Source organism: Actinophytocola sp. (assembly GCF_035634895.1).
GTDB lineage: Bacteria > Actinomycetota > Actinomycetes > Mycobacteriales > Pseudonocardiaceae > Actinophytocola.
This window is the reverse complement of record NZ_DASQCC010000035.1, coordinates 1-57,671: the sequence shown is the minus strand read 5'-3', so window position 1 is coordinate 57,671 and position 57,671 is coordinate 1. Positions and strand designations below refer to the sequence as shown.

Genomic DNA, 57,671 nt, shown 5'->3' with positions numbered 1-57,671 from the left:
CCAGAACTGCGTACGTGGTTGCGCGGGAGAATCGGGGAATAGCGACCCGTTGAGCACAGTACGGTGAGGTCACCGCGATGAGGTCAGTCGACGAGCAGCTCGGCCGGGCGCTTGCCGCTGCAGTTCGGCCTGCGCCGGTCCGGGTGGCCATCTCCGAGGCGCAGGGGCTGCTGTGCGCCGAGGAGGTCGTCGCGGAACGCGCGCTGCCCGGCTTCGACCAGGCCGCCGTCGACGGCTACGCGGTACGCAGCGTGGACGTCCAGGCGGCCGGCACCGAGCCCGTCCTCCTGCCGGTGGTCGGGGAGATCCCGGCCGGTTCCAGGCAGCCGAGACGGCTCCAGCCCGGGCAGGCGGTGCGGGTGGACACCGGCGCGCCGCTGCCGACGCTCGCGGACGCGGTGGTGCCGCTCGGCTACACCGACGGCCACCACGCACGGGTGACCGTCAACCAGCCGGTGCCGTCGGCCGCGTTCGTGCGGCGCACCGGTGAGGACGTCCAGACCGGTGACGTCGCGGTGCGCCGCGGCTCGGCCATCGGCTCGGCGCAGGTCGGCCTGCTCGCCGCCGTCGGCCGGTCCAAGGTGCTCGTGTACCCGCGGCCGCGGGTCTCGATCATCTCGCTCGGCGACGAACTGGTGGACAACGACCGGACTCCCGGGCAGGGCCAGGTCTACGACGTCAACTCGTACTCGCTCGCGGCGGCCGCCCGTGACGCGGGCGCCGAGGTCACCCGCGTCGGGATCGTGGCGAGTGACTCACGGCGGCTGCGGGAGACCATCGAGGGCCGGCTGCTGCTGAGCGAGATCGTGGTCATCGCGGGCGGCGTCGGCGGCGAGGCAGCGAAGGAGATCCGGGCCGCGCTGTCCGAGCTCGGCGACATCGACATGACCCGGGTCGCCATGCATCCAGGGTCCGTGCAGGGTTTCGGCCGGCTGGGGCCCGACGCCGTGCCGACCTTCTTCCTGCCGAGCAACCCGATGAGCGCGCTGGTCGTGTTCGAGGTGATGGTGCGGCCGCTGATCCGTGCCGCGCAAGGAAAGCGGAACCCCCACCGGCGCCAGATCACCGCCCGGCTACTGTCGCCCGTCGTGTCGGTCAAGGGACGTAGAGGTTTCCTGCGCGCGCAGCTGCTGCGCGACGAGAGCAACGGCGAGTACCTGGCCCAGCCGCTCGGCCAGTCCGGCTCGCACCTGCTCGCCTCGCTCGCCGAGGCGAACTGCCTGATCCTGGTGGACGACGAGACCACCGAAGTCGTCCTCGGGGAAGAGGTCCAGGTCAGCTTCCTGGCCCAGCGTGGCTGAGTTGAGCCACAGCCAGGGCCCGATGGGGCGTCATCCGGGGTGGCCGGCCCGGCTGGGACCACTGCAGGTCGCCGCCGGGCTGCTCGAGGTACGCAAGCCCAGGCTGTCCGACGCGAGCGCGTGGAGCCGGGTCCGCCGCCGCGACCGGCGGCACCTGGAGACCTGGGAGCCCACCACGCCGGGAGACTGGGAGACCAACAACGCCGCACTCGCGTGGCCCGGGCAGTGGTCGACACTGCGGGCACTCGCGCGGCGTGGAATGTCGTTACCGTTCGTGATCACCGTCGACGGGCAGCTTGCCGGTCAGGTGACCGTCGGCAACGTGGTTCGTGGCTCGCTGTGCTCGGCGTGGATCGGGTACTGGGTCGGCACGCATGCGGTCGGTGGCGGCGTCGCGACGGCCGCGGCGGCACTGGTCGTCGACCACTGCTTCTTCTACGCCGGTCTGCACCGGCTCGAGGCGACCGTGCGGCCGGAGAACACGCCGAGCATCCGGGTGCTGACGAAGCTCGGTTTCCGTGAGGAAGGCCTGTTTCGCCGGTACCTCGACGTGGCGGGGATGTGGCGCGACCATCTTTGTTTCGCACTGACCACAGAGGACATTCCGAGTGGACTCGTGGGCCGGCTCGTGGCCGAGGGACGCGCCTCGCACGTGTGATCGCGCCCGTTCTCGTTCACTTCTGTGTTCGGCGCGCCTCCGACACACCTGTGACTGTTGTGACTAACGTGGCGACCGAGTCGTCTTGGTGTGTTCGTGGTGCGCAGGGGAGGTGTCATGCCGAGCTCACTCGTTGTGGTCGCGCTCGTGGTGGCATGGCTCGTCGTCCTCGTGCCCATGATCGTGCGCAAGCGCCAGGAAGTGGCGAAGACCGGCGACTCCGAGCTGGCGGCGCGCGTGGTGCGGAGTGGAACCAGTGAGGCCGAACTCGACACGGAGGAGGCCGCCGTGGCGCAGGACGATGAGATCCGGGAGGATTCAGCACAGGATTTGGTGGCGGAGGTCACGGACGCCTCGGAGGCTGTGGCGGATGACGACGCGGACCACGACGACATGAGCTACTACGACGACGGTTACCCACGCCGGTACCGCCCTGGCCGGGGCGGGTTCGACCCCGAGGCCGCCGCCGTCATCGCCCGCGCCAAGTACGCGTTCCGGCAGCGGGTCGTCCTCGCCATGATCGTCGGCGCGATCATCACCGGGGTCTGCGCCGGCGTGGTGTTCGCTCAGCTGTGGTGGGCACACGGCTTCATCGACCTCGTGCTCGTGTCGTACCTCGGTTACCTGCGCCGCCAGGTCCGGATCGAGGACGAGATCCGCGAGCGGCGGCTGTTCAGGATGCAGCGGGTCCGGCGGGCACAGGCCGCGCAGGCGGCCGCCCAGGCCGAGGCCTACGCGCGCGCCGCCCAGTACGTCGAGGAGCCGGCCCACGAGCCCCGGACGGTCGAGGAGTACGTCGAGGAGATCTACCAGCACGACGAGCCCGCGCGCCGTGAGCGTGTCGTCGACGCCCCGCCCGTGCCGCCCGTCTACCGGGGCAGCGCCGTGGTCGTGGACGTCGACGACGAGGACCCGGCCTTCGAGAACCTCGAGGACCCGGGCAACCTGCCCTACCGGCGTGCGGTCGGTGAGTAGGGGTCTGATAGGCTTCGCCCGCACGTAGACCAGGGGCTGTAGCGCAGTTGGTAGCGCGTCTCGTTCGCATCGAGAAGGTCCGGGGTTCGATTCCCCGCAGCTCCACAGATGGCAGGCTCGTGCTCGCGGAGAGCGCGGGCCTTTTCTGTTTCGCCGTGTTTTCTGGGGGTGCAACCCCCAGACCCCGCCCGGCGGGCTTCGCCCCCGGACCCCCGTCTGTGGTCACCTTTGTTCGAGTAAGCGCCCGTAAGGTCCACACTCGGCATGTTCGGTGCATGCGCAGCTTTCCCGGTGTCTTTGTTCGTTGTGGGGGGCGAACCCCCCACAACTTCACGGTGCGGTCGGTTGCCGACCCGGCCGTGGTCGGGTTGTGTGGTGGCCTGCGATTCTGCGACAAGGGCCGAACTTTTGGGTTGATGCGGCCGTCAGGTCGAAGTCTGTGTGGGTCCGGTCATCCAGCTACTTGTGGCAGTCGCCACGTGTCGGGTTTCGTCACGTCGTCGAAGGCTATTCGGAGTTCTGCCGGGCCGCGTAGGAGCATGTTCGGTCGGTATGGCGGTGGGTCGGCGATCAGGCGCGGGTTGGCCAGCCTCGCGGCGAGTGCGCCGAGGGCGGCCTGGCCTTCCATACGCGCCAGTGCGGCCCCGAGGCAGTAGTGCACGCCGCCGCCGAAGGCTAGGTGGGTGTTGTTCGGGCGTTCCGGCCAGAACTGGTCCGGATCCGCGAACCTCCGCGGGTCGCGGTTGCCTGCCGGGAGTAGCAGGACCACCTTGTCGCCGGCCGGTACGATCCGGTCCGCGACCCGTACATCCGCTGTGGTCCGGCGGTTGGTCTGTTGCACCGGCGGGTCGTGGCGTAGCACTTCCTCGACGACGGAGGGGACCAGATCCGGGTCGGCGCGCAGTCGGTCGAGGACCTCGGGGTTGCGCAGCAGTGCGAGGGTGCCGTTCGCGATGAGGTTGACCGTGGTCTCGTGTCCGGCGATGAGTAGCAGGCCGAGGGTGATGGTTAGTTCGACGGTGTTCATCCCGCCCTCGGTGAGCAGTCCGGAGATCAGGTCCGTGCCTGGGCCGGTCTGGCGGCGACTGATCATCGGCAGCAGGTACTTGCGCCACTCCGCTCTGGTCTCCACCAGGTCGGCGACTTCCTGTTCGGTGAGCGTTTCGACCGGGTCGAGTGCGCGGGTCAGCCGGGCCGCGAACGAGTGGAACACCGGTTCTTCCTCCGCCGGGACGCCGAGGAGCTCGCAGATGACGGCGACCGGCAGGGGGTAGGCGAGCGCCTCGACGACGTCCATTTCGCCGGGCCCGACATACCGGTCGAGCAGGCGCGCGACCGTCGTCTCGATGTGTGGGCGCATGCCGAGGATGCGCGGCACGAACTGGTGCATCGTCTGCTCGCGCAGGGTGTCGTGGTGCGGCGGGTCCTGCATGAGGAACGGGCCGCGGACCGGCTTCCCGTCCGACCCGGTCGAGGCCCGCGGATCGACCTCGTCCTGTGCGGACAGGCGGGGATCGCGTAGCAGCACCGAAATCTCGGCGTGGCCGGTGACGATCCAGGTGTGCTCGTCGAGTCGCTGGATCGGTTTCCCGGCCAGTTCGGCGAAGTACGGGTAGGGGTTGTGCCTGTTCGCGTGGTCGAGCAGTCGGCGGTACGGGACGGCGGCGGGGTAGGTCATGACGGTCCTTTGTGGACGACTAGGTCCGGGGAGTCTGTGGCGTTGATGGTGGGTGGGAACGGGGCGCGCTCGGTGACCAGGGCGGCGTAGCCGTCGAGGACGCGCGGCGAGTTGACCGCGACCGCGCCGACGGTGATCCCGTTGCGCCCGTGGGCGGCCACGAACGGGCCGCGGTCGAACGAGCCCTGGGTGAGGGCCACCTCGTCGGCGAGGTGCGGGAGGCCGATGGACTTGATGTTCAGCCCGAACTGGTCGGACCAGAACGCGGGCAACGCCGTCGTCCGTCGCGGGTTCGCGGGTGCGTGGACGAGGTTGTACCCGGCCACTTCCGCCTGCGCCACGGCGTTTCCCCAGTGCTCGAACGTCTGTGGTGCCGCGTCGAAGTGCGGATGCCGCCAGCGGGCCACGTCCCCCGCGATGTACACGTCCGGCACGATCGCGCCGGTGCGGTCCAGGGCGCGGCCCGCCGGGTCACAGTCGGCCCCGCCCGCGTCGGCGGCGAGACCGCTGCCGGCCAGCCATCCGGTGTTGGGGAGCGAACCCAGGGCCACGACGGCGACGTCCACGTCGAGCTCGTCACCATCGGACAGTCGTGCCCGCCGCAGTCTGCTCTCGCCTTCGAGCGCGGTGACGGTCGTGTGGACCCGCAGATCGATCCCGTGTGCTCGCTGCCGCGCGGCGATCACCCCGCCTACGAGGTCACCGAGCGCGCTCGCCATCGGTGCCGCCCCTCGGTGGGCGACGGTGACCGGGAGCCCGAGGTCGTGGCAGCTCGACGCCACCTCGGAACCGGTGAACCCGCCGCCGACGACGAGTACGCGTCGCGGCCCCTCGGCGAGATCGGCGCGCAGCCGGTCGGCGTCGTCACGGTCGCGCAACAGGTGGACACCGCGCAGCGCGGCCTCCTGGGCGACCGGCCACGGCCGTGCCCGCGCGCCGGTCGCGACGACCAGTCCGTCGAAGCCGAGGACGCGGCCGTCGGCCAGGCGCACCTCGCGGGCGGCGAGGTCGAGCCCGGTCGCGGCGACGCCGAGTAGCCGGCGGGCGTTCAGGTTCCGCGTCGTCGGCAGCAGCAGCCGGTCGGTGCCGAGCCAGCCGGACAGCACGGTCTTGGACAGCGGCGGCCGGTCGTAGGGCTCGTGCGGCTCGGCGCCGACCAGCACGAGTTCCCCGGTGAAGCCGTTGGCCCGCAACGACTCCGCCGCGGCCAGCCCGGCGAGCGACGCGCCGGCGACGATGATCCGTCCGGACCTCATGACGTCTGCTCGCCGAGCGTGATCGCCTGCACCGGGCAGGCCAGCGTGGCCCGCCGCACCTGCCGGTCGAGCTTCTCGTCCGGCACGTGGTCGTACTCCAGGGATTCCGCGCCGCGGAACCGGAACACCTCCGGCGCGGCGAACACGCACTGGCCGTAGCTCTGGCAGCGGTTCAGATCGACTAACACTCGCATGGTCTTCCGGGCCTTCATCGAGCGGCGGCGGAGGACTTCTTGGCCGTGACGACCGTCCACAGGAGCAGTCCGGCGTACATGGCGACCATGAGCGCCTGCGAGACGTTGGCCGCGACGCCGATCGGCAGCAGGTAGATGGCCGTGATGCGCAGTCCGGCCTCGGCCAGCAGGGAGAATCCCCAGACCAGGGAGACACGGACCCAGCGGGCACGCATGGCCTCGGTCCCGGCACCGGCCTGGAACTCCTCGTGCCGCCCTGATCCGGCGGAACGGGCGAGGCGCTGAGCCGCGTAGAAGGCGATCGGGCGTTTGACCAGGCAGCTGACGACCAGGACCAGGCCCGCGGCACAGGCCATCGCCGAGTCCTTGGCGAGGACGAACCGGGCGTCGCCGGTGAGGAAGGTCAGCGCGAGCCCCGCACCGAACATCGCGAGCAGGAACAGCGCGACCGGGTCCAGCCGGCGTTGCCGCACCGCCACCCACAGCATCCGCAGTCCGGCGACGACGGTCCCGGTGAGCAGAGCGGCGTACGTACTGGCTCCGAGCAGCTCGGCGGCGAAGTAGGCGAGCACCGGCAGGCCTACGTCGAAGAACAGCATGCCGACCAGCCCGCGTGCGGCCGAACCGGCGATCTTGCGGCTCCCGGTGGTGGCTTGGTCGGGTGCGATCGAAGGCATGAGTACTCCCCGGGCTGTTGGTGGAGGGATCGCGGTTCCCTTGTCGGGAAAGGGATTTCCGCGGGGAAACGCGTCCTGTGCTGACCGCCGCCGACGTTACGGACCCGGCCGCTTCTCGTCGTGGGGCGAGCGCCGTAGGTTCGGGTGGAAAGGGTTCTCCACCCGGGATACGGCGCCTGCCGCAGGACATCGGCTCCGGTCGGCCGTACCTTGACGGATGTGACCAGGTTCGAGGCGACCACGATGAAAGGCCGGTTCCGGGAGGGGATGGTCCTGCCGTTCTTCGTCCTCGTCGCGATCGTCGTCACCGTCGTCCGGTGGCCCGGCGGCGTCGTGTTCCCGGCGGTCACGCTGCCCCTGTTCGTCCTGGTCGCGATCGCCGCGGCCGGGGTCCTGGTGCCATGGCGGTGGTTGACCGGACGTCGCCAGCTCGTCGCGATGACCGCGTACATGCTGCTTGCCGCGCTGCTGCTCCCGCTCGCGCATGAGACGACCGCGGTGGTGTTCCCCTACATCGCCGCCGCCACTGCCGGTGGGCGTCTCGTCTCGCGCAAGGCCGCCACCGGGGTGGCCGCGGCCGGTGCGCTGGTCGCGGCCGGCGCGACCCTGCTCGTCGGGCACCTGGCGCCCGCCGCCCCGCAGTGGCAGTGGTGGGTGACGTTGACCGTGGGCCTGCCGGTCTACAGCGGCATCGCCAACCGGAACCGGCTCGACGCCCTGCGCAACGCGCAACGCGCCGCCGGAGAGGCCCTGCGGGCGAGGGAGTCCGAAGCACGCGAGGCGGCCCTGCTGGAGCGCGGCCGCATCGCCCGCGAGATCCACGACGTCCTCGGCCACTCGCTGTCCGGGATCGCGCTGCAACTGGACATGGCCGACGCTCTGCGTGCCAACGGGTCCGACGAGGAGGCGACCGCCGCCATCCGCCGCGCTCGCGCCATGGCGGTCGACAGCATCAGCGAAACCCGCCGGGCAGTGCATGCCCTGCGCGAGAACACGCTGCCACTGCCGGAGACGCTGAGCCGGCTCGCCGAGCACAACGCGGTGGACTTCGCGATCGACGGCGAAGCCGCGCCGGTCAGCGCCGAGGCGGCCCACACGGTGGTCCGCGTGGCGCAGGAAGCCCTGACCAACACGGCCAAGTACGCTCCGGGCGCGACACGCACCCTGCGCCTGGCCTTCGCCGACGACCGCGTCACCCTGACCGTGCACAACGGGCCCGCCACCGGGAAACGCGACGGTGAGCTGGCCGGCGGCACCGGCGTCGGCCTGGTCGGCATGCGTGAACGCGCCGCCCTGCTCGGCGGCACCCTGCAGGCCGAGCCCGCCCGGGACGGCGGCTGGACCGTGGAACTGGAGCTGCCCCGATGATCACCCTGGTGGTCGCCGACGATCAGGCGACCGTCCGCGAGGCACTCGCGGTGATGCTCGACCTCGCCCCGGACGTGAGTGTCGTGGCCACCGCGACCAACGGCGCGGAAGCCGTCGAGGCCGCGGCGCGGCACCAGCCGGACGTGCTGCTGATGGACCTCAACATGCCGGTCATGGGCGGCGTCGAGGCGACCGGCCGGATCCACGCATTGGGGCCGGCCACAACGGTTCTCGTCCTGACGACCTTCGACGACGACTCGTCGATCCTGGCCGCGCTGCAGGCGGGGGCGAGCGGGTATCTGACCAAGGAGGCGGATCGCGAGACGATCCTGCAGGCTGTGCGTGCCGCCGCTCAGGGGCAGACCGTGCTTTCTCCCGAGGTGCAGCGAAGGCTGCTCGCTCTCGCTTCGCGGACGGTGCCGCAGCCGGATTCGGCGGCCTTCGGGCTGACCGGTCGTGAGCGGGAGGTCCTGGGGCTGATCGGGGATGGGCTGCGGAATCCGGAGATTGCCTCTCGGTTGGTGATCAGTGAGGCAACCGTGAAGACGCATATCAACAATCTGTTTGCCAAGGCCGGGTTTCACTCTCGTGCCGATGCCGTTCGGTACGCGCTTCGGCGCCGGTCCGGTTCGGGGTGACCTTGACGGGCTAGGAGTTGCCGGGCGCGGCAAGGACTGCTGTATTGCCGGCGTATCGGGAACTGGATACGTGCCGGCAACATCGCGCTGTCTTGGATGACTGGCGTGACCTACAGCGAACCAGCGCGTACGGCGACCCACGGTGCCGGATTGCCGGCGTCCGCGTCCTCCTCGGGTGTGTCGGACGTGGGAATCACGGTTTATGGGTGTGGGCCGGAGGAGGCCGCCCTCTTTCGGGAGCTGGCGCCTCGCCTCGGCGTGGTGCCGACGATCACGGAGGCGGCGGTTTCTGAGGCCAACGTCGAGTTGGCGCTTGGAAACCGGTGTGTCAGTGTTGGTCACAAGGCCCGGATTACGAATGCCACTCTTCTCGCGCTCCGTGACGCCGGCGTCGGGTACATCTCCACGAGAAGCATCGGGTATGACCATGTCGATGTGAGATATGCCGAGAGAGTCGGTGTTCTTGTCGAGAATGTCGCTTATTCTCCGGACAGTGTGGCCGACTACACGCTGATGCTGATGCTGATGGTCCTGCGAAACGCCAAATCCATTGTTGGTCGTGTGGACGTGCAGGACTACAGGTTGCATGACGTGCCAGGGAGAGAACTGCGTGATCTGACCGTCGGGGTGGTCGGCACGGGGCGCATCGGCGCGGCGGTGATCGACAGGTTGTGGGGTTTCGGCTGCCAGAAGTTGGCCTACGACATCTGTCCGCGGACCTCCGCCGACTACGTCTCCCTCGACGATCTGCTGGAGCAGAGCGACATCGTCACGCTCCACACGCCGCTCAACGCGGACACGCATCACCTCCTGGACCGTCGTCGTATCGAGAAGATGAAACGCGGTGCGTTCGTCATCAATACCGCGCGGGGTTCGCTCATTGACACCGAGGCCCTCGTTTGGGCGTTGGAAAGTGGGCGGTTGGGTGGTGCGGCGTTGGATGTCCTCGAAGGCGAGGAAGGAATCTTCTACGCCGACTGCCGGGACAGACCTCTCGAAGGCATCCCGGTGTCACGGCTACAGCGGCTGCCGAATGCGCTCGTCAGTCCGCACACCGCCTACTACACGGACCAAGCCCTGCGTGACGCGGTTGAAAACAGTCTCATCAACTGCCTGAACTTCGAAAGCGGGAAGCGGAATGAATAGGTTGAGGATCGGGATCATGTTCGGGGGCTGTTCCGAGGAGCACCCCGTCTCCGTCAAGTCCGCGCAGGAGGTCGCGAAGGTCCTCGACACCGAGAAGTACGAACCGTTCTGGATCGGGATCACGAGGACCGGTGCCTGGAAGCTCTGTGACGGCCCCGGCGCGGACTGGGAGGACGGTCCCTGCCGGCCGGCCATGCTGTCACCGGACAGAAGCGTTCGCGGACTGCTCGTCCTGGAGCGGGGGCGACACGAAACGATCGGTCTGGACGTGGTGTTGCCCGTCCTGCACGGCAAGCTCGGCGAAGACGGTGCGATACAGGGCCTGTTGGAGCTCTCCGGCATCCCCTACGCGGGCTGTGACGTCCAGAGTTCCGCCCTGTGCATGGACAAGTCCCTCGCGTACATCGTCGCCGGCAGCGCGGGAACCGCCACCCCGAAATTCTGGACCGTCACGCCGAACGAGGACGTCGATCCCGACCAACTCACCTATCCCGTCTTCGTGAAGCCGGCCCGTTCGGGCTCGTCCTTCGGCGTCAGCAAGGTTTCTCGAAAAGAGGACCTGCGCGGTGCGGTGGAGGTCGCCAGGCGGTTCGACTTGAAGGTGCTGATCGAGGAGGCCGTCGCCGGCAGCGAGGTGGGCTGCGCGGTGCTGGGCAACGATGCGGACCTGACGGTGGGTGAGCCGGACCAGATCCGTCTCTCCCACGGCTTCTTCAAGATCCATCAGGAGGAAGACCCGGAAAGCGGTTCCGAGAACTCGACGGTGACCGTTCCGGCCGACCTTCCGGTGGAGACGCGCCTGGTCGTTCAGCGGACGGCGAAAGCCATCTATGCCGCGCTGGGCTGCCGGGGGCTTGCCCGGGTCGACATGTTCCTGAAGGACGACGGGACGGTGATTCTCAACGAGGTCAACACCTTTCCTGGCCTGACGTCGTACAGCCGTTATCCGCGGATGATGGCGGCCGCGGGGCTGCCGCTCGCCGAGGTGATCGACCAGCTCGTGTCGTTGGCCCTGACGGGGAAGGCTCGATGAACGACGACTTCGTGTTCGTGGACGAGTTGGTGCCCGGAATACGCTGGGACGCCAAGTACGCCACCTGGGACAACTTCACGGGCAAGCCGGTGGACGGCTACGTGGCGAATCGGATCGTCGGCACGAGGGCCCTCTGTACGGCCCTGGGCCGAGCCCAGGAGCGGGCCGTGTCCCTCGGCTTCGACCTGCTTCTCTGGGACGGATACCGTCCCCAACGCGCGGTGGACTGCTTTCTGCGCTGGGCAGCGCAGCCGGAGGACGGCCGGACGAAGTCACGGCACTACCCGAACATCGACCGGCCCGCGATGTTCGAGAAGGGATACGTGGCCGCCAGGTCGGGCCACAGCCGGGGCAGCACCGTCGACCTGACGCTCTACCACCTGGCCACCGGTGAACTCGTTCCCATGGGCGGTGACCACGATCTGATGGATCCGGTCTCACATCACGGCGCGCGGGGAATCACGCCGGTCGAGGCGGAAAACCGCCGACACCTCCGCGCCATCATGGAGGACTGCGGGTTCCGCCGGTACGACAACGAGTGGTGGCACTACACGTTGACGGACGAACCCTATCCGGACACCTACTTCGACTTCCCGATCGCGTAGTCGAGCCATGCGGATACGGTTGGCACGCACCGCCGACGCCGCGGCCGTGAACGATCTGCTGCACCAGTTGGGCTACGCCCAGGTCGACACCGCGACGACAGCGACCCGGATCCAGGCCTGGCGGCATGACCCGCCCAGCGCGGCCTATGTGGCCGAGACGGACGGCGACCTCCTCGGGCTCGTCGCGGTCCACATCTGCCCGTTCTTCGAACGGACCGGCTCGTGGGGCCGGATCGTGGCACTGGTCGTCGCCGACCGGGCCCGCCGCACGGGTGTCGGCGGTCAGCTCGTGGCGGCGGCGGAGTCGTTCGCCGCGAGTCATGGCTGCGTGCACATGGAGGTCACCAGCGCGCGCCGCCGTCACGACGCACACGAGTTCTACCGCCGCCGCGGCTACACCGAACAAGCGGGAGAGTCGTCCCGGTTCCTCCGCGACCTCGACGAGACCGCCGGACGAGCGCCGGTCCCCACGTGATGGATGACGCCTTGCGTCCGCGACGGCCATCGGTGAAGCTCCGAGATGGCTATGCGCACGTTGATCATCGACAACTACGACTCGTTCACGTACAACCTGTGCCACCTGGTTGGCGCGGTCACCGGCGTGGCGCCCGTCGTCGTGCGCAACGACCAGGCTGTCGACCTCGAGGGCTACACCCACGTCATCCTCTCGCCGGGTCCCGGCCGGCCGGAACGGCCCGCCGACTTCGGCGTCTGTGCCGACGTCATCCGCACCGCCACCGTGCCGCTGCTCGGTGTCTGCCTCGGCCACCAGGGCATCTGCCACGTCCACGGTGGCGCGATCGGCCCGGCCCCGCGCGTCCGCCACGGCCAGACCTCACCCGTCCACCACGACGGCACCGGCCTCTTCGCGAACCTCCCGGCGCCCTTCGACGCCGTCCGCTACCACTCGCTCGCCGTCACACGCCTGCCCGACGTCCTCGAACCCCTCGCCACCAGCGACGACGGTGTGCTCATGGCGGTCGGGCACCGCCACCGGCCGCAGTGGGGCGTCCAGTTCCACCCCGAGTCCATCCGCACCGAGCACGGGCACCAGCTCCTCGCGAACTTCCTCCGCCAACCCCGGGTCCGGCCGGTGGTCGAGGTACTCGGGACACCGCCGGCACGGACGATCACCCACCGGCGCGTCACGACGAAAGCCGGTGCCGAGACCGTGTTCGACACGCTCTACGCCGGTGCCGACTACGCGTTCTGGCTCGACAGCGCCGACCAGCGGAGCTTCTCCGTCCTCGGCGACGCCGGCGGACCGCACGCACGGGTCGCCACCGCCGACGTCGCCACCGGCACGGTCACGGTCCGCAGCGCCGACGGCGACCAGACCGTCCACGGTGGCTTCCTCGACTGGCTCGCCGATGATCTCGCCCGGCACCGGGTCACCCCGCCCGACCTGCCGTTCGGCTTCGCGCTCGGCTGGGTCGGCTACCTCGGCTACGAGCTGAAGGCCGAGTGCGGCGCGCGGCACACCCACCGCGCCGAGCACCCCGACGCCGCCATGATCTTCGCCGACCGGGCGGTCGTGTTCGACCACGACAACGACGAGGTCCACCTGCTGGCGCTCGACGGCACGGACGGCTGGCTCGACGAGGTCGCCGCCGTGCTGGAAACCCTCACCGACCAGCCCACCGACCTGCCGGCGCCGGACCTCGGGCCGTTCCACCTCCGCCACGACCGGGCCGCCTACCTCGACCTGATCGCCGCCTGCCAGCTGGAGATCACCGCCGGCGAGACCTACGAGGTGTGCCTCACCAACCAGCTCACCGCGGACGGCAAGCTCGACCCCTGGCCGTCCTACCGCCGCCTGCGCCACGCCAACCCGGAGCCGTTCAGCGCCCTGCTCCGGTTCGGCGAGCTGAGCGTCCTCTCCGCGTCGCCGGAACGGTTTCTCCTGGTCACGGCCGACGGGATGGCCGAGTCCAGGCCGATCAAGGGCACCCGGCCCCGTGGGGCCACGCCGGCAGAGGACGCCGTCCTGCGACGGGCGCTGACCGAGTCCACCAAGGACCGCGCCGAGAACCTCATGATCGTCGATCTCGTGCGCAACGACCTCGGCAGCGTGGCGGCGGTCGACGGCGTGACCGTGGACGGGCTGTTCGACGTCGAGACGCATCCGACCGCGCACCAGCTGGTCAGCACGGTCCGCGCGCGCCTGCGGCCGGACCGCACCGCCGTCGACGCCGTCCGCGCCGCGTTCCCGGGCGGCTCGATGACCGGCGCGCCGAAGCTCCGCACGATGGAGATCATCGACCGGCTCGAGGGCGGGCCGCGGGGCGTGTACTCCGGCGCGCTCGGCTACTTCTCGCTGTCCGGCGCCGCCGACCTCAGCATCGTGATCCGCACGGTCGTGGCGTCGGAGGACCGGGTGTCCTACGGCGTCGGCGGTGCCATCATCGCGCTGTCCACACCGGACGACGAGGTCGCGGAAACCGCGGTCAAGGCCGCGCCGCTGCTCCGGCTGACCGGCCAGGAGTTCCCAGGGGAGGAACGATGACGATTCTCGACGAGCTGCCCGAGCCGATCGTGCAGGCGCCGATGGCGGGTGGCGGGTCGACGCCGGAACTGGTGGCCGCGGTGTCGAACGCCGGCGGCCTCGGCTTCCTCGCCGCCGGTTACCTGACCGCGGACACCGTCCGCGACCAGCTCGCCAGGACCCGCGAGCTGACGGCCGAACCGTTCGGGCTCAACGTGTTCGTGCCCGAGCGGTCCGGTGTGGACGCGGCGGCGGTCGCGGAGTACGCGGAACGGCTCCGGGCGGAGGCCGAGCGGTACGGCGTACCGCTCGGCGACCCCGTCGGCGGGGACGACGACTGGGACGCCAAGCTCGACGTGCTGTACGAGGCGAACGTGCCGGTCGTCAGCTTCACCTTCGGCTGCCCGTCACGGGAGGTGATCGCAGAGGTCAAGGGGCACGGCTCGCTGGTCCTGGTGACCGTCACCTCGGCGGACGAGGCCCGCGAGGCGGTCGCCGCCGGCGCCGACGGGCTCTGCGTGCAGGGCCAGGAGGCCGGCGCCCACCGCGGGACCTTCGCCAACGAGGGTATCGACCACACGGGCCTGATCCCGTTGCTGCGCAAGGTCTCCGCCGCGGTGGACGTGCCACTCGTGGCGACGGGCGGGCTGTCGGGCGGCGCGGACGTGGCCGCCGTGCTCGCCGCCGGTGCGGTCGCCGCGCAGCTGGGCACGATGTTCCTGCCCTGCCCGGAGAGCGGGGCGAACCCGCTCCACCTCGCGGCGCTCGCGGCCGGCGACGTGCCCACGGCGGTCACCCGCGCCTTCACCGGCCGGCCCGCGCGGGGGCTGGTGAACCGCTTCCTGACGGCGCACTCCGGCGCGGCGCCCGCGGCGTACCCGCAGGTGCACCAGCTGACGAGAGACCTGCGCCGAGCCGGTGACCAAGAGGCCATGTCCCTGTGGGCAGGGCAGTCATACGAGTTCGCGCGTCCACTCCCAGCAGCGGAGCTGGTACGAGAGCTGGCCACGGGCGCACGGTCGGCACTGGCCGCCGCCGCGCGGCGCTGGCCGGCTTAGCCAGGTACGCCCGAAGGACCGCCGCGCCGATCCTTGGCAGGTCACCCGTACTGCGATAGGCCAGGTACAGCGGCTCACGGCGGGGCTGGAACTTGGCCTTGAACGCGTGCAGCGAGGCGAACCCGTACAGCGGCTCCATCAGCCTGCCCGTGACGTCGAGGAACTTCTGCACCGGGCCGACGCTGCCCTTGTCCGACCGGACCAGCGGCGCGCCGGACAGCGAGACCAGGTCGACGCCCTCGGCCTGGAAGGCGAGGCACGCCTCGGCGATCATGAACTCGACAACCGGACGGAAGCCGTCCGCCTTGCGGCGCATCATGTCGAGTGTCCAGCCGCGAGGCTCGCCGGCGCCGTCCAGCACCGGCAGCCAGGACGTGACGCCGTGGACCGTGCCGTGCTCGTCGACCGCGATGCCGACCCGGACGCGCGGGTCCATGGCCTCGGTGACGCCGCCGAGCGTGAAGCCGAGCTCGGGGGTGTGCTTGCTCTTCAGCCAGCCCGCCGACACGTCCCTGACCTGCCGGATGATAGCCGGCGACTCGTCGGCGAGGGTGACCATGCGGAAGGTGATGCCGTCCTTGGTCGCGCGGTTGCGCGCGGTGCGGACGTCCTGCCACTTCTTGCCGCGGAACTCGAGTCCCGGCAGGTCGACCAGGGTGTCCTCGGCGACCTGGACGCGGCGCATGCCGGCCGTGGTCTGCTCGCTCACCGAGAACCAGGCGGGCACCAGGCCCAGCTCGGCACAGTGCGCGGCGAAGGCTCGCGGGGCCTCGCGGCGCCAGCCGGCCGAGCCGACCGGGTCGCCCAGCGCGATGGCGACGCCCGCGTGCCGGCGGTAGGCGACGTAGCCGTCATCGCCGTACAGGTACTCGGTGCCGGGCCAGGTGGCCATCCAGGACATGGTGCCGCCGCCGTAGGTCTCCAGCAGGTCGATCGCCCGGTCACCGGTGGTCACCGGGGTCGCACGGCGGACGAACAGGGGGCCGAGGGGCAGCGCGATCGTGACCGCCACCAGGTGCACGACGTCCGCGAGGTGCCCGATGACCAGCAGTGACCCGAGCACGTAGACGATCAGGGTGGCGCGGGTCCAGAAGCGCCAGCGGGTCGAGAAGGTCGCCGTGAGCACCGCGGCGGCGGCCATCGCGCCGCCGGACGGGCCGACGTCCAGCTCGGACGTCAGTGCGCTGCCGGTGAGGTCCACCAGCCCGATCGCGCCGAACACGCCCGCGACGTGCCCGATCGCCCAGACGGCGACGGTCCTGACCGTGCCGATCCGGTGTTCGAGCAGCCCGACGAACGCGGCGAAGCTGGCGAGCACTGCGACGTAGCATAGCGGCGTTATCGCGAACGGCACGCCGGTGAACACCGACCACCACCGGCCGTCCTCGAAGGCGGGCACGCCGTACGAGAGCCGATCGCCCCACGCATGTTCACCGAGCGGAGTGACGAACGACCCGAACAGAAGGCCCAGCGTGACGATCGCGAGGAACCCGGCGACTGTGAATGGGTGGCGGCGCAGAAACATAGGGCTAAGTCTGACTGCCCGGAGTGTCCGAATCACTGGCGCTGACACCCGAACCTGGGGTATGGCTAGCCGTACCATCCGCGTTTTGTCGGTGCCTCGTGACACCGTCCGGGGCCATGAAGAACCGAAGGTCAGGCCGTGCTCGCAGACATCCTGCCGTACCTGTGCTGCCCTCACTGCTCGGCTGGGTTGACCGTCTCCGGCGGCTCGTTGTGCTGTGGGTCCGGCCATGTGTTCGACGTGGCCCGGCAGGGCTATGTGAACCTGCTGTCCGGCAGGACCCCGGTGACGGGCGACACCGCGGAGATGGTGGCGGCGCGCGACGAGTTCCTGTCGGCGGGACACTACGCGCCGATCGTGGCCGCGACCGTGGCGGCTAGCTCCGGTGACGGCTGCGTGCTGGACCTGGGGGCCGGCACCGGCCACTACCTCGCGGCGGTCCTGGACGCCGTGCCCGACCGGGTGGGCATCGCGTTGGAGATCGCGAAACCGGCGCTGCGGCGTGCCGCACGCGCGCACCCCCGTCTTGGCGCGGTGGGTGCCGACACGTGGCGCCGGCTGCCGGTGCGGGACGGAGCGATCTCGCTGGCGCTCAACGTGTTCGCGCCACGCAACGCGACCGAGACGGCCCGCGTGCTGGCGCCGGACGGCCGGCTGGTCGTGGTGGCGCCGACGCGCACACACCTGCGTGAGGTGGTGACGGCACTGGATTTGCTGACGGTCGGTGACGACAAGGCGGCGCGCGTGTCGGCGTCGCTGCCGGGGTTCGCCGCGTCCACACAGGACAGGCGTGAGTTCTCGATGTCGTTGACACACGAGGAGGTGTTGGCGCTGGTAGGCATGGGGCCGAGCGCGTGGCATCTGGACCGGGCGGCCCTGCGGGTGCGGGTGTCGACCCTGCCGAAGCCGGTGCGGGTGACCGCGTCGGTGACGGTGACGACGTACGTGAAGGAGTAGGGCATGGTGCGGTACGCGATTGTCGGTGCGGGCCAACGCGGCGCGGGTTACGCCGGGTGGATAGGCCGGCACGGCGACCGCGCGCGGGTGGTGGCGGTGGCGGAACCCCGGGCGCGCCAACGGGAGGCGCTGACACGCGAGCACGGCGTCGCGCAGGTGTTCTCGTCATGGCAGGAGCTGGCGGCGCGGCCAAGGCTGGCCGACGTGGCCATCGTGTCCACACAGGACGCCGAGCACGTCGAGCCAGCGATCGCCCTGGCCGGCAAGGGGTACCACCTGCTGGTGGAGAAACCACTGGCACCGACGGCCGACGAGTGCACCCGGCTGGTCGACGCGGTGACCAGGTCGGGGGTGCTGTTCGCGGTCTGTCACGTGATGCGTTACCGGCCGTACACGAGGCTGGTCAAGCGGCTGGTGGACGACGGCCGGCTGGGCGAGGTCATGAGCGTGGACCACGTGGAGCCGGTGGGCCACTGGCACTACGCGCACTCCTACGTGCGGGGCAACTGGCGGCGCAGCGACCAGGCCTCGTTCATGCTGCTGGCCAAGTCGGGCCACGACATCGACTGGCTGAGGCATGTCGTGGGCAAACCGGTCGAGCGGGTGTCCAGCTTCGGCTCGCTACGGCACTTCCGGCGGGCGTCGCAGCCGGTGGGTGCCGCGGACCGGTGCCTGGACTGCGCGGTGGAGCCGACGTGCCCGTACTCGGCGTCCAGGCTGTACCTGGGCATGCTCCGCGAAGGCCGGACGGGCTGGCCGGTGAGCGTGCTGACGGACGAGGTGACGGAGGAGGGTGTCACGGAGGCGCTGCGGACCGGGCCGTACGGCCGGTGCGTGTACGCGTGCGACAACGACGTGGTCGACCACCAGGTGGTGGCGATGGAGTTCGCCGACGGCGTCACGGCGACGTTCACCATGACGGGCTTCACGCCGCACCAGGACCGGCAGACGCGGATCTTCGGGACACGCGGGTACCTGGAGGGCGACGGCGAGGCTGTCCGCGTGCACGACTTCACGTCGGGTGCCGTGGAGACGTTGACGGCTGGGCTGGAGACGGAGGAAGGGCATGGCGGGGGCGACGCGGGGTTGATGGACGCGTTCACCCGAGCGGTGGAGACCGGCGACGCGGGTCATATCTTGTCGGGGGCTCTGGAGTCTCTGGAGTCGCATCTGACGGTGTTCGCGGCGGAGCGGTCTCGGGTTCTGGGGAGGGTGGAGTTGGTTTGAGCTGCTGATCTGGGTGGGTCGGCCGGGGCGGTCGAGCCGGGCCGGGCCGGGCCGGGGGTGGGGCCCCGGGGTGGGGGAGGCTGGCCTGGTAGCGGGGGTGGTTGGGTGGGGCCGGTTTTCGGAGCGGTTCTTTGCTGTGCCCTCGGTTGATCTATGCCCGCGGAGCGGGGGTGGGCGTGCTTCTCGGTGCTCGCCATCGGGTTTGCTTTTCGGCGGTGGGGACCGCGTCTTCCGCGGGCCTGGGGTAGGGAGCGGTCAGCCGCTTCCTACCCCGGCCGAGTGGTGGAACATCGAACCGGTGCTACCAGGGGATTTGTGGCGATCGGTAGAAGTCGACGCCCATCGACTCCCAGCGGGGGCCCTGTGCGGCCAGGCGGGTGCGGAAGCTTGCCCAGTTGTGTGTCGACCATGGGGACCAGCCCAGTTCGGCGATGGCCGGCAGTCTTGGGAAGGCCATGAACTCGATGTTGTCGCTGTTCTCCAGGGTCTCCGACCACAGGGGTGCCTCGACGCCCAGCACGGCGGACACCGGCAGGTTCTCCACATATGCGCCGGGGTTCCAGTCGTATGCGTCGTCCACCTCGGTGAAGCCTGCCCAGGACAGGCCCAGTGGGGTGTTCTCGTCGTACTTCTGGTCTATGTAGGCCTTGTTCGCCGGTGACAGCAGGATCTTGTGCCCGGCCGCCGCGGCTTCCGTGACCAGGTCGTTGCTCGGCTCGGTGCCCCAGAACTGTCCCACGGCGGACGTTGGCGGGGTCGCCTTCAGGTACTCGTGCCAGCCCACGGCTCGCTTGCCCGTTGCCTCGACCATCGGGAAGACGCGGTCGAAGAACTTGATGAAGTCCGGTTCGGTGGTCGAGTGTGCCTCGTCGCCGCCGATGTGCAGGAACGGGCCGGGGGTCAGCTCCGCCAGTTGGTTGATCACGTCCCGCACGAACGTGTACGTGATCTCCTTGTCGATGCACAGCGAGCTGAAGCCGACGTCGGTGCCGGTGTACAGCGGCGGCGCGACGCCGTCGCAGTTCAGCTCGGCGTACGACGCGAGTGCCGCGTTCGTGTGTCCCGGCATGTCGATCTCCGGCACGATCGTGATGTTCCGCGCCGCGGCGTAGGAGACCAGGTCGCGGAACTGCGCCTTGGTGTAGTACCCGCCGGGGCCGCCGCCCACCTCGGTCGAGGCGCCGATCTCGGTCAGCCGTGGCCAGCCGTCGATCTGGATGCGCCAGCCCTGGTCGTCGGCCAGGTGCAGGTGCAGCCGGTTGATCTTGTACAGCGCGATCTGGTCGATGTAGCGCTTGACCTCGACCGGCGTGAAGAAGTGCCGTGCGACGTCGAGCATCGCGCCCCGGTAGGCGAACCGCGGGTAGTCGACGATCCGGCCGGCCGGCACGGCCCAGGGGCCACGCTGTTTCGTGCGGCTCTCGACCCTCCCCGGGAGCAGCTGCCGCAGCGTCTGCACACCCGAGAAAAGGCCCGCTGACGTGCGGGCCCTGACCGTCACGCCGCGCCGGTCCACCGTCAGCTCGTAGCCCTCGGTGCCCAGGCGCGGGGAGACGTAGCCCAGGGTCAGGTTGATGCCGCCGGGCCGGTTGGTGACCACCGGCAGCCGGTAGCCCGTGGACGGGCGCAGCACACCGGCCAGGAACTCACCCACGCCGCGGGCGCCGCGGGAGGCGCCGATCACGGTGTCGCGGGTCAACTCGAAACCGCCGCCGTGGCGGTCAGGTGCGACCGACACCGGCGCCGGTACCACCTGGTACATACGGGACTCCTCGGTTGCGTTGGCAGGTGCGTCGAGACCCAGCACGGCTAGGCCGCCGATCGCCAGCGCGGTAAGCAGACGGGACGCAGGGAACCTGGACACAAGATCCTCCCGAAGGTTCGGACATCCAGGTATAGACCACATATGGTCCAGACCACAAGGTCGCGGGACGGCCGACCCCGGTCAGCCCTTGAGGGCTCCCGCGGTGGCGCCGGACACCAGCTTCCGCTGCACGATCAGGAAGAAGACCAGGGCCGGCAACGCGTACATCACCGACGCGGCCGTGATGCCGCCCCAGTCGGTGCCGAACACGGTCTTGAACGTCGACAGCCACACGGGCAGCGTCTGCTTGTCCTTGTCCCGCATGAACACCAGCGCGTACAGGAACTCGTTCCACGCGGTGATGAACGCGAACACCGACGTCGCGACGATTCCCGGGCCGAGCAGCGGCAGCACGACCCGGCGGAACGCGCCGAACCGGCCGAGGCCGTCGACCATCGCGGCCTCCTCCAGCTCGTACGGGATGCCCTGCACGAACCCGCGCAGCGTCCAGACCGTGAACGGCAGCGTGAACGCGAAGTACACCAGCAGCAGCGACGGCAGCTGGTTCAGCAGCCCGGCGTCCTGCATCAGCAGGAACATCGGGATGAGCAGTGCCTCCAGCGGCGCCATCTGCGCGATCAGCACCAGCAGGAGGAAGCCCTTGCGGCCGCGGAATCGCATACGCGCGAGCGGGAACGCCGCGAGCACGCCCGCGATGAGCGAGCACAGCACGGCACCGACCGTGACGATGAGGCTGTTCATCAGGTGCGAGAGGAAGCCCGGCTTCTGCCACGCGCTGACGAAGTTGTTCAGCGTGAAGTGCAGCGGCACCAGGTCGTAGTCGGGGGTGAGGATTTCGGTCGACGGCTTGAACGCGCTGGTCAGAAGCCAGTACGTGGGAAAGGCGAACAGGATCGCGACGACGACGCCGACCGTGTTGAGCGCGAGTCGCTGGCCCCTGGACTTCTTCACGAGATGTCACCCTCCCGGGTCCGCAGCAACAACTGCAGGTAACGAGCGGTGAGCACGACGAGCACCAGGATCATCAGCACCGCGACCGCGGACGCCACGCCGAAGTGTCGCCCCGCGACGCCGCGCAGGTACATGAGCAGCGGCAGCGTCGTGCTCTCGCCGTCCGGACCGCCCTGGCGGATGGCCCACACCTGCGCGAACACCTTGAAGTCCCAGATCACCGACAGGAACGCGGCGAGCGTGACCAGCGGCCGGACCGCGGGCCAGGACACCGTCGTGAACGCCTGCCACGGTGTCACACCGTCCATTGCCGCGGCCTCGTACAGCTCCTGGGGCGCCTGCAGCAGGCCCGCGTAGATCGTGAAGCAGACGAACGGCACGGCCTGCCAGACGACCAGGATGCCGATCACGGTGAGCGTGCTCGCCCCGCTGGAGAACCACGAGTAGCCCTGGAACGAGTCGAAGCCGAGCTTCACGAGGGTCTTGTTGAGGATCCCGTACTGCTGGTCGAAGATCCACTGGTAGACCGTGGTCGCCGCCAGGATGGGTGTCGCCCACGCGAGGACCAGCGTCACCTGGAGTATCACCCGAACCGTCGCGGACAGGTGCCGCATGAGCAATGCGATCAGCAGGCCGAGCAGTACCGTGCCGGCCACGATCGCGGCCGTGAACAGCACGGTCCGCAGGGTGATCGTCCAGAACTCCGGGTTGGACAGCACCGAGGCGTAGTTGTCGAACCCGACCCAGACGAGCTCGCCGCGGACAAGCTCGCCGAGGTCGAGCTTGCGGAAGCTGATGCCGATGACCTGCACCGCGGGCCACCCGAGCAGCACCAGCATGACGACCACGGCCGGCGTGAGGAGCAGGTACGGGACCGCCTTCTCGCCGAGGTTGATCGTGCGGCGGCGACGTGCGCGCGGCGGTGCCGGCGGGGTGGTCCCCGCCGGCACCGCGGTGTTCACGGTCGCTGTCATCCCTTGAAGGCGGCGTCCAGCGCGGTGTTCGCGTCGTTCGTCGCGGTGTCGAGGTCCTTGGCGCCGGTGAGGTAGGCGGTCAGCATGTCCTTCAGCGGGTTCTGCCCGGCCTCGACGGTCGCCCACTTCGGGGTGGCCGGGGCGGCCTTGCCGCCGCCCTTGGACGCGTCGGCCATGGCCTTGCTGACCGGCTTCGCGTCGAGCGCGGACAGGTCGGACGAGGCGCCCGGCACCATGCCGGCCTCCGCGAGCTGCTTCTGGTACTTGTCGCTCAGCATCAGCTTCAGGTAGTCCTTCGCGAGGTCCGGGTTCTTGCTGTTGACCGGGATCGCGAGGTTCGAGCCACCCTGGAAGACCGGCGCGGCCTTGCCGGCGGTCTTCGACGGGATCGCGAAGGCGGAGGAGTTCTTCTCGATGTCCGGGTTGTCCTTAGCGGCCGTCCCCAGCTCCCACGGCAGCGCGATCATCATCGCGACCTTGCCCTGGCCGTAGATGCCGGCCTGCACGGGGTTCTGCTCGTCGTTGTCCTTGGGCGCGGTGGTCCCGGAGGCGTCGACGAGCTGCTTGTAGAACTCCAGGCCCGCCTTGGCCTCGGGGGAGTTGACGGTGGCCTTGAAGTCCGTGCCGCTCTTCTTGGCGATGTCGCCGCCCTCGTCGTAGATGAAGGAGAGCAGGGTGTACCAGTTCTGGCCGGGCAGGTAGAGCGGCTGGAACTGCGGGTCGCTGCCGAACTTGGCCTTGAGCTTGGTGATCGCGTCGAGCCATTCGGCGCGCGATGTCGGCACCGAGGCGATGCCGGCCTGCTGGAACATGTCCGTGCGGTAGAGGACCACCCGGTTGGCGGCGTAGAACGGCGTCGCGTACTGCTTGCCGTCCCACTCGCCGGAGTCCTTGAGGCTGGACAGCCACTGACCGCCGTTGAGGGAGTCGACGTCGCCGCTCAGGTCGGTGAGGACCTCATCGGCCGCGAACGAGGGCGCCTGGGTGTTGCCGAGCTCGATGACGTCCGGCGGGTCCTGGCTGGCGAGGGCGGTGGTCAGCTTGTCCTGGATGCCGTCCCACTCCTGGACCTCGTACTTGACGGTGACACCGTCGTGGGCGGCCTCGAACTCCTTGTTCAGGGCGCCGGTGAGGGTCTCGGGAGCCGAGCCGCTCATCAGCCAGACGGTCAGCGTCTTGTCACCGCCTCCGCTGTCCTTGCTGCTGCCCCCACCCGAGCCGGCACAACCGGCAGTGGCTAACGCGATGGCCGCCGCGCCGGCCATCAGCTTCGTCAAGCGCTTCACGATCTTTGTCCTTCCGTTGCGCTGGCCGCGCGTCCACTCAGTGGTTCAGACCTACTGGTATAGACCTAGTGGTTTAGACCAATGGGAGAACCTTGGTACCGCGACCGCCCACTGTCAAGACAATCGGGCAAGCTGTTGCCCGTCCGTTTTCGTTGACAGGCAACGAGATGCAAGATTGGTGCGAGAACTGTCCACGGACATCGTTGTCACCGGGTCCTGGGCGGTTGTTGTGAACGTTCAAACGTGAAAGTCGCTCAACCAACCGGTCGGCAGGTACGAAATGTGCGGGGTCGATCCGACGCGCGCGGCGCGCACCCGTCCGGTTCGCCTAGGGTTGCGTCGTGAGTACACATTTCAATGTCGTGGTTCTCGGCGCAGGGCCGGGTGGGTACGTGGCCGCGGTTCGGGCGACGCAGCTCGGGCTCTCGACCGCGGTCATCGAGGAGAAGTACTGGGGCGGGGTCTGCCTCAACGTGGGCTGCATCCCGTCCAAGGCGCTTCTGCGCAACGCGGAGCTGGCGCACATCTTCAACAACGAGGCGAAGACCTTCGGCATCGAGGTCGACGGCACCGTCCGGTTCGACTTCGGGGTCGCGCACGCGCGCAGCCGCACCGTCGCGGACGGGCGGGTCAAGGGCGTGCACTACCTCATGAAGAAGAACTCGATCACCGAGTTCACCGGGCGTGGCACCTTCACCGGCCCGAACAGCATCGAGGTGAACGGCGAGACCGTCACCTTCGACAACTGCATCATCGCCGCGGGCGCGAAGACCAAGCTGCTGCCGGGCACCAAGCTGTCCGAGCGCGTGGTCACCTACGAGGAGCAGATCCTCACCCCCGAACTGCCCGGCAGCATGATCATCGCCGGGGCGGGCGCGATCGGCGTCGAGTTCGCCTACGTGCTCGCCAACTACGGCGTCGACGTCACGATCGTCGAGTTCCTGGACCGGCTCGTGCCACTGGAGGACGTCGAGGTCTCCAAGGAGCTGGCGCGGCACTACCGCAAGCTCGGCGTCACCGTCCTGACCTCCACCCGCGTCGAGTCCATCGACGACTCGGGTGACCAGGTCACCGTCGAGGTCTCCGCCAACGGCGAGCGCAAGACGCTCAAGGCCGACAAGGTCCTGCAGGCCATCGGGTTCGCACCGAACATCGAGGGCTACGGGCTCGAGGCCGCCGGCGTGGCGACCACCGACCGCGGCGCGATCGACGTCGACGAGTACTGCCGCACCAACGTCGAGCACATCTTCGCGATCGGCGACGTCACGGCGAAGCTCATGCTCGCGCACAACGCCGAGGCCATGGGGATCGTCGCGGCCGAGAGCATCGCCGGCGCCGAGACCATGCCGATCGACTACCGGATGGTGCCGCGCGCGACCTACTGCCAGCCGCAGATCGCGAGCTTCGGCTACACCGAGGAGCAGGCCCGCGAGGCCGGCTTCGACGTCCAGGTCGCCAAGTTCCCCTTCACCGCCAACGGCAAGTCACACGGCCTCGGCGACGCCCGCGGTTTCGTCAAGCTGCTCTCGGACAAGAAGTACGGCGAGCTGCTCGGCGGCCACCTCATCGGCCCGGACGTCACCGAGCTCCTTCCCGAGCTGACCCTGGGCCAGCAATGGGACCTCACGGTCCACGAGATGGCCCGTAACATCCACGCCCACCCAACCCTGGGCGAGGCCGTCAAGGAAGCCATCCACGGCCTGGCCGGCCACATGATCAACCTCTAACCCGCGAGTCCCGCGTTCACACACCCGCGAGTCCCGCGTTCAGACATAGCGAGTCCCGCGTTCGCACATACTGAGTTGCGGTTTCATGCAGGTCGATGTGCACGAAACCGCAACTCATGGTGTTTGAACGCGGGACTCGCGAGTGTTCGGTCAGGTGACCGCTTGATTCGCGGCTTGACCGGCCGCTTGATTCGCGGCGTGGTCGGCGGCGTTCGGGGTGTGGTCGGCGGCGTGGAGGATTGGGCGCAGTGCGTCGAGGACGGTCGGGTCCTCGATCGTCGACGGGACCGGCTCGTCACGGCCGTTGGCGATGCCCCGCATGGTCTTGCGCAGGATCTTGCCCGACCGCGTCTTCGGCAGCCCGTCCACGACCGACACGTCCCGGAACGCCGCCACCGGCCCGATGTCCCGGCGCACCGCGGCCACCAGCTCGGCGCGCAGCGTTGCCTCGTCGATCTCCACACCGGCCTTGAGCACCACGAACCCGCGCGGCAGCTGCCCCTTCACCGCGTCCGCGACGCCGATCACCGCACACTCCGCCACCGCAGGATGCGACGCCAGCACGGCCTCCATCGACCCCGTCGACAGCCGGTGCCCGGCCACGTTGATCACGTCGTCGGTGCGGCCCATGACGAACACGTAGCCGTCCTCGTCGACGTAGCCGCCGTCGCCGGTCAGGTAGTAGCCGGGGTACCGGGACAGGTACGACTCGACGTACCGGTCGTCGTCACCCCACAGCGTCGGCAGCGTGCCCGGCGGCAACGGCAGCCGGATGGCGATCGCGCCCTCACCGCCGCGCGGCATCTCGTTGCCGTCGGCGTCCAGGATCCGGACGTCGTAGCCGGGCACCGGCACCGACGGCGAGCCGGCCTTGATCGGCAGGTCGTCGAGGCCACGCGGGTTCGCGCAGATCGCCCAGCCCGTCTCCGTCTGCCACCAGTGGTCGACCACCGGCACGCCCAGCTTCTCGCTCGCCCAGTGGTACGTCTCCGGGTCCAGCCGCTCGCCGGCGAGGAAAAGTGTCCGGAAACCGGACAGGTCGTACTTCGCCACCTCGGCCGCGGATGGATCTACCCGCTTGATCGCCCGGAACGCGGTCGGCGCGGTGAACAGGGCCTTCACCCCGTGCTCGGAGATCACCCGCCAGAACGCGCCCGCGTCGGGGGTGCCGACCGGCTTGCCCTCGTACAACACGGACGTTGCGCCGGCCAGCAACGGGGCGTACACGATGTAGGAATGACCCACGACCCAGCCGACGTCCGACGCGGTCCACCACACGTCGCCGGGATGGATGTCGTAGATGTTGGGCAGCGACCAGGCCAGCGCGACCGCGTGTCCGCCGTTGTCCCTGACCACGCCTTTCGGCTTACCGGTCGTGCCGGACGTGTACAGGATGTAGAGCGGGTCGGTGGCGTTGACCGGCACGCACTCGGCGGGCGACGCGCCGGCGACCAGCTCGTCCCAGTCGACGTCCCGGTCACCGAGGGTCGCGCGGGCCGCGTCACGCTGCAGGACGACCACCCTGTCCGGCTGGTGGATGGTGCCGGCCAGCGCCTCGTCGATGATCGGCTTGTACTCGACGACCCGCGTCGGCTCGATGCCGCACGACGCCGCGACGATGACCTTCGGCGTGGCGTCCTCGATCCGGCTGGCCAGCTCCTTGGGGGCGAACCCGCCGAATACCACGGAGTGCACCGCGCCGAGGCGGGCGCAGGCGAGCATCGAGACGGCCGCTCGTGGCACCATGGGCATGTAGATGATCACCCGGTCGCCCCTGCCCACACCGAGCGAGCGCAACGCGCCCGCGAACGTCGCGACCTCGTCCCTCAGCTCACGGTAGGTGAACGACGCCTTGCTACCCGTCACCGGCGAGTCGTAGATGAGCGCGGTCCGGTCGCCCCGGCCGCCGTCGACGTGCCGGTCGAGCGCGTTGTGGCACGTGTTCAGCACGCCGTCGGGAAACCATCGGTACAGCGGAGCCGTCTTGTCGTCGAGGGCTCTGGTCGGCGGGGACACCCAGTCGATCGAGTCGGCGGCCGCCAGCCAGAAGGCGTCCGGGTCCGCGAGGCTTCGTTGGTACGCGTCCTGGTAGCTACCCATGGGTACTGAACCTAGCCCGTCGCGGCAACCTGGTCACTGTCCTCAACGTCGACATAACAGGTCGACATAGGGGGGAACCTTCGACGTGGACGTCTGGTCTGATGAACGGAAAGGGAGGGAGGGCCGGTGAACCTGCTCGTCGAGATGGGTAGTTCCCTGCTCTCTCTCGCGCACACCATCTTCCAGCCGGCCTTCTGCCCCGGCGACTGGGTGTGGGCGACGATCATGGCCGGGTTCCTGGTCGGGCTGCTGCCGCCGCTCGGCGCGGTGCTGATCGCGCTGGTCCGCAAGGGCACGGGCAACACCTACAACCCGGTGACGCTGTCGGTGTTCGGGCTGTTCGGGGGCGCGTTCGCGTTCATCCTGCCGTGGCTGTACACGATGGGCGCGTCGGAGACGTTCCGGACGGTGTTCCACAACACCGTCGCGGAGCCCCCGGTCAAGCCCTTCAACTCGAACACCGGTCTGACCATCGGGGAGGCCGACTCGATCACGCAGAAGTTCTGCGGGGTCGACGCCCAGTCCTCCTACCTCGGTGGCCGCGCCACCGTCTACGACGTGCTGTTCCACCCGTTCGAGAGTGGCCCGATGCTGGCCCTGCGGTACGCGATGCTGCTCGTGATTCCGGGCATCGCGGTGCTGTTCGTGTGGCTGCAGGCGCGGATGGCGTTCCGGCGCGGTCCGAAGTGGCCCGGCCGGCTGCTCTGGCTCCCGTTCGTGGCGGCGCTGCTGCTGAGCGCGGCGGTGGCCGTGAACGTGGCGACGTACATGTGGATCGGCCTGCTGCTCGCGAGCGTGCTGGGGTTGTTGCCGCTGCTCATCGTGGGTCCGCCGAGCTGGTCGGTGATCGAGAAGCGGTACAAGCAGGACGCGGTCGCGCAGCAGCCGTCGCAGCAGCGGCCGCCCCCGTACCAGGCACCGCAGCAGCCGCAGCCCTACCAGCCGCCGCCTCCCGTGCAGCCGGCGCGCATGCCCCCGCCGACCAGGGTGGCGCCGCGGATGCCGGAGCCCGTGCCGGACCGGCAGGCACTCGCCGCGCTGGCGGCCGACCCCGGTCCGCTGCCGTTCCCGTCGGAGAAGCCGACGTCGATCATCCGGGCGGCCGGGAACCGGTTCCAGAAGCTGCGTCAGCTCGGCACCGGCGGGTTCGGCACCGTGTGGCTCGCGAAGGACACGCAGCTCAACCGGACCGTCGCGATCAAGATGGCGCACGCGCCGGACGCGGAGACCGAGGAGCGGATGCTGCGGGAGGCGCGGGCGCTGGCGGCCGTGCATCACCCGAACTGCGTGCGGGTGTACGACATCGTGTCCGACGGCGACGGCCTCGGGTTGATCATGGAGTACATCGAGGGCGAGCAGCTGGCGGAGGTCGTGCACGGGCAGGGCGCCCTGTCGGACCTGCAGGCCGCGCGGCTGTGGCTGACGATGGCCGGCGCGCTGACCGCGGCCCACGCGAAGGGCGTGCTGCACCGCGACGTCAAGCCGGCGAACGTGATCGTCGACCCGGAGGGCATGCCGCACCTGATCGACTTCGGCATCGCCAGGTCCAAGGGCGACCAGACGCTGACCGCCGCGGGAATGATGGTCGGCACGCCCGACTTCCTCGCGCCGGAGACGGCGACCGGCGTCGCCGCCACCCCGGCGTCCGACGCCTGGCAGCTGGCGGCGACGGTCAGCTTCGCGCTGGCCGGTCACCCACCACGCGGCGTCCGCGAGAACGCGATGGCGGCCCTGATGGCCGCGGCCAAGGCGGAACCCCTGTCCCACCTACCGCGCCGCAGCACCCACCTACGGCTGCTGACCGCGTCCCTGGACAAGGACCCCGCCCGCCGCCCAACCCTGGCCGCGGTCCAACGCGAGATGACGGCCTGGATCGCACGCGCCGGCCAGGAGACCGCCGGCCCGGTCACCCAGATCGTGTCCCGCGCCCACATCAACCCCCGCTAACTCCGCGAGTCCCGCGTTCGAGCACCGCGAGTCCCGCGTTCGCGCATACCGAGTCCCGCGTTTGAGCACCGCGAGTCGCGCGTTAAGACACCGCGAGTCGCGCGTTCGAACACTGTGAGTCCCGCGTTCAGACGTACCGAACTGCGGATTCGCGCACCCGGCCCGACCAAGATCGGCACGAAAGCGCAACTCGCTATGGGCGAACGCGGGACTCGCTATGTCTGAACGCGGGACTCGCGGGCTTGTGGGGGAGGGTTAGCGCCAGGAGGGTAGCCATAGTTCCTGTTGCCAGCGGGTTTCGGTGATCGAGTCGCCGTTCAGGATGGGCCACAGCCAGACGAAGTTGGACACGACGATGCCTACGTACAGGGCGACGACGAGCAGGCCTGTGCCGCGTCGTTCGTAGCCGTCGCGGACGGTGCCCATGATCTGGCCCAGGACCAGCACGATGCCGAGGACGAGGAACGCGGCCATCGGGGTCGCGTAGAAGAAGTACATCTGCCGGTCGAGGTTCATGAACCACGGCAGCAGGCCCGCCAGGTACGCCACGACGACGCCCGCGTAGCGCCAGTCCAGTCGGCCGATCATCCGCCACAGGCCCCAGCCCAGCACCGGCAGCGACACCCACCAGAGGGCGGGCGTGCCGATCAGCATGGTCGCGCTCACGCAGTGCTGCTCGCCGCAGGCGACCGTGCCGCCGTCGTAGTAGTAGAGCATCGGCCGCAGGCTCATCGGCCACGTCCACGGCTTGGACTCCCACGGGTGCTGCCCGGTCACCGGGGTCACCAGGTGCTCGTGGAAGTTCAGCACGTTGCCGGAGTACTGCCACAGCGACCGCAGGGCCTGCGGGATGAAGTCGTACCAGCCGTGGTGCACGGACTCCTCCGCCAGGTGCCGGTCGACGCCCGTCTCCGAGGTCAGCCAGCCCCACCACGTGGCCAGGTACACGAGGATCCCGACCACCACGAACGCCCACAGTCCCGGCAGCACGTCCTTGTAGAGCGTCCCGCGCCACGGCCGGTCCACCCCCGCGGCACGCCGGGCCGAGGCGTCCCACAAAACCGTGAGCAGGCCGAACGCCATGATGAAGAACACGCCCGACCACTTGGACCCGCAGGCGAGCCCGAGCGAGACGCCGCCGAGGAACCGCCACCAGCGGAAGCCGAGGTACGGGCCGTACACCGACTCCGTAGCCCAGCCCTCGCGGACGGACACCGCCAGCCGGCCACGCACCTGGTCCCGGTCAAGCAGCAGGCAGCCGAACGCCATCAGCACGAAGAACGCCAGGTAGATGTCCAGCATCCCCATGCGGCCCTGCACGTGCGACACGCCGTCGCAGATCAGGAGCACGCCGGCAATGCCGCCGAGCAGCGTCGAGCGGGTCAGCCGCCGCGCGATCCGGATGATCATGAGAATCATGAGCGAGGCGCACAGTGCCGAGACGAACCGCCAGCCCCAGCCGTTGTAGCCGAACAGCCACTCGCCGAGCGCGATGAGCTCCTTGCCCAGCGGCGGGTGGACGGTCAGCTCGTAGGCGGGGTTGTCCTCGTAGCCGCCGTTGCGCAGCATCTCCCACGCCTGCGGCACGTAGTGCTTCTCGTCGAAGACGGGCGTGCCCTGGTCGGTCGGGAAGCCGAGGTTCTGCAGCCGCACGAAGCCGCCGAAGACCGCGAGAAAGCCCGCGACCAGCCAGCCACGTAGCTTGTCCTTGGGCATCGGCTTGCCGATCAGGTGGATCTCGGCGAGGTCGGCTTCGGACAGCGGCCGACCGCCCGCGCCACCCAGGCTGGGCGAAACCTCAGCCACGCGATCGACGGTAAGACTCACGGGCAAGGATCGTAGGCGGCGCGATGTGGCGTCCGTGTCTGGATCACCAACTCGGAGCGATGTGATGACTGAACCCGGCAGGCTCGTCCTTGCCGCGACCCCTCTCGGCGACTCGCGGGACGCGTCCCCGCGCCTGGTCGAGGCCCTGGCCACCGCCGACGTGGTCGCGGCGGAGGACACCCGCAAGACCCGTGCGCTGGCCGCGGCCCTCGGCGCCACCATCGCCGGCCGGGTGGTGTCGTTCTACGACGCGGTCGAGACGAGCCGGCTCGCGGGACTGGTCGCGGCGGTCGAGGGTGGGCAGACGGTGCTGCTGGTCACCGACGCGGGCATGCCGAGCGTGTCCGACCCGGGGTTCCGCCTGGTCGCGGCCTGTGTCGAGCGGGACCTGCCGGTCACCTGCCTGCCGGGTCCCTCGGCGGTGACGACCGCGCTCGCCCTGTCCGGACTGCCGTGTGAGCGGTTCTGCTTCGAGGGCTTCGCGCCCCGCAAGGACGGCGAGCGCCGGCGGTTCTTCGCGGCGCTGGCGGAGGAGCCGCGCACCGCCGTGTTCTTCGAGTCGCCGCACCGGATCGCGGCGACGCTGTCACTCGCCGCCGAGGTGCTGGGGGAGGAGCGCCGCGCGGCCGTGTGCCGGGAGCTGACCAAGACCTACGAGGAGGTCCGCAGGGGGAGCCTGCGCGAGTTGGCGGACTGGGCGGCGGACGGGGTGCGCGGGGAGATCACGGTGGTGCTGTCGGGGGCCGAGCCGCGGCGGGAACAGGACGTGGACGCGTTGGCCCTGGAGGTCCGTCGCCTGGCCGACGAGGGCATGCGGCTGAAGGACGCGGCGGCACAGGTGGCCGCGGCGGCCGGCGTGAGCAGGAAGACGCTCTACGACGCGGCGGTCCGCGTTTGACCTGGAGCGTGCTCCAGGGTGTTTGCTGGGTGTCAGTCACAGCGAAGGAGAAGCACGTGGTTGGCAGGCGAAGGCTCGGTGACCTGGAGGTTTCGGCACTCGGGCTCGGTTGCATGGGGATGTCCGCGACCTACGGACCCGCCGACGACGACGAGTCGGTCGAGGTCATCCACCGGTCGGTCGAGCTGGGCGTGAACTTCCTGGACACGTCCGATGTCTACGGCGTCGGGCACAACGAGGAGCTGGTGGGCCGCGCGATCGCGGACCGGCGCGACCAGGTGGTGCTGGCGACCAAGTTCGGCATCAGGCGGGTCGTCGGCGGCGGCGTCGTCGAGGTCGACGGCAGCCCGGAGTACGTCCGCGGCGCGATCGACCGCTCGCTGAAGCGGCTGGGCGTCGACACCGTCGACCTGTACTACCTGCACCGGCGCGACCCGAACGTCCCGATCGAGGACACCGTCGGCGCGATGGCCGAGCTGGTGAGCGCGGGGAAGATCCGCCACCTCGGCCTGTCCGAGGTGAGCGCGGAGACGCTCCGCAGGGCACACGCCGTGCACCCGATCGCCGCGCTGCAGTCGGAGTACTCGCTGTTCAACCGGGGCGTCGAGGCCGAGGTCCTGCCGGTGGCGCGGGAGCTGGGTGTCGGCCTGGTGCCGTACTCGCCGGTGGGCCGCGGCCTGCTGACCGGCGACCTGGACACGTTCCGCAATCTGCCGGAGAACGACTTCCGGCGCGGGCTGCCCCAGTTCCAGGGCGAGAACCTGCAGCGCAACATCGCGCTCGCGGAGCGGGTCGTCGGCGTGGCGAAGACCGTCGGGGTGACACCCGTCCAGGTGGCGCTGGCCTGGCTGCTGGCACAGGGCGAGCACATCGCCCCGATCCCGGGCACCAAGCGGGTGAAGTACCTGGAGGAGAACGCGGGCGCGGCCGAGGTGTCCCTGACCGCGGACCAGCTGGCGGAGATCACCTCGGCGGTGCCAGCGGGTGCGGTCGCGGGGGACCGCTATACCCCGGAAGGGATGAAGGCCGTCAACCGCTGATGCCGTGAGCTCAGGGCAGTTCGGCGAGCGCGGCGGTTCGGTGAACCACCGTCGAGTCGCTGTCGGCCAGCATCGCGAGGGCCTCCGGCTCGACCTTCGCGGCGGTGATGTCCTCGCCCGCGAAGTCCTCGATGGCAGCCAGCGACTGCCACATCGTGTGGGCCGTCAGCTCGACCAGCTCGCCGACCGGCCGGGTGAGGAGTACCGCGCCCTGGAACCCAGCCAGGGCGCGGAGCTCCGGCAGCAGGGTCTTGCCGAAGTAGTTCTGGTAGTCCGCCGCGCCGGCCTCGGTCGCCCGCGCGGACCATGTCCTCACGATCACGCGCCCAGTCTCAACGCCCTGGCAACCGAATTACGGGGCGTCCCGAGAACCAGCGTCACACGAGAGTCCCTTTGGCTCGGGCTCACCGGGTGAAAGTTATCCACAGGCGGCGCTGACCAGCGGTTTTGTCCGTGTCGGCGACTACAATGGGACCGGGGCCGGCCCCCTGGGTTGGGTGGGGGACTGTCCACGCAACCATCTGCGTTCGCGTTGATCAAGAAACTGTCGGCGCGACTTTGGTTGCGGCTGGCTGCTGGCCAGGGCGCAGTATGCGTCCCGGCCAGCAAGGCCTCCGGGCGAGGTCGCCGGCCTCAGGCGTTCTCCTTCTGGAAGGTCCGCGCGCCCCACCAGACGGCGAGGACCGTGATCACCAGCAGCACGACGCTGCCGGTGAGCAGCCCGTCCACCGAGTAGTCGCCGCGGAACGAGGCACGCTCGGCGTCCATCACGTGCGCGAACGGGTTGATCCGCGACAGCACGTACAGCCACCGCGGCGCCAGCTCGGTCGTGATCGGGATCAGGATGCCCGTGAGCAGCAGCAACGGCACCGAGATCGTGGTCAGCAGCGCCGGGAACGCCTCCTCGCTGCGCACCAGCATGGCCATCGCGTACGACGCTGACGACAGCGTGACCGCCAGCAGCATCACCATGATCAGGCACAGCAGCACACCGGCGACCGGCGCCCGCATGCCGAACACCAGGTACGCCACCAGCAACAGCAGCAGCGCCTGGACCAGCAGCTGCACCGTGTCGTGCAGGACCCGGCCCAGCAGCAGCGCGAGCCGGCTGACCGGCGTGACCCGCAGGCGTTCCATGACACCGTTGCGCAGGTCGCCGAGCAACGCGAACCCGGCGAACATGCTGCCGAACAGCCCCAGCTGCACCAACAGCGCGGGGGCGAGGATCTGCCAGCTGTCACCGGGTGGGAAACCCGGCGTCGACGACACGATCTTCTCCATCAGCGGACCGAACAGCAGCAGGTACAGCAGCGGCTGCATGATCCCGATCATCACCCACGCGGGGTTGCGCAGCGAGATCGCCATGTGCCGGCGGAACACCAGCCACGTCTCACGCACCATGCCGCCCCCTCGCCAGTTCACGGTTCGCGTCACTCATTGGTGGCCCTCCTCGGCGTCGCGCAGGGTGCGGCCGGTCATGGCCAGGAACACGTCGTCCAGCGACGGACGCTGCACCTGGATGGACGTCATCGCGATGTCCTTGGCGTCCAGGGCGCGCAGGAGCTCCGGCAGTGCGGTGTCCCCACGCGGCACCCGGAAGCGCACGACGTTCTCGGTCGTGCTGACCTCGGTGGCGCCGGGCAGCCGGCCGGCGATCTCGGCGGCGTTCGCCACCGACTCGAACGGCACCTCGACCGAGACGCCGTCGCCGGACAGCCGCGACTTCAGCTCGTCGGGCGTGCCCTCTGCGACGATCTGGCCGTGGTCGATGACGAGGATCCGGTCGCACAGCGAGTCGGCCTCGTCGAGGTAGTGGGTCGTGAGGAACACCGTCACGTTGTGCTCTCCCCGCAGCGAGCGGATGTGCTCCCACAGGTTCGCCCTGCTCTGCGGGTCGAGGCCGGTGGTCGGCTCGTCCAGGAACACCAGCCCCGGCGAGTGGATCAGTCCGAGCGCGATGTCCAGCCGGCGCTTCTGCCCGCCGGACAACGTCCTGACCAGCCGCTGCTCGAGCCCCTCGATGTCGAGCTGGGCGGCGAGCTCCGCGCCCCGCCGCACGGCGTCGGCCTTCGAGAGCCCGTAGAACCGGCCCTGGATCTCGATCTCCTCGATCACCCGGCACTCGGGCGCCGTGCCGCCTCCCTGGGCGACGTACCCGATCTTCTTGCGCACCCCGACCGGGTCGGCGAGCAGGTCGACGCCACCGACGGTGGCGCTGCCGGCGGTCGGCCGCAGCAGGGTCGTGAGCATGCGCAGTGTGGTGGTCTTCCCGGCGCCGTTCGGGCCGAGGAAGCCGACCAGCTCCCCGGCGTGCACGTCGAGGTCCACCCCGCGGACGGCCTCGACATTACGGCCCCGGGACCTGAAGGTCCTGGCGAGACCGCGAGCTTCGATCATGTCTTTCCTCTCTCTGCCGGACGAGTCCGGTAATCAAATTTGACTAGAGCGGGGACAGCATGACGTCCCCGGTCACGGTTAGTCAAACTCGACTAGTCCTTCAGCGCGGCTGGAGTACCCCGTCGATGGCGGTGGTGACCCCTCAGTCCGGCGGCGCGCCGAACGAGCCGCCCTCGTCGTCGGCCATCACGTACCTGCCGGCCTCGAGCCGCTCGATCAGGCCGCGGAGCCACACCTCCTGGGCGGAGATCGTGTTGACCCACAGGTGGTACAGCTCCGTGACGTGCTCCGGCTGCCCCCAGCTCGTCCCGTTGTCCACCAGGTCCTGGGCGGTGGCCCGGTGCCCGGTGACCTGCGTCAGCCGGTGCTTCAGCAGGCTCAACGCCTTGATCCTCGGCAGCGCCGGCAGGAAGACCACGGCCGCCGCCAGCCGGTAGGACCCCTGTGCCGAGTCGTCGCTCTCCGCCAGGTACTTCTCGAGCAGCAGCCGGAACTCGGTCTCGCCGTCGTGCGTGAGCCGGTAGGCGGTGCGGTCCGGGCCGCCGGGGTGCGCGTCCGTCGTGGCCACCTCGAGCAGCCGCTCGGACTCCATCTTCTTCAGCGCGTGGTAGATCGAGCCGGGCGCCACGTTCGCCCACTTGTCCGCTGACCAGGTCAGCAGCTCACGGCGGACCTGGTAGCCGTGTGCGGTGCCGTGCATCCGCACAACCCCGAGCACCAAGAGCCGCGTGGCGGACACAGCTTCCTCCCGATAACCCGTTCGTCCTCGACCTGCGCTGCTCCGTAGGCTATTCGGGTATGAGCAACCCCGTGCTTACCGCGGTGGCCTGGCCCTACGCCAACGGCCCCCGCCACATCGGTCATGTATCCGGATTCGGAGTCCCTTCGGACGTCTTCTCCCGGTACATGCGCATGGCGGGGCACAAGGTGCTCATGGTCTCGGGCACCGACGAGCACGGCACACCGATCCAGGTCCAGGCGGACAAGGAGGGCTCGACACCGCGCGAGACGGTGGACAAGTACGCCCACCAGATCAACGGCGACCTCCAGGGCCTCGGCCTGTCCTACGACCTGTTCACCCGCACCACGACCGGCAACCACTACAAGGTCGTGCAGGACCTGTTCCTGGGGCTGTGGAAGAACGGTTACGTCGTCGAGAAGACGCAGCTGGGCGCCATCAGCCCGTCCACCGGCCGCACGCTGCCGGACCGCTACATAGAGGGCACCTGCCCGATCTGCGGCTACGAGAGCGCCCGCGGCGACCAGTGCGACAACTGTGGCAACCAGCTGGACCCGGCCGACCTGAAGAACCCGCGGTCGAAGATCAACGGCGAGGTGCCGGAGTTCGTCGAGACCGAGCACCTGTTCCTGGACCTGCCGGCGTTCACCGGTGCGCTGGGCCACTACCTCGGCAGCCGGCGGGACTGGCGGCCGAACGTGCTCAAGTTCAGCCTCAACCTGCTCGACGACCTCAAGCCGCGCGCGATCACGCGCGACCTGGACTGGGGTGTGCCGATCCCGCTCGACGGCTGGCGGGACAAGCCGATGAAGCGGTTCTACGTGTGGTTCGACGCGGTCATCGGCTACCTGTCGGCGTCGGTCGAGTGGGCGCGCCGGTCCGGGAACGACGACGCGTGGCAGGAGTTCTGGACCAACCCGGACGCCCAGGGCTACTACTTCATGGGCAAGGACAACATCGTCTTCCACTCGCTGATCTGGCCGTCGCTGCTGCTCGGCCAGAACGGGGCGGGGGACAAGGGCGGCTCGCCCGGCGCGTTCGGCACGCTGAACCTGCCGACCGAGGTCGTGTCGTCCGAGTTCCTGACGATGAGCGGGTCCAAGTTCTCGACCTCGCGCGGCACGGTCATCTACGTGCACGACTTCCTGCGTGAGTTCGGGCCGGACAGCCTGCGTTACTTCATCTCGGTGGCCGGACCGGAGACCCAGGACGTCGACTTCACGTGGGAGGAGTTCGTCCGCCGGGTCAACTTCGAGCTGGCCAACGAGTGGGGCAACCTGGTCAACCGGTCGATCTCGATGGCCCACAAGAACGTCGGCGCCGTGCCGACCCCGACCGCGGTCACGGCCGACGACGAGGCGTTGAAGGCCCAGTCGCGGGACGCGTTCGCGGTCGTCGGCGCGCACCTGCGCCAGTCGCGGTTCAAGCAGGCGGCGTCCGAGGCCATGCGGGTGGTCAGCGCGGCGAACAAGTACCTGTCCGACCAGGAGCCGTGGAAGCGCAAGGACGACCCGGCCCGCCGGGACACCATCCTGCACACCGCGCTGCAGGTCGTGTCCGACGCGAACACGCTGCTCACGCCGTTCCTGCCGCACTCGGCCCAGCAGGTGCACGAGGCACTGGGCGGCACCGGGGTGTGGGCGGCGCAGCCGGAGATGAAGGACGTCGAGGACCTGGACGTCCCCGGTCAGATCAACCCGATCCTGACCGGCGACTACGCCGGTGAGCAGGCCAGCTGGGAGTCGAAGCCGATCGAGGTCGGCCGGCCCCTGGAGAAGCCGACGCCGCTGTTCCCGAAGCTGGACCCGAAGCTCGGGGAGACCGGGCCGTCCTGGGCTCCCGTCGCCGACTGATGGCAGCACGTCAAGGGGAGCGCCCTCCGGTCCCGGAGGCGCTCCCCGTGCCCATTGTCGACGCGCACACCCACCTCGACGCCTGTGGCGCCAAGGACGCCGAGGACGTGGCCGAGATGGTCGACAGGGCCGCCTCGGCGGGCGTGGGCCGGGTCGTGACGGTCGCCGACGACCTTGCCGCCGCCCGGTGGGCCGCGGAGGCCGCCACCTGGGATCCGCGGGTCTTCGCGGCCGTCGCCGTCCATCCGACCCGCACGGCGGCGTTCACGGACGCGGACCGTGCCGTCATCGAGGAGCTGGCGCGCCGGCCACGCGTGGTCGCGGTCGGGGAGACCGGCCTCGACTACTACTGGGACTACTCGCCGCCCGAGGCCCAGCACGATGCCTTCCGCTGGCACATCGACCTGGCCAAGCGGGTCGGCAAGCCGCTGATGATCCACGACCGGGACGCCCACGAGGACATCTACCGGATCCTTCTCGAAGAAGGATCGCCCGAAAAGGTGATCTTCCACTGCTTCTCTGGCGACGCTGAGTTCGCGCGGCGCTGTGTGGACCACGGATGGGTGCTTTCGTTCGCCGGAACCGTGACTTTTCGTAACGCGAACGCGCTTCGTGACGCATTGGCGGTCATTCCCAGTTACCAGTTACTCGTGGAGACCGACGCGCCCTTCCTCACGCCGCACCCGTTCCGGGGCCGGCCGAACGAGCCCTACTGCGCCGCTTACACGTTGCGGGCGCTTGCGCAGTTCAAAGGGGTCGCCGTCGAAACTCTCGCCGCCGAGGTCGCGTCGACCGCCGAGCGAGTGTTCGATCTCCCTCGAACTACTGACCGTGAACCGAGCGGTCGCGGGGCGTGAGAACTGCGATGATCGGGCGACCCTGGCTAGTCCGTTCGAGGAGTGACCAGGGTCACGACATCCACAGATGTGTTTGCGCAACCTGCGCTCCCCCGTTACTGTCCCGTGACCGTACCCGGGATGAGGTTGTCCAGGGGAAAACCCGCGGCTAGGCCGGCACAGGTCGGGGACCGGTGGCCAACCGTGGGAAGTCGTAACAAGCGAAAGCGCGCAGCCGCGCAGTAGTCGGGCAAGGCCGCGGCCTTCAGGAGGTATCGACCCAGTGACTGGATCCGGTAGCAGACCTGGCAGTTCGGCCTTCGCCGACACTGACTGGTTCACCCCGGTTGTAGCCGGACCCGCCACGACGGTCCTCGATGAGGACTTCCGTGCGTGGCGCTCCGAGTTCCCCGACTTCTACGGCGGCCCGGAGGCCGACGCGGAGGCCTACTCGGGCTCCCTGTCGATCACCGACCACGACGTCCGTGTGGCCCTCGGCCCCCAGGCCGACGACCTCATGGCGGCGGCGAACGTCGACGTGGACGAGCTGATCCGGCTGATCAACGCCGAGACCACCGTCCTCCCGGTCATCCCGGACGCGCTGTCCGCCGACGGCACCGCCTACGAGCTGCCGCTGACCGACCACGACGACACTCCGCCCGAGGTCGTCACCGGCATCAAGCGCTGGAAGAAGTCGGTCCTCAAGGCGACGATCGCGTCCATCCTGGTCTCGCTGATCGGCGGCGGCGCCGCGGCGATCGCGATGAACAAGTCCGTGACGGTCGACATCGACGGTCAGGCGCACCAGGTCAGCACCTACGCCGACACGGTCGGCGAGGTGCTCCAGGACGAGGGCATCAACGTCGGCAGCCACGACGCGCTCTCCCCGTCCCCCAACGCCGCGATCAACGACGACGGCAAGATCGTCCTCCAGCGCGGCCGCCAGCTCCACCTGACGATCGACGGCCAGAAGCGTGACTTCTGGGTCCGCGCGACCACGGTCGGCGAGGCGCTCAAGCAGCTGAACCTGTCGACCGACGGTGCGAAGCTGTCGCAGTCCGCCGACAAGGAGATCCCGCTCAACGGGATGTCCGTCGAGGTCGCGACGCTCAAGAACATCACCCTGTTCGACGGGGCCAACGCGCCCAAGCCGATGCAGACCAACGCGGTCACCGCCGGCGACCTGCTGAAGGACCTGAAGCTGTCGCTCGGTCCCGACGACGCCCTCGCCCCGGGTGCGGAGGTCAAGCTCACCAACGGCGCCGAGGTGCGGATCACCCGCAACGGTGTCACGGTGGTCAACCAGACCGAGGCCATCGACCCGCCGGTCCAGGAGGTCGAGGACCCGAACGCCGACAAGGGCACCCAGGTCGTGGTGGACCCGGGCGTGGCGGGCGAGCGCATCGCGACGTATCGCATCACGATCAAGAACGGCAAAGAGGTCTCCCGCCAGGAGATCGGCTCCAAGACGACCAAGGAAGCCAAGCCGAAGGTCGTGCGGGTCGGCACGAAGAAGCCCCCGCAGCCGGTCATCTCGGACGGCGAGGTCTGGGACCGCCTGGCGCAGTGTGAGGCCGGCGGCAACTGGGCCATCAACACCGGCAACGGTTACTACGGCGGCCTCCAGTTCAACATCAGCACGTGGAACGCCAACGGCGGCGGCCAGTACGCCTCCCGCCCGGACCTGGCCAGCCGCGAGCAGCAGATCGCCATCGCGACCAAGGTCCGCGACAACCGCGGCGGATACGGCGCATGGCCGGCCTGCTCGAAGAGGCTGGGCCTGCCGCAGTAAAGCTCCCTCGGCTCCCCGAGACCTGTGGGCCGGTGCTCCTCCGCGGAGCCCGGCCCACAGGCATGTCACGGCCTGGCTAGGCTTTCCCGGTGACCGGGGCCGAGACAAGCGCACTCCTCGGGCCGGCCGACATCCGGCGCCTGGCCGAGGAGCTGGACGTGCGGCCGACGAAGAAGCTGGGCCAGAACTTCGTCCACGACCCCAACACGGTGCGTCGCATCGTCTCGACGGCCGCGCTCGACTCCCGCGACGTCGTGCTCGAGGTCGGGCCGGGCCTCGGCTCGCTCACCCTCGCTTTGCTCCCGGCCGTCGAACGGGTGGTGGCCGTCGAGGTCGACCCGGTACTGGCGGAGCGCCTCCCGAAGACCGTGGCCGACCGCGCCCCCACCCTCGCCGACCGCCTGACGGTGCTGACCGCCGACGCCCTCCGCGTCACCGCCGACCAGCTCACCCAGCCCACGGCGCTCGTCGCCAACCTCCCTTACAACATCTCCGTCCCGGTCGTCCTGCACCTGCTCGCCGAGCTGCCCACCATGACCAAGGCGCTGGTCATGGTCCAGGCCGAGGTCGCCGACCGCATGGCCGCCGCACCCGGCGGCCGGACCTACGGCGTCCCCAGCGTCAAGATCGCCTGGTACGCCGAGGCCCGCCGCGTCGCGACCGTCCCGCGCAGCGTCTTCTGGCCCGTCCCCAACGTCGACTCCGCGCTCGTCCTCCTCACCCGCCGGCCGACCCCCGACGCCGACCGTGAAGCCATGTTCCGGCTGGTCGACGCGGCCTTCGCCCAGCGCCGCAAGACCCTGCGCGCGGCCCTCGCGACCTGGGCCGGCGGCGCCGACCAGGCCGCCGAAATCCTCACCCGTGCGGGGGTGAGTCCCGGCGCGCGCGGGGAGACACTCACGGTTGGTGACTTCGCCGCCATCACCCGAATGGCAGGTAAGGCCCGCCCGTAAGGGGTGTGATCTGCCAAATATCGGGACTCAATCTGCCGGTTAGCGGGTTGCAATTTGACGGGTCCGTCAGGTGTACTACTTGAGGTATCCATCCCGAGCGGCCGAGAGACCTGGCTCTAAGACGCCGCAGCAACCACCCGTCGAGGGCAGGTGCTACCGCCAGGAGCGATGGAGGAGTGAGAACGGTGCAGATCCTCACCACCAGGCGGGTAATCGACCAGTGCCGTCGCACGGTCACAGGCTGTCGTCGCTGAGCGGAGTTTGCGCAGCCAACATCGCTGTCGCGCTCATCCCACGAGCCCACTGACGATTCCCGGCCCGACTACGGGCCACCTCCCACACGCGCGAGCCGGTAGTGCCGCGCGAGCCTGGACTGGAGCACATCGTGATCACCGTCGAGAACCTGACCAAGTCGTTCCGAAGTACAACCGGCGCCGTCGTCGCGCTGGACGACGTCAACCTGGACGTGCCGGCGGGGGTCATCGCCGGCGTCGTGGGCCCGAAGGGGGCCGGCAAGTCGACCCTCACCCGTGTGCTCGCCCTCCGCGAGCGTCCCGACAGCGGCGTCCTCCGCCTGGACGGCCTCAACACCGGCACGCTCGACGAGCGCAGCCTGCGTGCCGCCCGCTCCCGCATCGGCGTGGTCCCCGCCGGTGACTCGCTCCTCCCGCAGCGCACCACCGCCGGGAACATCGCACTCCCGCTCGAGCAGGCCGGCATGGACGGTCCGCGCCGCCGCGACAAGGTCGGCAGGCTGCTCGACCTGATCGGCCTCACCGACAAGGCCGCCACCTACCCCGACCAGCTCACCGCCGGGCAGCGCCAGCGCGTCGCCATCGCGCGGGCACTGGTCGGCGAGCCGGCGATCGTGCTGGCCGACGACCCGACCAGTCAGCTGGACGCGACCGGTGCCGCGGGCGTGCTCGCCGTCCTCGACCGGGCCCGTGCCGAGCTGGGCGCCACCGTCCTGGTCGTCACCCCGGACACCAGCGTCGTCCGCAAGATCGCCGACGACGCCGCGGTGCTCGACCAGGGGCGCATCGTCGAACAGGGCAAGCTGCTCGACCTCGTGCGTGACCCGGACAGCCGTGTCGCGCGGGCCGTGCTGCCGACCATCGACGACCTGGCACAGGGCGTCGCGGACGTCGTGCTGGTGGGCTTCGCGTCGATCGGCGCGCTGCTGCCCGAGGCCGCGAGCCGGTTCGGCACCGAGATCAGCGTCGCCGGCGGCGGCGTGACCAAGATCGGCGAGACGCCGGTGGCCCGCTTCCGCCTCGCGATGACCGGTAGTGACCGGGTCGACGCGGCGCTGGGCTGGCTGGCCGAACGGGGCGCGTACGTGCGGCGGGCGCTGACCGGTCCGCAGGGTGTCGCGGCCGCGTAACGGCGGGACTGTGACGTGCCCGTAGGCTGATGGGGTGCTCGCAGTCGTCCCCCGACCAGTGACCGTCCGGGTCCCGTCCAAGGTGAACCTGTACCTCGCGGTGGGTGACGTGCGCAAGGACGGGTTCCACGAGTTGACCACCGTGTTCCAGTCCTTGTCGCTGACCGACGAGGTGACGGTGGCGGTCGCGGACGAGCCGGGTGTCGAGGTCCAGGGCGAGGGCGCGACGGCGGTGCCGACGAACGGCGCGAACCTGGCGTGGCGCGCGGTGGAGGAGCTCGCGCGCCACGTCGGTCGCGACGTGGACGAGCTGAAGGTGCGGGTGCTGATTCGCAAGGGCATCCCGGTGTCGGGCGGCATGGCCGGCGGCAGCGCCGACGCCGCGGCGACGCTCGTCGGCCTCGCGAACCTGTGGAAACTGGAGATCGGCCGCGACGAGCTGTCGGGGATCGCGGCCAACCTCGGCAGCGACGTCCCGTTCATGCTCCACGGCGGCACGGCACTCGGCACCGGCCGAGGCGAGTCGATCGTCCCGGTCCTGTCGCGACACACGTTCCACTGGGTGCTGGCGTTCGCCCGCGGCGGCCTGGCGACCCCGAAGGTCTACGGCGAGCTGGACCGCCTACGCGCGGACGGCGAACCACGACGCGTCGGCGACGTCGAGCCGGTCCTGGAGGCCCTCGCGACCGGCGACCCGGAGCAGCTGGCACACCTGCTGGGCAACGGCAACGACCTACAGGCGGCGGCGGTCTCCCTACGACCGGGCCTGCGGCGCACACTGCGCGCGGGCGTCGCGGCCGGCGCACTGGCGGGAACGGTGTCCGGCTCGGGCCCAACCTGCGCGTTCCTGTGCGCGGACGCCGACGACGCGCTGAGGGTCGCGGCCGAGCTGTCGGGCGCGGGCGTCTGCCGAACCGTCCGGGTCGTCCACGGCCCGGTACCCGGCGCCCGCGTGATCGGCGGCGACGACGAGCCGAGGGCGGCCCCGCCACAGGTGCACGCCTGAGCCGCGTCGCCGGCCGTTCGGGCTGCTGATCACTGACCACTGACTGCTGTCGCCACGGTTGCGCCTCACTGTTGCCGCGTTGGGCTTGAACGCGTGTCGTTTCGGTGTGGTTGCGTCTCACTGTTGCCGCGTTCGGCTTGAACGCGTGTCGTATCGGTATGGCTGCGTCTCACCGTTGCCGCGTTCGGCTTTTAACACGTGTCGTATCGGTATGGCTGCGCCCCATCGTTGCCGCGTTCGGCCTTCAGCACGTCTCGCATCGGGCTTTCGTGGTCTCTTCGGAGCCCGGCCGCGCATCCCCAGTCGCGGCTAGAGATGCGCTCACAACATCCTCGCCTGGGGTGGGTTCACGCACCCGTTCCTCGTCGATGTCCCGGAGATCGGATCCGTCCTGCGGTTGCGCAACGCCGGCGTGCTCGCGGCCGGCTTCGAGCCGCCCGCTGTTCCGTGGAGCCGAGCTGATGGCTCTGCCGGGGCCATCCTGCCACCCGACACCGACAGAACCGCGCGTTCAAGGCCGGCAGTCCACAGGTTGTCCACAGGCGGGGTAGTTGTCCACAGATTGCCTTCTCGCGCCGACGCCTCACGATCGAAACTCGTAATGTGGTTTCCGGAGACCGGGCTACGGTCTCGGTTTCGCATTCTTCAACCGGATTCCGCTGAACCCCAGTGTCGTGCTCACCACGGCGTCCCAGAAAGGCCACAGGTTGTTCAGGACCCGCAGCTGTATCCCGCTTTCCTCGTGTAGCCGCAACAGGTCCCCGACCTCTTCCGGCGGGCCGAGGGGAACCAGGGATTTCGTTGACACATGGGCGTTCGGAACGGGGGTGCCTATCGGATAGAAATCGGTCGCCGGCAGGCGATACGCATACAACTTAATTGTGCGCATGGCTTCCAGCCAGCCGTACTCGATGACGTGTAGGCGATCACCGCCGCCCGGTCCGAGAACTCGCTCGCGGTCGGCGCGGGTCGACGTCCTGGTCGCCCATGCCATGGCGCGTGGGCAGTCACGCGGGAACCAGTAGTCGGGGCAGCGGGCGGAGTCCACCGCCCAGACGAACGGCTCCTTCCGCTGGGCCGTCGCCGCCACATGTGGTTCGAACCGGCTGATGGTCGGGTCCTCGGAGAAGTGGAGGACCTCACCCGGCTGCGGGCGCATGCGGCCACCCTACCGAGGCTCGGTAACGTCAGCGTCGTGGTCAACCTGGTCAACCTCGAGTCTGTCGCCAAGAGCTACGGGATCAAGCCGCTGCTCGACGGCGTCTCGCTCGGCGTCGCCGGGGGTGACCGCATCGGTGTCGTCGGCCTGAACGGGGGCGGCAAGACCACGCTGCTCGAGGTCCTCGCCGGGATCGAACCGGCGGACGACGGTCGGGTCAGCCGGGTACGCGACCTGCGGCAGGCCGTCGTCACCCAGCGGACCGAACTGGCCGAGGGCGCCACGGTGCGCAACGCCGTGCTGGACCCACTCGGCATCACGGCGGAGCACGAGTGGGCCGCGGACCCGCGTGCGCGGTCGATCCTCGACGGGCTGGGCATCACCGCCTTCGGGCTGGACTCGCCGGTGCGGGACATGTCCGGCGGGGAACGGCGTCGGGTTGCGCTGGCGGCCGCGCTCGTGCAGGAGCTCGACCTGCTGATCCTGGACGAGCCGACCAACCACCTCGACGTGGAGGGGGTGCGTTGGCTGGCCGACCACCTGCTGGCCCGGGGCACCGCGCTGGTGGTCGTCACACACGACCGCTGGTTCCTCGACACCGTGTGCACCCGCACGTGGGAGGTCGTCGGCGGCAGGGTCGAGCAGTACGAGGGCGGCTACGCCGACTGGGTGTTCGCGCGGGCCGAGCGTGCCCGGCTCGCCGCGACCGTCGAGGAGAAACGGCGCAACCTCGCACGCAAGGAGCTGGCGTGGCTGCGGCGTGGGCCGCCCGCCCGCACGTCCAAGCCGCGGTATCGCATCGAGGCGGCCGAGGCGCTGATCTCGGACGTGCCGCCGCCGCGCGACTCGGTCGAGCTGCTGGCGTTCGCCAAGAGGCGGCTGGGTCGGACGGTCCTCGAACTGGAGGACGTGACGCTCCGGGCCGGGGACAAGTCCCTGGTCGAGCGGCAGACGTGGCGCATCGGGCCTGGCGACCGCATCGGGCTCGTCGGGGTCAACGGCTCGGGCAAGACCACACTGCTCCGGTCGCTGGCCGGCGAGGTCGAGCCGCTGACCGGCCGGCGCGTGCAGGGGCAGACCGTGCGGTTGGCGTACCTGACGCAGGAGCTGCACGACCTGCCGCCGTCGCTGCGCGTGCTCGAGGCGGTCGAGGAGGTCGCCCGGCGGGTGACGCTCGGCAAGCAGGAGATGTCGGCGTCGCAGCTGGCGGAGCGGTTCGGGTTCCCGGCCGCGCGCCAGTGGACGCCGGTCGGCGACCTGTCCGGCGGCGAGCGCCGGCGGTTGCAGCTCGCCCGGCTGCTGATGGCCGAGCCGAACGTCCTGCTGCTCGACGAGCCGACGAACGACCTCGACATCGACACGTTGCAGCAGGTGGAGGACCTGCTCGACTCGTGGGCGGGCACGCTGGTCGTGGTCTCGCACGACCGGTACCTGGTGGAGCGCGTGTGTGACACGGTCGTCGCGCTGCTGGGCGACGGGCGCATCACCGACCTGCCCGGTGGCATCGAGGAGTACCTCGCGCGCCGTGACGCCGCCGCGCTTGTGCCGGCCCCGCTACCCGCCGGCCCGGCGGAGGCGCCGAAGTCGAACGCGGCCGAGCGCCGTGCCGCGCAGAAGGAGCTGGCCCGGCTGGAGCGCCAGCTCGACAAGCTGACCAGGCGGGAAGGTGAGCTGCACCAGGCACTGGCGAAGGCCGCGACCGACGCCGAGCGGTTGCTGGAGCTGGACGCCGAGCTGCGTGCGTTGCTTGCCGACAAGTCAACCGTCGAACAACGTTGGCTGGACGTGGCGGACGTGGCCGAATAGGGCCCTTTACGCTTGCCGTATGAGTCGTTTCGTCGACAGGGTGGTCGCCACGGCCGGGGCCAGTGATCGCGGTGTCAGCACAGGGGAGCCCGGCAACCTGGTGCGCACCACCTGGGCCCAGGTGCATGAGCAGGCCAGGGCGGTGGCCGGCGGGTTGGTCGGCCACGGCCTGGCACCCGGCGACGCGGTGGCCGTGCTGGCCGCGGCACCCGCCTCGATCGGTCCGGCCGTGCAGGCGGTGTGGCTCGCCGGTGGCAGCGTGACGATGCTGCACCAGCCGACGCCGCGTTCCGACCTGGCGCTGTGGGCCGAGGACACCGTGCGGGTGCTGAACATGATCGGCTCCAAGCTGGTCCTGCTCGGCGAGCCGTTCGACCAGCTCGGCCCGGTGCTCGAGCAGCACGGCATCGGCTACCGCCTGGTCACCGACCTGGGGTCGGGCACGCCGCTGGAGTCGTTCGTCGAGGTCGACGAGGACGCGCCCGCGTTGCTCCAGCTGACCAGCGGCTCGACAGCCGACCCGAAGGCCGTGCGCATCACACACGGCAACCTGCTCGAGAACATCACGGCGATGGGCCGCCGCGCCGAGCTGGACCCGGCGAACGACATCATGGTGTCGTGGCTGCCGATGTTCCACGACATGGGCATGGTCGGCTTCTACACGACGCCGATGGCGTTCGGTATTGAGCTGGTCAAGGTGACGCCCGTCGAGTTCCTGACCGCGCCACTGCTGTGGGCGAAGCTGATCTCCGACTACCGCGGCACGATCACGGCGGCGCCGAACTTCGCGTACGCGCTGCTGGGCCGCCGCCTGTCCGGCGTGGACAACGACGACGAGTACGACCTGTCCACCCTCCGCATCGCCCTCAATGGCGCGGAACCAATCGACGAGAAGGCAGTGGCGGCGTTCGTGGCGGCGGGCGCCAGGTTCCACATGCCCGCGGAATGCGTCTTCCCCGCCTACGGCATGGCGGAGGGAACGCTGGCGATCTCCTTCGCCAGCCCCATGATCGGCCTACGCCTTGACCACGTGAACGCGGTGGCACTGGAAGAGGAGAACAAGGCCGTTCCAGTGCCGGCGGACACTCCGGAAGCCGACCGCCGCACGTTCGCCATCCTGGGCCCACCCCTGGACGGCTTCGAAGCGAGAATCGTGTCGACCAGCACCGGCGAAGTCCGCGGCCCCCGCGAAGTAGGCGAAATCCAGGTGAAGGGCGCCTCGGTAACCCCCGGCTACCTGACGGTGGACGGCCCACTGGCCACACAGGACGAGGAAGGCTGGCTGTCCACCGGCGACCTGGGCTACCTGGTCGACGGAGAAATAGTCATCTGCGGCCGCGCAAAAGACGTGATCATCCTGGCCGGCCGCAACATCTACCCGACGGACATAGAACGCGCCGCGACCTCGGTGGACGGCGTCCGAGCCGGCAACGCCGTAGCGGTCCGCCTGGACGCGGGAACCCGCCGAGAACGCTTCGCGGTCGTGGTGGAGTCAAGATTCGCCAACGACGCGGAAAAGGTGAAGACCCTCCGCAAGGAGATCGGCGCGCGAGTCTTCGAAGCCGTGAACGCCCGCCCGTCGGCGGTACTCGTACTGACGGCGGGCACGTTACCCAAGACTCCGTCAGGCAAACTCCGCCGCGCGGCAGCCGGAGAACAACTGGCCGAGTCAATCAGGGACGCTGCCTCCTAGCAGCCACCAGCAGTCCAAGGCAGAAGCAGCAGACCAAGCGAGTCAGCAGCCCGAGCCGAGTCAGCAGACCAAGACGAAGCAGCAGACCAAGGCAGAATCGCGGCGCCGCACTCCTCGACGGGAGCGGCGCCGCCGTTCGTCAACGGGCGCGGCGTCGCCGTTCGTCAACGGGCGCGGCGTCGCAGTTCGTCGACCCAAGCCTGCCGAACCGCGTCCACGGCCTCCACGTGATATCCCTGCCCGACGAAGAAGGTGCGGGAGAGCTTGAGCGAGGCCAACTCGTCCGGCCCAGCGGACTCGGGATCGGCAAGCAAGGCGGCAAGAACCTGCACGAGCCGCTCGACATCACCAGGCCGGTAACCACGCTCGCCAGGCGGAGCGGGCGGAAGCGGCAGAACGAGCTGCTCCGAGTCGCGCCAGGCCGCCAACCCGGGGTCACCGTGCTCACCGGGCAGCGCGGCGTCCACCGCCGCCAACGCGACCGAGGGTTGGTCGACGCGCGGCGCGTCCGCAGGCCCGTGGATCGCGAGCCCGTCCTCAGGGTGCGATGCGCCGACGTCAGGGTGCGGTGCGCCGACTTCAGCAGGCTCCGCGTCCGAGGCCGACACGGAGGCAGAAGCAGCCACGGAGGCAGAAGCAGCCACGGAGGCAGAAGGAGTGACGGAGGCAGAAGGAGTGACGGAGGCAGAAGGAGAGCCACCAGGAGGACTCGCGACCAGCGAATCCGCTGCCACCTGGCCAACGTCCTCGGTTGCGGGGGAAGCGACGGTCTCCGACGTCCCGGTGGCGTCCTCAGATGAGGCGTCGGCCGGCTCCGAGCCACCCATGAGCGGCACTTCGGATGCGGGTTCACCAGGTGCGGCCGGGACTGCTGGCGCGGTGGCTTCGGATGTTGCGGGGGAGGCTTCGGCGTCGGGCGTAGCGATGGTGTCGACGGGTGAGGCGGGAGCGGGTGAGGTAGGGATTGCCGGCCCGGATAGCTCGGACGTTGAGGAAGAAGCCTCCACGTCCGGCGTTGCGGTGGCGTCTGCGGGTGAGGTGGCGAGTACCTGCGCGGTGGCCTCGGTCGAGGCGTCGTCCAGGGCCGAAGCCGCGGACTCTGAGACGTCCGTGGCAGGTTCGGCCGGGGAGGTCGCCGTCGGGGGCGAAGGTTCGGCTTCCGGAGTGGAACTCGTCGGGGAGGTCGGCGATGCCTGCGTCTCGGTCGCTACAGCGGATGGGATGGCAGGTGGGCTGGTCGCCGCTGACTTCGGTGCCTCCGGGTGAGGAACCTCGGTCGTAGGTTCGGCTTGGGTGGCCGGTGGCGGTGCGGTGCTGGTGGCCGACGCCGACGTCGGGACCGGAGCTGAGGCCGGAGCCGCAGACGCAACCGGAATCGGAGCCGCGACCGGCTGGTTCGGCGTCTGTCCAGAATCGCCGGCCGGGACGTCCGGTGCGTCTTTGGTGAGGGCCGGACCGGCGGGATCGTCGGGGCTCGTCGGCGCGCTGGATTTCGGAGGGCCGGACGCTCCCACTTCATCCCGTTCGTCCCGTTTCAGCGGCTGAGTGCCGCGCGGGGGCATCGACGGGGGTTGGGCGAACAGCATCGGCGCCGTCTGTTCCGCCGCGGTGGGTGGCGGTGCCTGCGGCGTGAGCCACTGGAACTGGGCAGCCTGCTGCTGGGCGGGCGGTGCCTCCGGTCGGCTCGTCGGCTGGGGGAACGCGCCCGTCGAGTAGGGCATCGGCTGCTGGCGGGCGTGCCCCGCGGGCGACGTGGGCCCCGCAGGCGACCCGGGTCGCTGGGCCGGCGTGCCCCGGCGTTCGAGCTCCTCGACCACCATGTCCAGGAACTCGTCCACCTGGTCCTCGTGGTAGCCGCGGCGGATGAACGGGGCCGGGTCGAACTCGACGTCGCGGACCTCCCGCGCCGTCAGGGTGTCCTTGCCCTCCAGCGTCGCCTGTATGCGGTCCAGGAAGTCGTCGACCTGGTCCTCGTTGTAGCCGCGCCTGCCCAACGGGGCGCGGTCGAACGTCACGCAGTCGACGACCACCGGGGTTAAGGGAACGACCTCCAAGGTCCACTCCTACCGTGCGTGGAAGAGGTTCTGCGCCGCTTCCAGGCCCTTGCCCACCAGCGCCTCCGCCGCGTCGGCGCAGTGGTCGACGTTGAGCGCCAGCTCCTTGCGTTCGGTCGCCGAGAAGTCTCGCAGTACGAAGTCTGCGGGGTCCATCCGGCCCGGCGGCCGTCCGATGCCGAACCGTACTCGGAGGTAGTCGCGTGTGCCGAGGGATTTGGAAATCGAGCGTAGACCGTTGTGACCGTTCTCCCCGCCACCCAGCTTGAGGCGCACGTTCGCGTACGGCAGATCCAGCTCGTCGTGGATGACCACCAGGTCCGCTGGGGCCACCTTGTAGAAACGGGCACTCGCCACCACCGGTCCGCCGGAGACGTTCATGAACGACCTCGGCTTGGCCAGGATCGTGCGCCGACCGGCCAGGCGGCATTCGAGGATCTCGGCGCCGCCCTTGTGCGCCTTGAACTTGCCGCCGACCCGTGCCGCCAGCTCGTCGACCACCAGGAAGCCCACGTTGTGCCGGTTGCCGGCATAACGCGGGCCCGGGTTGCCGAGGCCGACAACCAGCACGGGTTCGTCAGCGGAAGTCATGCCCTAAAAAGTAACCGGGCGGTCCCCAGCGAAGGGAACCGCCCGGTCTTCGAGACTCACTCGTCGGTGGACTCGGCCGCCGGCTCGGCGGCCTCTTCCTCTTCCTCGATGTCCGTCGCGGTCGGGGCGACGTTGACCGCCAGCACCAGCGCCTCACCGTCGGTCACCAGCTCCGCGCCGGCCGGCAGCGGGACGTCGGCGGCGGTGATCTGCGTGCCGGGCTCGGCGCCCTCGATGGACACCTCGAACTGCTCGGGGATGTGCAGGGCCTCGACCGACACCTCGACGGTGGTCAGGTCCTGCGTGACCAGCGTGCCCGGCACGGCCTCGCCGGTGACGACGATCGGCACCTCGACCGCGACCTTCTCGCCGCGCTGGACGAGCAGCAGGTCGACGTGCTCGATGTAGTTCTTGATCGGGTGCGTGGTGACGGTCTTGGTGAGCGCCAGCTCGGTCGTGCTGTCGAACTCCAACGTCAGCACCGCGTTGTTGCCGTGCTCACGGACCAGGCGGGCGAACTCGAGCGCCGGCAGTGCCAGGTGCTTCGGGTCGGAACCGTGGCCGTAGAGCACCGCGGGGATCTTGCCGGCGCGACGGGTGCGGCGCGCGGCGCCCTTGCCGAACTCAGTACGTGCTTCGGCGGCGAGACGGACCTCGGACACGGTGGTGCACTCCTTGCTACACGAAAACCTTCGGGGGCGGCGGTGGCCAGCGGCGACGAAGTGGGAACGCGCGGCAATATGACACCGCCGCGTCGATCACGCCAGGCGTAGTGCCTGCCCTCGCCGAGGCAACCGCGATAGTCTACGTCGCTGGTTTTCGCAAGTGCACGGCGGGTTGGAAATACGGTGGCCGACTGACCGGCGGATCCCCCGCCGGCGGCCCGGAACCCGCTGATCGACGGCTCGCCGCCGGGCCACCCGGGCACCGCACGCGAGCCGTCCGGGCTCAGGCGTTGCCGTCGAACAGGCTCGTCACCGAGCCGTCCTCGAAGACCTCCTGGATGGCACGCGCCAGCAGCGGCGCGATCGACAGCACGGTCAGCGACGGGAAGCGCTTCTCGTCCGGGATCGGGAGGGTGTTCGTGAGCACGACCTCGCGTGCGCCGCACCTCGAGAGCCGCTCGGGCGCCGGGCCGGACAGCACGCCGTGGGACGCGGCCACGACCACGTCGCGGGCGCCCTCGCCGATCAGCTGCTCGGCGGCCTTCGCGATGGTGCCGCCGGTGTCGATCATGTCGTCGATCACCACGCACAGCCGGCCGCGCACCTCACCGACCACGCGGTTGGCGACGACGTCGTTGGGGCGCAGCGGGTCGCGGGTCTTGTGGATGAACGCGATCGGCACGCCGCCGAGGTCGTCCGCCCACTTCTCCGCCAGCTTCGTGCGACCGGCGTCCGGCGACACGACCGTCACGTTGTCGGTGCCGTAGCTCTCCCGCACGTACGACGACAGCAGCGTCTGCGCGAACAGGTGGTCCACCGGGCCGTCGAAGAAACCCTGGATCTGCGCGGTGTGCAGGTCCACGGTCATGATCCGGTCCGCACCGGCGGTCTTGAACAGGTCGGCGATCAGGCGCGCGGAGATCGGCTCGCGGCCCTTGTGCTTCTTGTCCTGCCGCGCGTACGGGTAGAACGGCATGATCGCGGTGATCCGCTTGGCCGACGCCCGCTTCAGGGCGTCCACCATGATCAGCTGCTCCATCACCCACTGGTTGATGGGCTCGCAGTGGCTCTCGATGACGAACGCGTCGCAGCCGCGCACCGACTCCTCGAACCGCACGAACGTCTCGCCGTTCGCGAAGTCGTACGCCGACTGCGGCGTGATCGACACGTTGAGGTGCTTGGCGACCTCCTCGGCGAGCTCGGGATGAGCCCGCCCGGAGAAGAACATCAGGGTCTTCTGCGGCGTCCCGGACTTGGCGTTCATGTGTCCTCCGTGATCCCGAGCGCACGTTGTGCGGCCTCGGCGGCCGGCGTGCCAGGCCGTTTGCGCACCACCCAGCCCTCGATGTTGCGCTGGGTGCCCGCGGACACGGCGAGCGCGCCGGGCGGCACGTCGTCGCGCAGCACGGCCCCGGCGCCGCTGTAGGCGCCGTCGCCGACCGTGACCGGTGCGACGTACATGTTGTCGGAGCCCATCCGCACGTGCGACCCGACGACGGTCCGGCGCTTGGTCACCCCGTCGTAGTTCACGAACACGCTGGCCGCGCCGATGTTGGAGTGCTCGCCGATGGTCGCGTCGCCCACGTAGGACAGGTGCGGGATCTTGCTGCCCGCACCGATCTCCGAGTTCTTGACCTCGACGAACGTGCCGATCTTGCCCTTGTCGTGCAACACGCTGCCCGGCCGCAGGTAGGCGAACGGGCCTACGTTGGCGCCGTCGCCGATGGTCGACTCGCTGCCGTGCGTGCGGACGACCTTCGCGCCCGCGCCGATCCGCACGTCGGTGAGCGTGGTGTCCGGCCCGACGACCGAACCCTCACCGACCGTGGTGGCGCCGCGGAGCTGCACGTTCGGCTCCAGCACGACGTCGCGGGCCAGCTCGACGCCCGCGTCCAGCCACACCGTGTCCGGGTCGACCATGGTGACGCCGGCCCGCATCCAGTGCTCGGCGAGGCGCCGGTTCAGCTCCTTGCCCAGCGCGGCCAGCTGGACGCGGTCGTTGACGCCCTCGACCAGCCACGGATCCGTGCACACCCACGAGCCGACCCGCTGCCCGTCGCCGCGGGCGATGGCCAGCACGTCGGTGATGTACTGCTCGCCCTGCGCGTTGTCGGTGGACAGGCGGCCGAGTGCGTCGGCGAGCACTGCCGCCTCGAACGCGTACACGCCGGAGTTGATCTCGGTGATCGCCGCCTGCTCCGGGGTGGTGTCCTTCTGCTCGACGATCTCGGCGACCGTCCCGTCGGCGTCCCGGACGATCCGGCCGTAGCCGTGCGGGTTGGGAACGTCCGCGGTGAGGACGGTCACGGCGTTGCCCGCGGTCCCGTGCTCGGCGAGCAGCGCGGACAGCGTGACGGTGTCCAGCAGGGGCACGTCCCCGTAGGTGACGAGGACCGTGCCGGCGAGTTCGCCGAGGACCTCGAGTGCGCAGCCGACCGCGTGCCCGGTGCCGTGCTGCTGGTCCTGGACCGCGACCGTGATCGCCGCGTCGACGCCCTTCTCGACCTCGGCGAGATGCTCGGCGACCGCGTCCCGCCCGTGGCCGACGACCACCGCCATGCGAACCGGTCCGAGGCCCGCGGCGGCGCGGACGGCGTGCTCGACGAGCGAGCGGCCGGCCAGCCTGTGCAGGACCTTCGGTGTGCGGGAACGCATCCTGGTCCCCCCACCGGCGGCGAGAATGATCGTGCTGACTTCACCGAGCCCACTACGGCTCTCCGGCACAGCCGTCTCCCTTTGGCGCGATCGAATTCGGGGAGGTGCTCCGACCCCGGATTTCGATCCTACGTTGCCGCGCCGGGACCTTCAGAGCCGCGCCGGGCTGCCCTCCAGGGCGCCCGGGACCTCGACGGAGTCGTCAGGGCGCCGGGTCGGGGACGGCGTCGGCGGAGGCCGAGTCGGTCTCCGCCGAGTCGGCCGGCTCCTCGTCCGAGATCGCCACCACGTCGTTGCCGCCGCCGCGTTTGGCCTGGTACATGGCCGCGTCGGCGCGGGCGAGGGCACGGGCCGCGGTCTCGCCCTGGCGCAGGGACACGACGCCGACGGACAGCGTGACACCGTGTGACAGGTTCTGCGGCAGGCTGTTCACCGCGTCCGCGGCGCGGCGCAACGCGGCCGTCGCCGGCTGGAGCGGCGCGCCGGGCAGCAGGACGATGAACTCGTCGCCGCCGTACCGGGCGACCATGTCCGAGCCGCGCAACGTGTCGCGGACCGTGCTGGCGATCACCCGCAGCACGTCGTCGCCGTCCGCGTGGGACATCCGGTCGTTGACGCCCTTGAACCCGTCGAGGTCGACCAGCGCGATGGCCAGCGGCTTCTCGTCGACCCGCGCGGCGAGCTCGGCCAGCCGCTCGTCCAGGGCGCGCCGGTTCGGCAGCCCGGTGAGCGGGTCCTGCAGGGCCTGGCGCGCGACCGTGCCGTGCCGCCGGGACAGCCGCTCGTGCTCACGCCGGGTGTCCAGTGTGGCCTTGCGGGACCTCCGGTCGTCGGCCAGCTGCGCCTCAAGCTCGGCGACGTACAGCTGTAGCGCCGAGCTCGTCCGCTCGCCGCCGTCGTCGGGCCCGTAGGAGGACAGCCGGGCGAACTCCCGGATCAGGCACAGGTACAGGCCCTGCTCCGACGGGCTGCTGTGCAGGCGCTTCTGCACCGCGGCGATGGTCTCGACGGCCTCCTCGATCATCCCGGAGTCCTCGAGGCAGCGGGCGACCGCGATCCCGATGAAGATCAGCTCACGCTGCGGCGCGATCTCCAGCAGGCCGATGAGCCGGTCGAGGTGCTCGGCGGACGGGTTGGCCAGCGCGTGTGCGGCGCCGATGACCGGGACCTGGTCGGCGGCCGACTTCTCGGGGTGGCGCCGGAACAGCGACTCGCGGAACGGCAGCTCGATGGCCTCGGCCATGGCGGCCGCCTCCGCGAAGTGCTCGGCGGCCGCGGTGGACTCGCCGGCGCGTTCGAGCCGCAGGGCCCAGCCGAGCTGCAGGCGGGTGCGGGTGAGCAGGTGCACGGAGATGTCGTGCGAGCCGGCGCCGTTGCGGATGTGCCGGTTGGCCTTCTTCATCACCGTGTCGGCGGTCTCGTACACGCCGAGCTGGCCGAGCACGGTGCCGAGGTCCATGAGCGTGGACGCCATGAGCACGTGCCACACGCGGATGCCGAACTTCAGGTCCGGCACGACCTTGTCGTCGAGCATGGCGAGGCCGACCGCGACCTCGGAGAGCGCGTCGTCCTCGCGGCCGATCAGCAGCAGGCGCAGGCCACGCAGCGCGTGCGCGTCGGCCTGCAGCACCAGCAGGTCGTTGCGCTTGGCATGGTCGAGGAACTCCTCGACCATGTCGCTCGCGGCCTCGGCGGTGGCCTGGTCGACGACCCGGATGGCGGTCGCGGCACGCAGCAGCTGGGCGACCATCCTGGGCTCGCTGCGTGAGCGGGCCTGGTTGAGCAGCCGGTCCATCTCGTTGATGTGGCGGCCCACGTCCGCCCGCTCGCCCGCCTGGGTGATGGCGAGGAGCTCTCGCGCACGGCCGACCAACCACGCGTCAGAGCGCTCGTCCAACGCGACGAGATCGTCCCGTTCGCCAACCACGTGGCTGCCACCTTCACGCCTTTTCGAACCGCTGCCCGCAGGGGCACGAGCAGCTCCGCCGCCAGGGATCGAACCTGGACCATCAGAACCAAAATCTGAGGTGCTGCCTTTACACCACGGCGGATCGCGAGTGTTGGTTGTCACCCACGGTTGAACATCGTGGCATGCATGCCCGCGCGGTGGCAGTGGTACCCGGGCAACAGAGGGTAGGCGCGTCCAAATGGGTGTGATGCAGATCACGCGAGTGGCGGTGTGGCCACTTCGCCTGGTTCATTGGGACGCGTAAGTTACGGTTCCGTAGGCGAGGCAAGCCTAAGTAGGCGAGGAAGACGGGGTAGCTAGATGACGACGACCCTCGACGAGACATCAGGCGGCGCGGCGCCACCCGGTAAGGGCCCGAAGCCGATCACCGTGGGCCGCCGCAACAACTATGTCCAGCTGGGGGTGTACATCTTCATCCTGGTGCCGTTCGCGGCACTGATCGCCGCGGTGCCGCTGGCGTGGGGATGGGGACTGACCTGGACCGACGTGATCCTGGCGGTGATCTTCTTCGAGCTCACCGGGCACGGGGTGACGATCGGCTACCACCGGTACTTCACGCACGGGTCGTTCAAGGCCAAGCGGCCGTTGAAGGTCGCGCTCGCGATCGCCGGCAGCATGGCCGTGCAGGGCCCGCCGATCATCTGGGTGGCCGACCACCGGCGCCACCACGCGTTCTCCGATCGGGAGGGCGATCCGCACTCGCCGTGGCTGCACGGGACGTCGCCGCTCGCGGTGGCGAAGGGCTTCCTGCACGCCCACATGA

Annotated in this window: 47 protein-coding genes, 2 tRNA genes, 2 pseudogenes and 1 riboswitch (1 of these 52 running past the window's edge); of the genes and pseudogenes, 28 read left to right on the top strand and 23 right to left on the bottom strand. The window is 69.8% G+C overall.

The window, feature by feature from the left end:
- From VET29_RS05775 to VET29_RS05755, 5 genes are all read left to right on the top strand, one after another.
- Positions 1–42: the final stretch of a UTP--glucose-1-phosphate uridylyltransferase gene (locus tag VET29_RS05775; protein ID WP_324915588.1), read on the top strand. It extends 885 nt beyond the left edge of the window; only the last 42 of its 927 coding nucleotides appear in the window; the start codon falls outside the window, past its left edge; its stop codon occupies positions 40–42.
- Positions 43–77: 35 nt separating this feature from the next.
- Complete coding sequence (gene glp, locus VET29_RS05770) at positions 78–1,301, top strand: gephyrin-like molybdotransferase Glp (RefSeq protein WP_324915586.1); 1,224 nt, start codon at positions 78–80, stop codon at positions 1,299–1,301.
- A gap of 22 nt (positions 1,302–1,323) precedes the next feature.
- A complete protein-coding gene (locus tag VET29_RS05765) occupies positions 1,324–1,959 on the top strand; it encodes a GNAT family protein (RefSeq protein ID WP_324915741.1) in 636 nt (211 codons plus the stop codon).
- Between the two features lie 117 nt (positions 1,960–2,076).
- On the top strand, positions 2,077–2,934 hold the full coding sequence (gene glpR / locus VET29_RS05760) for a gephyrin-like molybdotransferase receptor GlpR (protein ID WP_324915584.1): 858 nt from the start codon (positions 2,077–2,079) through the stop codon (positions 2,932–2,934).
- Between the two features lie 32 nt (positions 2,935–2,966).
- Positions 2,967–3,039, top strand: a tRNA-Ala gene (locus VET29_RS05755).
- A 346-nt stretch (positions 3,040–3,385) separates the two neighbouring features.
- Here VET29_RS05755 and VET29_RS05750 read toward each other — a convergent pair.
- The 4 genes from VET29_RS05750 to VET29_RS05735 are packed head-to-tail and all read right to left on the bottom strand — an operon-like array spanning position 3,386 to position 6,739.
- On the bottom strand, positions 3,386–4,612 hold the full coding sequence (locus tag VET29_RS05750) for a cytochrome P450 (RefSeq protein WP_324915582.1): 1,227 nt from the start codon (positions 4,610–4,612) through the stop codon (positions 3,386–3,388).
- The gene (locus tag VET29_RS05745; protein WP_324915580.1) at positions 4,609–5,868 is read right to left on the bottom strand and encodes an NAD(P)/FAD-dependent oxidoreductase; all 1,260 of its coding nucleotides are present in this window, start codon (positions 5,866–5,868) and stop codon (positions 4,609–4,611) included. The genes VET29_RS05750 and VET29_RS05745 overlap by 4 nt, the downstream gene beginning before the upstream one ends.
- Positions 5,865–6,062, bottom strand: coding sequence for a ferredoxin (locus VET29_RS05740; RefSeq protein ID WP_324915578.1), 198 nt, complete (start codon positions 6,060–6,062; stop codon positions 5,865–5,867). Before VET29_RS05740 ends, VET29_RS05745 begins: the two co-directional genes overlap by 4 nt.
- A gap of 14 nt (positions 6,063–6,076) precedes the next feature.
- Positions 6,077–6,739 carry a VC0807 family protein gene (locus tag VET29_RS05735; RefSeq protein ID WP_324915576.1) on the bottom strand — a complete coding sequence of 221 codons (663 nt, stop codon included), beginning with the start codon at positions 6,737–6,739 and terminating at the stop codon, positions 6,077–6,079.
- 219 nt (positions 6,740–6,958) lie between these two features.
- Here VET29_RS05735 and VET29_RS05730 point away from each other — a divergent pair, with 219 nt between their 5' ends.
- The 8 genes from VET29_RS05730 to VET29_RS05695 all read left to right on the top strand — a co-directional run bounded on the left by VET29_RS05730 (position 6,959) and on the right by VET29_RS05695 (position 15,072).
- Positions 6,959–8,107, top strand: a complete 1,149-nt coding sequence (locus VET29_RS05730) for a sensor histidine kinase (protein ID WP_324915573.1) — start codon at positions 6,959–6,961, stop codon at positions 8,105–8,107.
- Positions 8,104–8,745: a response regulator transcription factor gene (locus VET29_RS05725; RefSeq protein WP_324915571.1), complete on the top strand. Its 642-nt coding sequence runs from the start codon at positions 8,104–8,106 to the stop codon at positions 8,743–8,745. The genes VET29_RS05730 and VET29_RS05725 overlap by 4 nt, the downstream gene beginning before the upstream one ends.
- 177 nt (positions 8,746–8,922) lie before the next feature.
- Positions 8,923–9,891 (top strand): D-isomer specific 2-hydroxyacid dehydrogenase family protein, encoded by a 969-nt coding sequence (locus VET29_RS05720; protein WP_414636452.1) that lies wholly within the window; start codon positions 8,923–8,925, stop codon positions 9,889–9,891.
- The gene (gene vanA / locus VET29_RS05715) at positions 9,884–10,924 is read left to right on the top strand and encodes a D-alanine--(R)-lactate ligase (RefSeq protein ID WP_324915567.1); all 1,041 of its coding nucleotides are present in this window, start codon (positions 9,884–9,886) and stop codon (positions 10,922–10,924) included. Before VET29_RS05720 ends, vanA begins: the two co-directional genes overlap by 8 nt.
- Positions 10,921–11,529 (top strand): D-Ala-D-Ala dipeptidase VanX, encoded by a 609-nt coding sequence (gene vanX / locus VET29_RS05710; protein WP_324915565.1) that lies wholly within the window; start codon positions 10,921–10,923, stop codon positions 11,527–11,529. Before vanA ends, vanX begins: the two co-directional genes overlap by 4 nt.
- Before the next feature lie 7 nt (positions 11,530–11,536).
- Entirely contained in the window at positions 11,537–12,004 is a 468-nt protein-coding gene (locus VET29_RS05705) for a GNAT family N-acetyltransferase (protein ID WP_324915563.1), read from the top strand.
- Between the two features lie 51 nt (positions 12,005–12,055).
- Entirely contained in the window at positions 12,056–14,035 is a 1,980-nt protein-coding gene (gene pabB / locus VET29_RS05700) for an aminodeoxychorismate synthase component I (protein WP_324915560.1), read from the top strand.
- A 2-nt stretch (positions 14,036–14,037) separates the two neighbouring features.
- Positions 14,038–15,072, top strand: coding sequence for a nitronate monooxygenase (locus tag VET29_RS05695; protein ID WP_414636451.1), 1,035 nt, complete (start codon positions 14,038–14,040; stop codon positions 15,070–15,072).
- A gap of 1 nt (position 15,073) precedes the next feature.
- On the opposite strand, the pseudogene VET29_RS05690 reads toward VET29_RS05695, so the two are convergent.
- Positions 15,074–16,597 (bottom strand): annotated as a pseudogene (locus VET29_RS05690) (bifunctional lysylphosphatidylglycerol flippase/synthetase MprF); the annotation flags it as partial.
- Between the two features lie 138 nt (positions 16,598–16,735).
- On the opposite strand from VET29_RS05690, the gene VET29_RS05685 reads away from it, so the two are divergent.
- Positions 16,736–17,554 (top strand): putative RNA methyltransferase, encoded by an 819-nt coding sequence (locus VET29_RS05685; RefSeq protein WP_324915556.1) that lies wholly within the window; start codon positions 16,736–16,738, stop codon positions 17,552–17,554.
- 3 nt (positions 17,555–17,557) lie between these two features.
- Positions 17,558–18,781 (top strand): Gfo/Idh/MocA family oxidoreductase, encoded by a 1,224-nt coding sequence (locus tag VET29_RS05680; RefSeq protein WP_324915554.1) that lies wholly within the window; start codon positions 17,558–17,560, stop codon positions 18,779–18,781.
- A 301-nt stretch (positions 18,782–19,082) separates the two neighbouring features.
- On the opposite strand, the gene VET29_RS05675 is transcribed toward VET29_RS05680, so the two are convergent.
- From VET29_RS05675 to VET29_RS05660, 4 genes are read right to left on the bottom strand one after another with little or no spacing between them, the layout of a single operon-like run.
- Complete coding sequence (locus VET29_RS05675; RefSeq protein WP_414636450.1) at positions 19,083–20,687, bottom strand: beta-N-acetylhexosaminidase; 1,605 nt, start codon at positions 20,685–20,687, stop codon at positions 19,083–19,085.
- Positions 20,688–20,726: 39 nt separating this feature from the next.
- The gene (locus VET29_RS05670; protein ID WP_324915549.1) at positions 20,727–21,557 is read right to left on the bottom strand and encodes a carbohydrate ABC transporter permease; all 831 of its coding nucleotides are present in this window, start codon (positions 21,555–21,557) and stop codon (positions 20,727–20,729) included.
- A complete protein-coding gene (locus VET29_RS05665; RefSeq protein WP_324915547.1) occupies positions 21,554–22,531 on the bottom strand; it encodes a sugar ABC transporter permease in 978 nt (325 codons plus the stop codon). The genes VET29_RS05670 and VET29_RS05665 overlap by 4 nt, the downstream gene beginning before the upstream one ends.
- Positions 22,528–23,817 (bottom strand): extracellular solute-binding protein, encoded by a 1,290-nt coding sequence (locus VET29_RS05660; RefSeq protein WP_324915545.1) that lies wholly within the window; start codon positions 23,815–23,817, stop codon positions 22,528–22,530. The genes VET29_RS05665 and VET29_RS05660 overlap by 4 nt, the downstream gene beginning before the upstream one ends.
- A gap of 341 nt (positions 23,818–24,158) precedes the next feature.
- On the opposite strand from VET29_RS05660, the gene lpdA reads away from it, so the two are divergent.
- The gene (gene lpdA / locus VET29_RS05655; RefSeq protein WP_324915542.1) at positions 24,159–25,544 is read left to right on the top strand and encodes a dihydrolipoyl dehydrogenase; all 1,386 of its coding nucleotides are present in this window, start codon (positions 24,159–24,161) and stop codon (positions 25,542–25,544) included.
- Positions 25,545–25,694: 150 nt separating this feature from the next.
- On the opposite strand, the gene VET29_RS05650 is transcribed toward lpdA, so the two are convergent.
- Positions 25,695–27,644 carry a propionyl-CoA synthetase gene (locus tag VET29_RS05650; RefSeq protein WP_324915540.1) on the bottom strand — a complete coding sequence of 650 codons (1,950 nt, stop codon included), beginning with the start codon at positions 27,642–27,644 and terminating at the stop codon, positions 25,695–25,697.
- 126 nt (positions 27,645–27,770) lie between these two features.
- On the opposite strand from VET29_RS05650, the gene VET29_RS05645 reads away from it, so the two are divergent.
- Positions 27,771–29,591, top strand: a complete 1,821-nt coding sequence (locus VET29_RS05645) for a serine/threonine-protein kinase (RefSeq protein WP_324915538.1) — start codon at positions 27,771–27,773, stop codon at positions 29,589–29,591.
- A gap of 255 nt (positions 29,592–29,846) precedes the next feature.
- Here the strand turns inward: VET29_RS05645 and VET29_RS05640 are convergent, their stop codons facing one another.
- Positions 29,847–31,376 carry a dolichyl-phosphate-mannose--protein mannosyltransferase gene (locus tag VET29_RS05640; RefSeq protein ID WP_324915739.1) on the bottom strand — a complete coding sequence of 510 codons (1,530 nt, stop codon included), beginning with the start codon at positions 31,374–31,376 and terminating at the stop codon, positions 29,847–29,849.
- 106 nt (positions 31,377–31,482) lie between these two features.
- Here VET29_RS05640 and rsmI point away from each other — a divergent pair, with 106 nt between their 5' ends.
- On the top strand, positions 31,483–32,316 hold the full coding sequence (gene rsmI, locus VET29_RS05635) for a 16S rRNA (cytidine(1402)-2'-O)-methyltransferase (RefSeq protein ID WP_324915536.1): 834 nt from the start codon (positions 31,483–31,485) through the stop codon (positions 32,314–32,316).
- A gap of 56 nt (positions 32,317–32,372) precedes the next feature.
- On the top strand, positions 32,373–33,356 hold the full coding sequence (locus tag VET29_RS05630) for an aldo/keto reductase (protein ID WP_324915534.1): 984 nt from the start codon (positions 32,373–32,375) through the stop codon (positions 33,354–33,356).
- A 10-nt stretch (positions 33,357–33,366) separates the two neighbouring features.
- On the opposite strand, the gene VET29_RS05625 is transcribed toward VET29_RS05630, so the two are convergent.
- The 4 genes from VET29_RS05625 to VET29_RS05610 form a co-directional block, all read right to left on the bottom strand.
- Entirely contained in the window at positions 33,367–33,678 is a 312-nt protein-coding gene (locus VET29_RS05625) for a hypothetical protein (RefSeq protein WP_324915532.1), read from the bottom strand.
- 311 nt (positions 33,679–33,989) lie between these two features.
- Entirely contained in the window at positions 33,990–34,757 is a 768-nt protein-coding gene (locus tag VET29_RS05620; protein ID WP_324915737.1) for an ABC transporter permease, read from the bottom strand.
- A gap of 33 nt (positions 34,758–34,790) precedes the next feature.
- A complete protein-coding gene (locus VET29_RS05615) occupies positions 34,791–35,753 on the bottom strand; it encodes an ATP-binding cassette domain-containing protein (RefSeq protein ID WP_324915529.1) in 963 nt (320 codons plus the stop codon).
- Positions 35,754–35,895: 142 nt separating this feature from the next.
- Positions 35,896–36,492 (bottom strand): PadR family transcriptional regulator, encoded by a 597-nt coding sequence (locus VET29_RS05610; RefSeq protein WP_324915527.1) that lies wholly within the window; start codon positions 36,490–36,492, stop codon positions 35,896–35,898.
- A 59-nt stretch (positions 36,493–36,551) separates the two neighbouring features.
- Between VET29_RS05610 and metG the strand changes: the two genes are divergently transcribed.
- From metG to VET29_RS05580, 6 genes are all read left to right on the top strand, one after another.
- The gene (gene metG / locus VET29_RS05605) at positions 36,552–38,345 is read left to right on the top strand and encodes a methionine--tRNA ligase (protein ID WP_324915522.1); all 1,794 of its coding nucleotides are present in this window, start codon (positions 36,552–36,554) and stop codon (positions 38,343–38,345) included.
- Positions 38,345–39,202 (top strand): TatD family hydrolase, encoded by an 858-nt coding sequence (locus tag VET29_RS05600; RefSeq protein WP_324915520.1) that lies wholly within the window; start codon positions 38,345–38,347, stop codon positions 39,200–39,202. The genes metG and VET29_RS05600 overlap by 1 nt, the downstream gene beginning before the upstream one ends.
- A gap of 262 nt (positions 39,203–39,464) precedes the next feature.
- The gene (locus tag VET29_RS05595; RefSeq protein WP_324915518.1) at positions 39,465–40,973 is read left to right on the top strand and encodes a transglycosylase family protein; all 1,509 of its coding nucleotides are present in this window, start codon (positions 39,465–39,467) and stop codon (positions 40,971–40,973) included.
- 89 nt (positions 40,974–41,062) lie between these two features.
- The gene (gene rsmA / locus VET29_RS05590; RefSeq protein WP_324915516.1) at positions 41,063–41,926 is read left to right on the top strand and encodes a 16S rRNA (adenine(1518)-N(6)/adenine(1519)-N(6))-dimethyltransferase RsmA; all 864 of its coding nucleotides are present in this window, start codon (positions 41,063–41,065) and stop codon (positions 41,924–41,926) included.
- Positions 41,927–42,011: 85 nt separating this feature from the next.
- Positions 42,012–42,101, top strand: a riboswitch (SAM riboswitch).
- A gap of 210 nt (positions 42,102–42,311) precedes the next feature.
- The gene (locus VET29_RS05585; protein WP_324915514.1) at positions 42,312–43,310 is read left to right on the top strand and encodes a methionine ABC transporter ATP-binding protein; all 999 of its coding nucleotides are present in this window, start codon (positions 42,312–42,314) and stop codon (positions 43,308–43,310) included.
- A 34-nt stretch (positions 43,311–43,344) separates the two neighbouring features.
- Complete coding sequence (locus VET29_RS05580) at positions 43,345–44,316, top strand: 4-(cytidine 5'-diphospho)-2-C-methyl-D-erythritol kinase (protein ID WP_324915512.1); 972 nt, start codon at positions 43,345–43,347, stop codon at positions 44,314–44,316.
- A 622-nt stretch (positions 44,317–44,938) separates the two neighbouring features.
- Here VET29_RS05580 and VET29_RS05575 read toward each other — a convergent pair.
- The gene (locus VET29_RS05575) at positions 44,939–45,475 is read right to left on the bottom strand and encodes a DUF6886 family protein (RefSeq protein ID WP_324915510.1); all 537 of its coding nucleotides are present in this window, start codon (positions 45,473–45,475) and stop codon (positions 44,939–44,941) included.
- 36 nt (positions 45,476–45,511) lie between these two features.
- On the opposite strand from VET29_RS05575, the gene VET29_RS05570 reads away from it, so the two are divergent.
- Complete coding sequence (locus VET29_RS05570) at positions 45,512–47,281, top strand: ABC-F family ATP-binding cassette domain-containing protein (RefSeq protein ID WP_324915508.1); 1,770 nt, start codon at positions 45,512–45,514, stop codon at positions 47,279–47,281.
- 19 nt (positions 47,282–47,300) lie between these two features.
- Positions 47,301–48,974: a fatty acyl-AMP ligase gene (locus VET29_RS05565; protein WP_324915506.1), complete on the top strand. Its 1,674-nt coding sequence runs from the start codon at positions 47,301–47,303 to the stop codon at positions 48,972–48,974.
- Positions 48,975–49,138: 164 nt separating this feature from the next.
- Here the strand turns inward: VET29_RS05565 and VET29_RS05560 are convergent, their stop codons facing one another.
- The 7 genes from VET29_RS05560 to VET29_RS05530 all read right to left on the bottom strand — a co-directional run bounded on the left by VET29_RS05560 (position 49,139) and on the right by VET29_RS05530 (position 56,990).
- Complete coding sequence (locus VET29_RS05560; RefSeq protein WP_324915504.1) at positions 49,139–51,028, bottom strand: DivIVA domain-containing protein; 1,890 nt, start codon at positions 51,026–51,028, stop codon at positions 49,139–49,141.
- Positions 51,029–51,037: 9 nt separating this feature from the next.
- Positions 51,038–51,619: an aminoacyl-tRNA hydrolase gene (pth, locus tag VET29_RS05555; protein ID WP_324915502.1), complete on the bottom strand. Its 582-nt coding sequence runs from the start codon at positions 51,617–51,619 to the stop codon at positions 51,038–51,040.
- Between the two features lie 56 nt (positions 51,620–51,675).
- The gene (locus tag VET29_RS05550; protein WP_324915500.1) at positions 51,676–52,281 is read right to left on the bottom strand and encodes a 50S ribosomal protein L25/general stress protein Ctc; all 606 of its coding nucleotides are present in this window, start codon (positions 52,279–52,281) and stop codon (positions 51,676–51,678) included.
- A 286-nt stretch (positions 52,282–52,567) separates the two neighbouring features.
- Positions 52,568–53,548 (bottom strand): ribose-phosphate diphosphokinase, encoded by a 981-nt coding sequence (locus VET29_RS05545; RefSeq protein ID WP_324915498.1) that lies wholly within the window; start codon positions 53,546–53,548, stop codon positions 52,568–52,570.
- Positions 53,545–55,008, bottom strand: coding sequence for a bifunctional UDP-N-acetylglucosamine diphosphorylase/glucosamine-1-phosphate N-acetyltransferase GlmU (gene glmU, locus VET29_RS05540; RefSeq protein WP_324915496.1), 1,464 nt, complete (start codon positions 55,006–55,008; stop codon positions 53,545–53,547). The genes VET29_RS05545 and glmU overlap by 4 nt, the downstream gene beginning before the upstream one ends.
- 133 nt (positions 55,009–55,141) lie before the next feature.
- On the bottom strand, positions 55,142–56,866 hold the full coding sequence (locus tag VET29_RS05535) for a GGDEF domain-containing protein (protein ID WP_324915494.1): 1,725 nt from the start codon (positions 56,864–56,866) through the stop codon (positions 55,142–55,144).
- 53 nt (positions 56,867–56,919) lie between these two features.
- A tRNA-Gln gene (locus tag VET29_RS05530) sits at positions 56,920–56,990 on the bottom strand.
- 218 nt (positions 56,991–57,208) lie between these two features.
- Between VET29_RS05530 and VET29_RS05525 the strand changes: the two are divergent.
- Positions 57,209–57,671: pseudogene (locus VET29_RS05525) on the top strand (acyl-CoA desaturase); the annotation flags it as partial.

Excerpts from the sequence above, each read along its gene's own strand:
- VET29_RS05765 (WP_324915741.1), top strand. The coding sequence starts at position 1,324 with ATGGGGCGTCATCCGGGGTGGCCGGCCCGGCTGGGACCACTGCAGGTC.
- VET29_RS05745 (WP_324915580.1), bottom strand. The coding sequence starts at position 5,868 with ATGAGGTCCGGACGGATCATCGTCGCCGGCGCGTCGCTCGCCGGGCTG.
- VET29_RS05740 (WP_324915578.1), bottom strand. The coding sequence starts at position 6,062 with ATGCGAGTGTTAGTCGATCTGAACCGCTGCCAGAGCTACGGCCAGTGC.
- VET29_RS05575 (WP_324915510.1), bottom strand. The coding sequence starts at position 45,475 with ATGCGCCCGCAGCCGGGTGAGGTCCTCCACTTCTCCGAGGACCCGACC.
- vanA (WP_324915567.1), top strand. The coding sequence starts at position 9,884 with ATGAATAGGTTGAGGATCGGGATCATGTTCGGGGGCTGTTCCGAGGAG.
- VET29_RS05735 (WP_324915576.1), bottom strand. The coding sequence starts at position 6,739 with ATGCCTTCGATCGCACCCGACCAAGCCACCACCGGGAGCCGCAAGATC.
- VET29_RS05705 (WP_324915563.1), top strand. The coding sequence starts at position 11,537 with ATGCGGATACGGTTGGCACGCACCGCCGACGCCGCGGCCGTGAACGAT.
- metG (WP_324915522.1), top strand. The coding sequence starts at position 36,552 with ATGAGCAACCCCGTGCTTACCGCGGTGGCCTGGCCCTACGCCAACGGC.
- vanX (WP_324915565.1), top strand. The coding sequence starts at position 10,921 with ATGAACGACGACTTCGTGTTCGTGGACGAGTTGGTGCCCGGAATACGC.
- VET29_RS05615 (WP_324915529.1), bottom strand. The coding sequence starts at position 35,753 with ATGATCGAAGCTCGCGGTCTCGCCAGGACCTTCAGGTCCCGGGGCCGT.
- VET29_RS05680 (WP_324915554.1), top strand. The coding sequence starts at position 17,558 with ATGGTGCGGTACGCGATTGTCGGTGCGGGCCAACGCGGCGCGGGTTAC.
- VET29_RS05725 (WP_324915571.1), top strand. The coding sequence starts at position 8,104 with ATGATCACCCTGGTGGTCGCCGACGATCAGGCGACCGTCCGCGAGGCA.
- VET29_RS05665 (WP_324915547.1), bottom strand. The coding sequence starts at position 22,531 with ATGACAGCGACCGTGAACACCGCGGTGCCGGCGGGGACCACCCCGCCG.
- glp (WP_324915586.1), top strand. The coding sequence starts at position 78 with ATGAGGTCAGTCGACGAGCAGCTCGGCCGGGCGCTTGCCGCTGCAGTT.
- VET29_RS05565 (WP_324915506.1), top strand. The coding sequence starts at position 47,301 with ATGAGTCGTTTCGTCGACAGGGTGGTCGCCACGGCCGGGGCCAGTGAT.
- VET29_RS05545 (WP_324915498.1), bottom strand. The coding sequence starts at position 53,548 with ATGAACGCCAAGTCCGGGACGCCGCAGAAGACCCTGATGTTCTTCTCC.
- glpR (WP_324915584.1), top strand. The coding sequence starts at position 2,077 with ATGCCGAGCTCACTCGTTGTGGTCGCGCTCGTGGTGGCATGGCTCGTC.
- VET29_RS05650 (WP_324915540.1), bottom strand. The coding sequence starts at position 27,644 with ATGGGTAGCTACCAGGACGCGTACCAACGAAGCCTCGCGGACCCGGAC.
- VET29_RS05600 (WP_324915520.1), top strand. The coding sequence starts at position 38,345 with ATGGCAGCACGTCAAGGGGAGCGCCCTCCGGTCCCGGAGGCGCTCCCC.
- VET29_RS05620 (WP_324915737.1), bottom strand. The coding sequence starts at position 34,757 with ATGGTGCGTGAGACGTGGCTGGTGTTCCGCCGGCACATGGCGATCTCG.
- pth (WP_324915502.1), bottom strand. The coding sequence starts at position 51,619 with ATGACTTCCGCTGACGAACCCGTGCTGGTTGTCGGCCTCGGCAACCCG.
- VET29_RS05675 (WP_414636450.1), bottom strand. The coding sequence starts at position 20,687 with ATGTGGTCTATACCTGGATGTCCGAACCTTCGGGAGGATCTTGTGTCC.
- VET29_RS05750 (WP_324915582.1), bottom strand. The coding sequence starts at position 4,612 with ATGACCTACCCCGCCGCCGTCCCGTACCGCCGACTGCTCGACCACGCG.
- rsmI (WP_324915536.1), top strand. The coding sequence starts at position 31,483 with ATGACTGAACCCGGCAGGCTCGTCCTTGCCGCGACCCCTCTCGGCGAC.
- pabB (WP_324915560.1), top strand. The coding sequence starts at position 12,056 with ATGCGCACGTTGATCATCGACAACTACGACTCGTTCACGTACAACCTG.